This is a genomic window from Plebeiibacterium marinum, from assembly GCF_026013615.1.
GTDB classification, from domain to species: domain Bacteria; phylum Bacteroidota; class Bacteroidia; order Bacteroidales; family Marinilabiliaceae; genus Saccharicrinis; species Saccharicrinis marinus_A.
The window spans coordinates 1-52,906 of record NZ_JAPDPI010000036.1; the positions used below are offsets into that span (position 1 = coordinate 1).

At 33.9% G+C, this 52,906-nt stretch carries 37 protein-coding genes; 15 read left to right on the forward strand and 22 right to left on the reverse strand.

Going from position 1 to position 52,906, the window contains the following annotated elements; all coding sequences use genetic code 11:
• Window positions 1-299: 299 nt before the first annotated feature.
• The 20 genes from OM074_RS15440 to OM074_RS15535 all read right to left on the reverse strand — a co-directional run bounded on the left by OM074_RS15440 (window position 300) and on the right by OM074_RS15535 (window position 33,223).
• Entirely contained in the window at window positions 300-689 is a 390-nt protein-coding gene (locus tag OM074_RS15440) for a hypothetical protein (protein ID WP_301201041.1), read from the reverse strand.
• Window positions 690-886: 197 nt separating this feature from the next.
• Window positions 887-1,351 (reverse strand): methylglyoxal synthase, encoded by a 465-nt coding sequence (locus OM074_RS15445; RefSeq protein WP_301201043.1) that lies wholly within the window; start codon window positions 1,349-1,351, stop codon window positions 887-889.
• Window positions 1,352-1,487: 136 nt separating this feature from the next.
• Entirely contained in the window at window positions 1,488-2,468 is a 981-nt protein-coding gene (gene pfkA, locus OM074_RS15450) for a 6-phosphofructokinase (protein WP_301201045.1), read from the reverse strand.
• A gap of 15 nt (window positions 2,469-2,483) precedes the next feature.
• The gene (locus tag OM074_RS15455) at window positions 2,484-3,467 is read right to left on the reverse strand and encodes a substrate-binding domain-containing protein (protein ID WP_301201047.1); all 984 of its coding nucleotides are present in this window, start codon (window positions 3,465-3,467) and stop codon (window positions 2,484-2,486) included.
• 178 nt (window positions 3,468-3,645) lie between these two features.
• On the reverse strand, window positions 3,646-4,068 hold the full coding sequence (locus OM074_RS15460; protein WP_301201049.1) for a DUF2141 domain-containing protein: 423 nt from the start codon (window positions 4,066-4,068) through the stop codon (window positions 3,646-3,648).
• A 95-nt stretch (window positions 4,069-4,163) separates the two neighbouring features.
• Window positions 4,164-5,054: an alpha/beta hydrolase gene (locus tag OM074_RS15465; RefSeq protein WP_301201051.1), complete on the reverse strand. Its 891-nt coding sequence runs from the start codon at window positions 5,052-5,054 to the stop codon at window positions 4,164-4,166.
• Between the two features lie 73 nt (window positions 5,055-5,127).
• Window positions 5,128-8,916 (reverse strand): beta-galactosidase small subunit-related protein, encoded by a 3,789-nt coding sequence (locus OM074_RS15470; protein ID WP_301201053.1) that lies wholly within the window; start codon window positions 8,914-8,916, stop codon window positions 5,128-5,130.
• Between the two features lie 76 nt (window positions 8,917-8,992).
• Window positions 8,993-10,540, reverse strand: a complete 1,548-nt coding sequence (locus OM074_RS15475; protein WP_301201055.1) for a phosphotriesterase family protein — start codon at window positions 10,538-10,540, stop codon at window positions 8,993-8,995.
• A gap of 22 nt (window positions 10,541-10,562) precedes the next feature.
• Window positions 10,563-11,462, reverse strand: a complete 900-nt coding sequence (locus OM074_RS15480; RefSeq protein WP_301201057.1) for an alpha/beta hydrolase — start codon at window positions 11,460-11,462, stop codon at window positions 10,563-10,565.
• Between the two features lie 60 nt (window positions 11,463-11,522).
• On the reverse strand, window positions 11,523-12,398 hold the full coding sequence (locus OM074_RS15485) for an alpha/beta hydrolase (protein WP_301201059.1): 876 nt from the start codon (window positions 12,396-12,398) through the stop codon (window positions 11,523-11,525).
• 32 nt (window positions 12,399-12,430) lie between these two features.
• On the reverse strand, window positions 12,431-13,999 hold the full coding sequence (locus OM074_RS15490; protein WP_301201060.1) for a glycoside hydrolase family 43 protein: 1,569 nt from the start codon (window positions 13,997-13,999) through the stop codon (window positions 12,431-12,433).
• A gap of 121 nt (window positions 14,000-14,120) precedes the next feature.
• The gene (locus tag OM074_RS15495; protein WP_301201061.1) at window positions 14,121-17,780 is read right to left on the reverse strand and encodes a glycosyl hydrolase; all 3,660 of its coding nucleotides are present in this window, start codon (window positions 17,778-17,780) and stop codon (window positions 14,121-14,123) included.
• Window positions 17,781-17,798: 18 nt separating this feature from the next.
• A complete protein-coding gene (locus OM074_RS15500) occupies window positions 17,799-19,319 on the reverse strand; it encodes an alpha/beta hydrolase domain-containing protein (RefSeq protein ID WP_301201063.1) in 1,521 nt (506 codons plus the stop codon).
• Between the two features lie 55 nt (window positions 19,320-19,374).
• Entirely contained in the window at window positions 19,375-21,093 is a 1,719-nt protein-coding gene (locus tag OM074_RS15505; RefSeq protein WP_301201065.1) for a GH35 family beta-galactosidase, read from the reverse strand.
• Window positions 21,094-21,117: 24 nt separating this feature from the next.
• The gene (lacZ, locus tag OM074_RS15510; protein WP_301201067.1) at window positions 21,118-24,402 is read right to left on the reverse strand and encodes a beta-galactosidase, LacZ type; all 3,285 of its coding nucleotides are present in this window, start codon (window positions 24,400-24,402) and stop codon (window positions 21,118-21,120) included.
• Window positions 24,403-24,481: 79 nt separating this feature from the next.
• Window positions 24,482-26,077 carry a carboxylesterase/lipase family protein gene (locus OM074_RS15515; RefSeq protein ID WP_301201069.1) on the reverse strand — a complete coding sequence of 532 codons (1,596 nt, stop codon included), beginning with the start codon at window positions 26,075-26,077 and terminating at the stop codon, window positions 24,482-24,484.
• Window positions 26,078-26,094: 17 nt separating this feature from the next.
• Window positions 26,095-28,392: a beta-glucosidase BglX gene (gene bglX, locus OM074_RS15520; RefSeq protein WP_301201071.1), complete on the reverse strand. Its 2,298-nt coding sequence runs from the start codon at window positions 28,390-28,392 to the stop codon at window positions 26,095-26,097.
• An 82-nt stretch (window positions 28,393-28,474) separates the two neighbouring features.
• Window positions 28,475-30,331: a beta-glucuronidase gene (gene uidA / locus OM074_RS15525; RefSeq protein WP_301201072.1), complete on the reverse strand. Its 1,857-nt coding sequence runs from the start codon at window positions 30,329-30,331 to the stop codon at window positions 28,475-28,477.
• Between the two features lie 135 nt (window positions 30,332-30,466).
• Window positions 30,467-30,844, reverse strand: coding sequence for a hypothetical protein (locus OM074_RS15530; protein WP_301201074.1), 378 nt, complete (start codon window positions 30,842-30,844; stop codon window positions 30,467-30,469).
• Window positions 30,845-30,874: 30 nt separating this feature from the next.
• Complete coding sequence (locus tag OM074_RS15535) at window positions 30,875-33,223, reverse strand: TonB-dependent receptor (RefSeq protein ID WP_301201076.1); 2,349 nt, start codon at window positions 33,221-33,223, stop codon at window positions 30,875-30,877.
• A gap of 465 nt (window positions 33,224-33,688) precedes the next feature.
• Here OM074_RS15535 and OM074_RS15540 point away from each other — a divergent pair, with 465 nt between their 5' ends.
• The 7 genes from OM074_RS15540 to OM074_RS15570 all read left to right on the forward strand — a co-directional run bounded on the left by OM074_RS15540 (window position 33,689) and on the right by OM074_RS15570 (window position 43,681).
• Window positions 33,689-34,810 carry a helix-turn-helix domain-containing protein gene (locus OM074_RS15540; protein WP_301201078.1) on the forward strand — a complete coding sequence of 374 codons (1,122 nt, stop codon included), beginning with the start codon at window positions 33,689-33,691 and terminating at the stop codon, window positions 34,808-34,810.
• A 304-nt stretch (window positions 34,811-35,114) separates the two neighbouring features.
• Window positions 35,115-36,476 (forward strand): TolC family protein, encoded by a 1,362-nt coding sequence (locus tag OM074_RS15545; RefSeq protein WP_301201079.1) that lies wholly within the window; start codon window positions 35,115-35,117, stop codon window positions 36,474-36,476.
• A 195-nt stretch (window positions 36,477-36,671) separates the two neighbouring features.
• Window positions 36,672-37,742 carry an efflux RND transporter periplasmic adaptor subunit gene (locus OM074_RS15550; protein ID WP_301201080.1) on the forward strand — a complete coding sequence of 357 codons (1,071 nt, stop codon included), beginning with the start codon at window positions 36,672-36,674 and terminating at the stop codon, window positions 37,740-37,742.
• Between the two features lie 289 nt (window positions 37,743-38,031).
• Window positions 38,032-41,142: an efflux RND transporter permease subunit gene (locus tag OM074_RS15555; RefSeq protein ID WP_301201082.1), complete on the forward strand. Its 3,111-nt coding sequence runs from the start codon at window positions 38,032-38,034 to the stop codon at window positions 41,140-41,142.
• A 109-nt stretch (window positions 41,143-41,251) separates the two neighbouring features.
• Window positions 41,252-42,376 carry a helix-turn-helix domain-containing protein gene (locus OM074_RS15560; protein WP_301201084.1) on the forward strand — a complete coding sequence of 375 codons (1,125 nt, stop codon included), beginning with the start codon at window positions 41,252-41,254 and terminating at the stop codon, window positions 42,374-42,376.
• A gap of 19 nt (window positions 42,377-42,395) precedes the next feature.
• Window positions 42,396-43,361, forward strand: a complete 966-nt coding sequence (locus OM074_RS15565) for an endonuclease/exonuclease/phosphatase family protein (RefSeq protein WP_301201086.1) — start codon at window positions 42,396-42,398, stop codon at window positions 43,359-43,361.
• A 113-nt stretch (window positions 43,362-43,474) separates the two neighbouring features.
• Window positions 43,475-43,681 carry a hypothetical protein gene (locus OM074_RS15570; RefSeq protein ID WP_301201088.1) on the forward strand — a complete coding sequence of 69 codons (207 nt, stop codon included), beginning with the start codon at window positions 43,475-43,477 and terminating at the stop codon, window positions 43,679-43,681.
• A 61-nt stretch (window positions 43,682-43,742) separates the two neighbouring features.
• Here the strand turns inward: OM074_RS15570 and OM074_RS15575 are convergent, their stop codons facing one another.
• Entirely contained in the window at window positions 43,743-44,819 is a 1,077-nt protein-coding gene (locus OM074_RS15575) for a PD-(D/E)XK nuclease family protein (protein ID WP_301201090.1), read from the reverse strand.
• Window positions 44,816-45,835 carry a helix-turn-helix transcriptional regulator gene (locus OM074_RS15580; RefSeq protein WP_301201092.1) on the reverse strand — a complete coding sequence of 340 codons (1,020 nt, stop codon included), beginning with the start codon at window positions 45,833-45,835 and terminating at the stop codon, window positions 44,816-44,818. The genes OM074_RS15575 and OM074_RS15580 overlap by 4 nt, the downstream gene beginning before the upstream one ends.
• Before the next feature lie 106 nt (window positions 45,836-45,941).
• On the opposite strand from OM074_RS15580, the gene OM074_RS15585 reads away from it, so the two are divergent.
• The 8 genes from OM074_RS15585 to OM074_RS15620 all read left to right on the forward strand — a co-directional run bounded on the left by OM074_RS15585 (window position 45,942) and on the right by OM074_RS15620 (window position 52,839).
• Entirely contained in the window at window positions 45,942-47,501 is a 1,560-nt protein-coding gene (locus OM074_RS15585) for a type I restriction-modification system subunit M (protein WP_301201094.1), read from the forward strand.
• On the forward strand, window positions 47,498-48,664 hold the full coding sequence (locus OM074_RS15590; protein ID WP_301201096.1) for a restriction endonuclease subunit S: 1,167 nt from the start codon (window positions 47,498-47,500) through the stop codon (window positions 48,662-48,664). Before OM074_RS15585 ends, OM074_RS15590 begins: the two co-directional genes overlap by 4 nt.
• A 28-nt stretch (window positions 48,665-48,692) precedes the next feature.
• Window positions 48,693-49,298, forward strand: coding sequence for a hypothetical protein (locus OM074_RS15595; protein WP_301201098.1), 606 nt, complete (start codon window positions 48,693-48,695; stop codon window positions 49,296-49,298).
• Window positions 49,298-50,140 carry a hypothetical protein gene (locus tag OM074_RS15600; RefSeq protein ID WP_301201100.1) on the forward strand — a complete coding sequence of 281 codons (843 nt, stop codon included), beginning with the start codon at window positions 49,298-49,300 and terminating at the stop codon, window positions 50,138-50,140. The genes OM074_RS15595 and OM074_RS15600 overlap by 1 nt, the downstream gene beginning before the upstream one ends.
• A gap of 115 nt (window positions 50,141-50,255) precedes the next feature.
• Window positions 50,256-51,530, forward strand: coding sequence for an AAA family ATPase (locus OM074_RS15605; protein ID WP_301201103.1), 1,275 nt, complete (start codon window positions 50,256-50,258; stop codon window positions 51,528-51,530).
• Between the two features lie 3 nt (window positions 51,531-51,533).
• A complete protein-coding gene (locus tag OM074_RS15610; protein WP_301201105.1) occupies window positions 51,534-52,148 on the forward strand; it encodes an RloB domain-containing protein in 615 nt (204 codons plus the stop codon).
• Window positions 52,149-52,384: 236 nt separating this feature from the next.
• Window positions 52,385-52,606, forward strand: a complete 222-nt coding sequence (locus OM074_RS15615) for a DUF2188 domain-containing protein (protein WP_301201107.1) — start codon at window positions 52,385-52,387, stop codon at window positions 52,604-52,606.
• 59 nt (window positions 52,607-52,665) lie between these two features.
• Window positions 52,666-52,839: a hypothetical protein gene (locus OM074_RS15620; RefSeq protein WP_301201109.1), complete on the forward strand. Its 174-nt coding sequence runs from the start codon at window positions 52,666-52,668 to the stop codon at window positions 52,837-52,839.
• Window positions 52,840-52,906 lie beyond the last annotated feature (67 nt).

Consider the following 52,906-nt stretch of genomic DNA (forward strand, 5'->3'; position numbering starts at 1 on the left):
GGTTTGTTGAAAATACATAGTCAGTTGTTCACGTAAACTGTTCATAACACATTTACCTGTCATTGAGAAAATACTATAATGCTCAATTCTTTTATGTTTACAAGAAGCGATCATATCCAAACATGAACTAATCGCAATACTATCATCCCTACATTTCATAACCTACATTTTAATTAAACTGCTAAATGATTACCAAAAGCTTAACGCCTTTGGTAATCAAACACAAACTAATACAATCCAGATTTCCAACTATATATGTAAAATATCAAAGATTCATTATGTAATCTAAAACTTTTTGTTTAAGAATTCCTTTTCCCTGTAACATCAAAAAATCTCATAAACGATCCTTCCAGAAGATTCTTATTTTTCTCGGAGATCCTAACTTTAAATCCAACATCATGCCCACTCCAGTTATACCTGGTATTTAAAAATCCATCCTCAATTATTATTTTTGTAATATCTACCGTATCTCCACCCTCTTCAACAATCTCACCTATAATTGATGAATCCTTTTCCGATAGATTCATTGTAAAGCTTAGTCTCTCTATATTTGGTAATTCTTGTATTTCTATTTCCCAGGATCCTATGTATCCACTATAATCAGAATCTCCTTTATACCTATTAGTACAACTAATGAACAAAACAACCCATATTATAATAAGAATTCTACTTTGTATTTTTTGCTCCATATCAATGATTTTTGCGAATAACCTGACTGTATTTACAATGCTACAAAAAGGGCTATAGTTATTTGTTCAGATTATATAGATTTTAAATAAATACGTTCTCTCCATATGAGATGAACGCATTTTTAACGGCAGATGCAGACAACCACTCTGTTGTAATTTATTAAATACCATTGTATTTAAACCATTTTCTTCACATTTCACACCTGCCTATTCACATAACTACTATAATCTTTGATAATAGGTTTATAATCTTGGTGAAATAAAGAACTGGAAACTACAAAATCGGCTGTTGCACGATTGGTTGCGGTTACAACATTATATAAGGCACATATTCGCAACAAAGCTTTTACATCAACATCATGGGGTTGAGGTTGCATTGGATCCCAAAAGAAAATAAGCATACTTACTTTTTCTTCACTGATTAGGGCTCCCAGTTGTTGATCACCACCTAATGGGCCAGATTTTAGACGAGTGATTGATGGGACAACCATATTATTCTCTTCACATTTCTTTTCCAGAGCATTTGCTACTAATGAACCTGTGGTTCCGGTACAGACTAAATCATGCATGATTAGTTCTTTCCAATTATACTCAACCCAATCAATTAAATCCTGCTTCCGGTTATCGTGCGCAACTAATGCTATTAATTTTTTCTTTTTCATAATTATTTATTAAAAATGCAGCAGAAATACAGCACATTTAGATTTAAACCCCGTTATAATTTCCCCACTAAATGAACTATATTTTCTACCGCATAAATCCACACAAAAATTTGTTTATTAATATATATCCAAGCACTTATCCCGACAACACACTAATCAAATTTAAAAGTCGGCTATTAACATTTTTCTTATTCTTTATAGCCTTTATAAAAGGAACATATTCAATTTCATCCTTCACCATACCAACCATTATGCTATTTTGTCCCTCTAATAATGCATCAACGGCTGCCACACCTAACTCACTGGCCAATATCCGATCAACAACTGTTGGAGAACCCCCTCGTTGCAAGTGTCCTAATATAGTTACCCTGGCATCATATTCGGGGTGCTCTTCATTAACTCTATTAGCAATATCAAGGGTGCTTCCCATATTTTCACCTTCTGCTACCAAAACAATGCTACTTTCTTTTTGATAAGAATATTGTTTTTCTAAAAACCCCTTCAATTCATCGTAACTTGTAGGCTTTTCAGGTAAAAGAACTACTTCTGCACCAGAGGCTACACCTGCGCTCAAAGCAATAAAACCAGCATCGCGTCCCATTACTTCTATAAAAAATAACCTACTGTGTGCAGTAGCAGTATCTCTTATTTTGTCTACAGCTTCAACTACTGTATTTAATGCCGTATCATAACCAATGGTTAAATCTGTACCATACAAATCATTATCAATGGTGCCTGGTATTCCAACAACAGGAATATTAAACTCTTCTCCGAAAATATTTGCTCCTGTAAAAGTACCATCTCCACCAATAACAATCAAAGCATCAATACCATGCTTCAGTATATTTATATAAGCTTTTCCCCTTCCTTCTTTTGTTCTAAAATCTTTACTTCTGGCAGACTTTAAGATAGTACCTCCTTCTTTCAGTATACCACTTACTGATGAAGGATCCAATAATCTGATATTATCATCAATCAGTCCCTGATATCCTTTAACAACACCTACAATCTCAATCTTCTCATAAAAACATTTCCGTACAACAGCCCTTATTGCTGCATTCATACCAGGCGCATCTCCACCCGAAGTTAACACACCTATTTTATTTAATTTCTTCATCTGCTTTATCAAAATTTATTTGCTAAGCTGTTCTTCTGTGTATACTCCTCTGGATACTAGTATTTCTTCCAGATTTTCCTTCATTAACAACTCTGGTTCTTCAAAAATAGCCGGGATTTTAAAAAAATGAGTGTTGGCATCTTCATTTAAATCAATATCTTGTTCACGTATAATCTTCACAACAGCATCAGCTGCTGCATTTGCCAAAATCTTATTGGACTTATACACAGACATCAATACATTACCTTTTAAGATATTTCTGCAAATATCCAGGTTGCCATCTTGCCCGGTCAAAAGAATTTTCCCTAAAGCTCCCGCTTCCTCAACTGCCAGTAAAGCACCTTTGGTAAGATCATCTGAAGCACAAATAATAGCATCCGGTACATAGTTATTTTGAGATAGGAAACTTTGTACTTTTATAAAAGCACTTAATTCACTCCAGTCTTCGGTACGTATACTCTTTGTGCTATACTGCTTATTATTTCTCAAAACGGAAAAAACACCTCTTCGCACTAAAGCGCTATTATAATCAGTTGATGGACCACCAAGGTATAGAATCCTACCTCCTTTTAATTTTGACACAACTTGTTCAGCCATCATTTCGCCTACACGTACGCTATTAAAAGAGACGCATAACTTTACATCCGGATCAAACATAAACCGATCATAAGTTACTACAGGAATGCCTGCTACCTTAGACAAGGACACAACAGAAGTGTCATTAACATCAATGGGCACAATAACAATACAATCCACTTGATCCTGAATTAACTTCTTCGCTGCCTCGGTCTGCTTTTCTGCCCTGTCAAAACAATCAATAAACGTTACTTTAGCACCATGCTCTTCCATTCTTGACTCAAAATAATCCATATCATGATGCCACCTTTCACTATAAAGGTCGGCTAATATAAACCCCACATGTACAGAATCTCTTTGAGCAAAACCTGCAATTGGCAATAATGCAAAAAGTAAAAGCAGTATGTTATTAATCTTTTTCATTTAACATTTCATTTAACAATTAACTACTCAATATTTATTCAATAGTTCGTTAGTTTTTTATAAGTGTAAGATTATGAGATATTTAATAAAATCAACTTAAGTTAGGTAAAAGTCTAATTTTAAGCATCTTACAAATAAGCCTCTTATCTCTTATCTAAAATCTAACGATCTGTTATTATTAATACATCAATTTAATCACCAGCTCTTTGTTGGCTTTCAAAGCAAAACTACAATCCTCAAAATCGGGACCTGACAAACTTGGTTTATAATTATTAGAGAATGCATAACCTTCTTTAGGGATTCCCAGAAAGGATCGATCCATTTCTTTGTTGTTATTTTTGTCGTGGTAAATCACCAAGGCATAGATACCCTCTTGTAAATCACTTATTATAAATTTCCCATCCGATTTATCGATTTTAAAACGATAAATTTTATACTCTTCATTTTCTTTTAAAAACGATTCTTCGCTATTAAATACACTGACCTGTAATTCTCCTACCTTAGGATCAATATTCGGCACATTAATAGTTAAACTTGGTGTCTGAGAGAACACATACTGTCCTAAAACCACCATAAAAACTAACAATGATATATTTTTCATAATCCGGATTTTTATTTTTATTTGCAGCTAATACATAATGGTATGCCTGAAACAACTTTAAACTGGACAGGCACACCTTTAGTAAGGTAGTATTTTTAAACAAATGATTCCAGCATAAACCTTGAGGACTCTTTTAATTCCCGTTTACTTTCAGGACTGTCTTTACCCAAAGTAGTAAAAGCATGAAAACAGCCTTTATAAGCTTCAAGCTCTATTTTTACACCAGCTTTTTGAGCTTTTTCGGCTACCTTTTCACTATCTATGGCTAACAATTCACCTTTATCATATACTATTCTAACAGGTGGTAGATTTGTGAAATCTGCATAAATTGGAGAGATATATGGATTCGTTAAATCCATATCAGGAGCATACATTTCTGCCAGTTGTTTCATACCGCCTACAGTAACGGTTGTTTCTGTTTTTACATCACTCCTTTTAATAAAATCTGACATATCTGCAACAATACTATTTATTACAACTGAGGATGGACATTGCACACCTTCATCTCTGGCTCTTAGAGCCAAAACTAATGACAAATAAGCCCCTCCACTTTCTCCAATCAAACTTATCTTACTGTCGGGTTGATTCTCTAACAAATATTTATATACGGCATATGAATCATCAAATCCTGCAGGGAAAGGATCTTCCGGAGCCAAACGATATGAACAAGACACAACCTTACATCCTGTTTCTAATGCCAACTGAGACGAATATGGACCGGCCGTATGTCTGTCTCCTGTAACCAATCCTCCACCATGTACATAGTAAACAATATTATTGCTTTTAGTAACATCTGGAGTAAATACAGCTACTTCCACTCCATTATATGTTTCATACTTTACAGTTACTCCTTTTTCTACCTTATGGTTTGCATATGCCTTTTCAAGTTTTTGGCGTATAAGCTTAACATCCATTTTATCGGCATTAAACATGCCCTTACTCATTTTACGCACGATAAATCGTACTATTTTCATTTTAAATGACATAATACTGTGTTTTTAATTAAGAAATTGTTTTACCAAATTCTTTCTATAATTCATTAAATGATTTACTATAAAATTAAAATATGGGTTTAATAACAACCGTTCTATTAAACAATTGTGGGTAAACTCTATATGCATTAAATATTCCTCTTGCAGTTTCTCCAACACCCGTTGTTTTGTAATCAAGATTTAAAGTAATTCCATTAGACTTCTTTAATTGATATGTATAACGAGCCTTTGTTAAATTCTCGGTTGAATAGTGATAAGTATTAAAATTAAATAACTCATTCATTGATATTTCAACTCCAACACCTTTATTATCAATCATTCTAATCCAACGATTATCAGTTCTTAATCCACAATCCTGAGGAATCAGGTATGGTTCAAACATATCATCCACTTTTGATTGATAAATACCAACAGGAGACCCCGTTTTACGATCCGGATAATTCTCCTCTGGACCTCGACCATACCATTCTACATTTGATAACTCATCATTCAATACTAGTGCTAAACCAATTCGAGGAATAAATTGAGGCATACTGCCCAAAGGTTTAACTGTATTGGTTAAAGAAATTTTTCCTTCTCCATCAACCTTGTATCTATAAATACACTCAAAACCATCAAATTTTTCACCCTTAATATATTTATCTAATTGAGCTTCTTCTGATTTACCTCCATTTAGCAATACCTGTTCACGAACATAAATATTTACTTGCCCATCCCCATCTATTGCCCTTACTTCTACTGGAATAGGTAGTAGATTATCAAGTCCATAAGAATAGTACTCTGTGGCAATCATCCAACCAAACTCCTCTTTCCATTTTTCTGATTTGAAACCACTGGAACTCCAGCTATCAATTTCGGTGGCTATTGGAGCTCGCCATAAGTTTAATTTTAATGGAGACTGAAGAACTTCTTTTCCATTTAGGAGAATCGAGAATAACTCTCCTGTCTTTTTATTGAATCGATATTGGAAATCTTTACCCGAAACCAAATAATCATTTTGATTTTCTGTCAAGTTGGCATCTGTTTTAGATACGACTTTTTTAGGATTAACATACCAATCTGATAACTCAAACTGAGCCCAGGATATTTCAAATCCTTCTTCAGCCCAAATTTCTTTATTTTTTAACTTAGAACTTATGTTAAGACGATACTCTTTACCTGGAATAAGTTTTGGCATTTTAAAAGGAACTTTAATCTTTCCCCTATCCATTGGAGATACATCTATAATTAAATCCCCCGATTGAAGAACCTTATTATCTTCTGTTAATGTCCAGCTGTTATTCCAATGTGAAGCATTAACAAAGCAACTTCGATTCCATACTTCGACTATACCTTTATCTGAATTTAACAAAGTAAAAGCAAGCGGTTCCCCTACTTTTTTTATCTCCTGCATTTCTGGTTGAGGTGTCCTGTCAGGCCATATAGAACCATAAGTACGCGCTCCAATTCCATAGCTATAAAATGTTCCATTATTATCTTCTCTCTCAAAGCTTAACCAAAGCGCTGCATCTTCACTTTTAAGATTCTGTCCGTCTTTATTTATTGAAGTGAAAATGCCTACATTGTCAATTAGGGCATCACAAATATATTCAGATGTTCCATCACCATGCTTTTCAAAATCACGACCTATGTTAACAGGCCAGGGAGTATTAACAATATCTCCAGAAACTTCTTTTAAAGACAATTCTGCCCCATCGATATTTAGCTTCATCACTTTACCATTGTAGGTAGCAATAATATTATGCCAATTACCCTCCCAATTTTCAGGTAGTTCAGCTGATACAACTTGTTTTTTACCATTAAAAATATAAAATTCTAATGTAGAAACACCCTTTTGTATAATACCAAATTGATTACTTCCTTTTGTAATGTAATATCCTCCAAAACGACTCAACTGACGAGGAAATACATCCATTCTTATTATTAACTGATCGCCTGAAATATTCATATTTTCGGCATTATATACTTCTATCCATTGGTCGTGCCCGTTTAAATCAATTGCTTTCCCGGTTTTGCCTTCGACTAATTTAGCACGCCCCATGATGTGAACAGGCGTTTTAAATTTTGAATCATCATCCAGTTTCCTGATTGGTTCTGAAATACCAGGACTAACAAAATCCCAAATTGCGCCACCCATTAGTTTTGAATGACTATATATAACTTTCCAATAATCATTAAGGCCTCCTCCTGCGTTACCCGCTACAGAAAGATATTCATCCATAAAGGAAGGGCGTTTATCTATATTATCCATACCAACTTTAACTTCCTGTTCTAATGGAGTAGGATAACGAGGGCCAATTATATCTTCAGCATCATGTACATAGGAATTTCCACCATACATCCAATATCTTGAAGGGTCTAACTCTTTACCAAGTTTAACAACTTCATTTATATTATTTCCTTCTCCACTTTCATTACCAGCACTCCAAAACAAAACAGAAGCATGATTCCTATCTCTCAAAACTGCCTTTCGAGTTCTATCACGATACATATTTTTATAGTCCTTATTTTTAGACAAATAAGGAGTAGCATGAGATTCAACACTTACCTCATCTACAATATAAATACCATATTCATCTGCCAATTCCACATAACGGTGTGTGGGTGGATAATGAGAAGTACGTACTGAATTAATATTGAATTTCTTCAGAATCTCCATATCTTTTCGTATGGTTTCCTCTGTCATAACCCGTCCTTGTTCAGGATGTTGCATATGCGAATTGATACCATTTATTTTTAATGGTTTACCATTTAGCAAGAAAGTATTTCCAATTATTTCAGTTTCTTTAAATCCAAAACGAGTTTTTATTTCATCAACTAGCTTTTCATTTTTATCCAACAGTTTTATATGTAAATCATACAATTTTGGAGTCTCTGCTGTCCATAACAATGGCTTCTCAATATATTTATCAAAAACAATTGTTTTTCGACTGTTTTTATCCATAAACAGTTCTTGCTTTTCGATTTCTGAAATGATTTTTCCATCTTTTAAGATGGTCACTAATACACTTAAATCACCTCCTGCCTTATCATAACTTTTTAAATCTACATTCAATTTCAGGTTGGCGTTAATATAATTTTCATCTAAATCAGTAATTACTTGCCAATCAAACAAACGTACTTTTGGTGTAGCAAAAATATGCACATTATCCATTATCCCTGCTAATCGCCAGGCATCAACACCTTCTAAATAATAACCTGCGGAGAATTTAGTGATTAAAACAGATAGGTTGTTTTTACCCTTTTTAAGGTATGAGGTGATGTTGTACTCTACTGGTTCATGTGAACCTTCATTAAAGCCTACTTGCTTACCATTAATCCAAACAAAAGAGGCCGACCCTATTTTATCAAATCTCAAAAATACTTCTTTCCCATCCCAATTATCAGGAACCACAAACGATGTTCTATATGCCCCAGTAGGATTATATTCTACTGGAGTTTGAGGAACTGGTGTCGGTTTTAAAGGCTTACGATCTGTCTTTTGTCTCCAACTTTTTGACATTCTTCCTAATTGATAACCTGCACCAACATTACGGAAAAATGGATCTCCATAACCTTGCATTTCCCAATTTGATGGAACAGGGGTTTTATCCCATTCACTATCTATAAAATCATTTTTATAGAAATCAGAAGGAATTTCTTCTGGAGTATTCCCATAATAAAACTTCCAGATTCCATTCAATAACACATTTTCTTCAGGGATAAAATATGCACGTGGTTCTTCCTGCCCATATTCAAAAATGTCAGGATTTTCAATGTAATAATAAATATCTTCTATAAAATTCGTCTCTTGCGCAACTATATTCGTAATTACAAAAGAAAAAAATATGGTAAGGAAAATTGTACTTATTTTCATTATATCATGTTTTTGGATGATAATTTACTTAGAAAACTTAAAACCAATATGTTGTATAGCTTAGAAATAGCGCATTTTAAAACGAGCTAAAATCTTCTTTCGTCAATTTAACAACAGGTTTAATTATATACCTGAATCCAAACGATTTACCGCTTGCATTAATTCGATACTTCTCCAAAGGAACTTTTCCCCAGGAATTAATTCCTCCAACACCTGTTCCTTTATCTACAACTCTCAAATAAATATCTTCACTACGGTTTAATTGGTATGGATGAAAATTAGATACTGATGGATAAAAGGCCGGATCAAACCCTTTCGAAAGCTCTTCTGGAGAATAATGATTTGCGTTAAAATCAAACTGCTCCATTCCTTTAACCAATAATCCAAAACCATCATCATTTGTCAATGTAAGCCATTTAGCATCTACACTATTTCCCATTTCCTGTGGACTTGAATACATAAATGCTCTTCCATCAACCGTATTGTTCCAAATACCTATATCATTTCCATATTTACGATTTACGTATGTGTCTCCGGGGCCACGTCCATACCACAACATGTTGTTATATTCTCCGTCAACCATGATGAAGCTTCCAATTTCGGGAACATATGGAAATGCTTTGTTCTCAAACTTAGGAAAATAGTAATCAAAACTAAGTTCAATCTCTCCATTTGGATAAATCGCATAACTGGTTTGATATGTGAGTGGTTCCTTTTGAATCTTGTTTCGTTTTGGCAAACGAACAGGCATTGTTCCTTTAATGACAACAATAACCTTATTACTTTCTTCTGTTAAGGTTACTGATGAAGTTGACCTCTCCTTTGTGCTTTCTTTCCATAATAGGAAATTTCGAGCCTGAGATTTTCTTTTTGCATTCAACGCTTCGCGTTCTCCATCAACCGGTGCCCTAAATAAATTTGGAACAGGTCCTGAAGCCAACAATTCTTTCATCTCACCTTTATCATTTTTTGCTTTGTATGAAGTAATTAATCCGTTAACCCTATCAATCAAAACAGAGAAAAAATCACCTGTAACCAATATTTCTGATGCTCTATTTCTATCAACATTAATTTTACCATTCCGAACCATAGACACAGCACTTTTAATAACACCGGGCTTAACCCCTGAATGATTAATACCCTCTTCTACATTTTTAGATAAGAAATCAATCATCGCAGACTCACCACCTTTCAACAAATCTTTAGGAATTACGGGTTCAACATAAAAACCTGTTCCACTAATTATGTTGATACCTGATCTTTCAGAAAGTTGCTGAACCTTCCTCATATCAGCATGACCAGGGTTTGGTATTGGATCCACTAATGACTGTCCTCCAATCTTTTTAAATGCAATCAATTCATTTACATAGAAGTCAAGTTTATTTTTGAACATAGCAGGTGAAAACAAAGCCTTCAGTAATACGGATAATGCTCCTTTAGATTCACCTTTTGAGGAATCATCTTTTTTCACATCAATATCTTTAATCATTCCTTGCTTCGCAGTTCCATTTTTTAAAGCTGCCTTCATAACCATTGCAGTTCTAAAAAGGGTATGGTCATGCATACTAGTCATTCCCAGATTAGCAGGATCAATATCACGACATACGGTCGTAATTTTTTCCATAACTTTTTGATATGTCAGACAACTATTGGAATCTTTTTATGAATTCGATTGTTTCTTTTAGAACTTGATAACTCTCTGGAGAGGCCTTTCCAATTATAGGGAAAGCATGAAAAGTACCCTTCCATTCCTGTATTTCAACATCTACACCTGCTTCTTTGGCCTTTTTATAGTAAATTCTCGAATCATCACTCAAAGTTTCTTCAGCATCAATTACAAGTTTTGTTGGCGGCATTCCAGTCAGGTCTCCTTGTGTTGGAGAAATATATGGATTTCTTGGATCAGCACCATTCAAATACATCTTAGCAATTAAAGGTTCAACATCTGGACGCACTGTAAAATCTGTTTTATCGTATTTAGTCCTGTCAATTGTCCCTGTAAATTCAAAAGGTCCGCTATAAGAAATCAATCCTGCAGGTAAACGAAGTCCCTGATCTTTTGCTTTTAATGTCACAGTCATTAAGAGATTTGCACCGGCACTTTCACCCAATAAGAAGATTTTATTATCGGGGTATTTTTCCAGTAATCCTTTATACATGTTGTACCCATCATCAAAACCTGCAGGAAAAGGATGTTCCGGCGCAAGTCTGTATGTCAAGGAATAAACTCGCATTTTTGATTCGGATGCAAGATGAGACGCATAAGCTCTGGAAGTAAAAGCATTACCCACCATAAAGCCTCCACCATGCATATAAACTAAAATATTGTCACTTTCTATAACTTTTGGAGAACACATTTCAACTTCAATATCATTCAATGTATCTTTTTCAAAAGATACACCTTTTACGGGACGCTGCTTTTTTGCCATGCCTTCAATTACCTTTCTTAACTTAAGAGGATCTACATTGCCATCAAAAGTCATTCCTGGCTTTTGCATTTGCCTTTTCATTATCCAACGGATAAATTTCATTTTAAAACTTGCCATATTTTTTTTAAGTTATTTTTTCTATTTGCGCTAACTTTAATTGATTAATAATCAATACCCTTATTGAGTTAACCCTATATTTGCCAACCAGTTCAAAAACAGCTCAGACCATATATCTGAAGCCATACCTCTCTTCCGTAAAGAAAAACCATGGCCTCCCTGGAAAAAGCTATGCATTTCAACAGATTTACCTGCTTTCTTCCAATGTTCGTATAGTATAGTGTTGCCTTCAGCAATAAAATCATCCGTAGCAAAAGCCAGAAACATTGGAGGAGCATCCTTTTTTATTGTATAATCACTAATTGGTGAACAATAAGCATAGATTGGGGCAACAAAATCGGGTCGACTTTTTGAATCATACGACAGAGCAACTATTGCTGAAAGTGTACCTCCCGCAGAAAATCCCATAATCCCAATTTTAGTTGTATCAATATTATATATAGTGGCGTGGTTTCTAACATATCGAATAGCCTCTTTCCCATCAGTAATGGCATATGGAACATATGGTGCATTTACTGAATCTATCTCTGCAAATTTTTTTTTCATCAAACCTAACAGCATATCTTTTTTTGTTCCTGCTGATTCAGGTGTTAGCCGGTATTTTAAAACGAATGCTGTTACACCTTTTGAAGCTAGCCATTGCGCAACTTCTATTCCTTCTCCATCCATTGACAAGGTGCGAAAACCACCACCAGGACACACAATTACAGCCACGCCATTTTGTTTATCTGGTTCAGGTTGAAAAACTGTCAGCGTAGGCATTGACACATTAATGACTCCAATAACATCTCCTGTTCTGTTCGTCAACTCTTTTTCCTGATCTCTAAACAATTCACTACCATCTGGCTTTTCACCACTATAAAGTGGAATTACTTGTTGGCTGAAACTAACTGAAGCAAGAAATACAAGCAATAATAAGAAAGAAATATTTTTCATTTATCAAGTTTTAAGTATATAGTTCTCACCATTTATCTGACTTTAATATATTCAAACCAATCAAAATCAGCATTTGTAACCGATGTTTTACCATTACCCGTGGCATATAATCCAACATAAACCCCTGTATAACGACCAGCAGTTTCTGAACTCAAAAATTTTGAATCCACGGATTCAATATCTGTAAAGTCATCATTATTTTGAGAGTATGAGAATGTAAATTTGGATTTCTGACCTATTATTCTTAAATCAACTGGACCTGGTTTTATTTCTATAACTTCCGTTTTGTAAGTTATAGATCCAAACTGCAACTTAACAACAAGACACTTCTTTCCATCTATATTCATTACCATAATATCAAAGTGAGATCCGTTGTTAAGTAAAATCAGTCCTGCTTCTTCATTTTCACTTTTCGGTTCAAACTCTAACCTAGTTGTTGCTGTAAAAAATAAATCCTGTAGTCTTCTTCCAACGAAAGTTGGAGATTTCCATCTTTTTTCTCCAATATTATAGGCAGACCCTTTTAATCTTAAAAAGCCTTGGCGATCAACTAGTGTATAGTTAGAAAATTCGGGAAGCTGTATGTAATTCCATTCCAACCCAAGGCTTTTATCCGAAAAATCTGTTCTTAATTGTTTAGTTGGGAGTGGTTTTAAAGGAAGTGTTGGGCAAGTCATATTTAAATCAATGGTTCCATTGCCATTTACAACCGGCCAACCATTTTTAGGCCAAATTACCGGAGCCAAGCACGTTTCCCTCCCCAAAATATGGTGTGGTTCTTTAGCTATAGATCTATAGCCATGAAAGACCATCCACCAAGAATCATCATGAGCCTGAACTAAATCGGCATGCCCTACTCCTTGGATGGGCTTACCCTCACCTGCTGCATTTGCATGTGCCAAAATAGGATTGGCAGGATTTTCAATATATGGTCCCCAGATATTATGGCTACGGGCAATTGTTTCGGAATGACACTCCTCTGTACCACCTTCTGAAGCCATCAAATAATAATATCCATCTTTTTTATAAATATGAGGTCCCTCAGCATATCTTCCTCCTGAACCATTCCATATTTTGCGACCTTCTGATAATAATTCACCTGTATTGATGTCAATCTCGTACATATACATTGTTGCATCAACTAAATATACCTTACCATCATCATCAAAAAACAGATCCGGATCAATTCCAATAGTATTTATCCAAATTGGATCAGACCACGGACCTGAAGGATCTTTTGCTGTTACAATAAAATTACCACCACGATATGCATTTGTTGTGATCATATAAAATATTCCTTTATGATATCGAAGCGTAGGAGCATAAATATTCATTCCTTTAGGCAATTGGTCAATTCGATCTATGCAATAACCTATTTGTTCCCAATTTACAAGATCTTTGCTATGAAAGACTGGGACTCCCGGAAAATACTCAAATGTACTTGTAATCAGATAATAGTCTTCTCCTACTCTACATACACTAGGGTCAGAATAAAAACCTGGAATTACTGGGTTATTATAGGTAACTGCTGCATTCTCTTTAGAAATAACTTCAAAAGGATTTCTCAAGTCAACACGTACTTTTTGTCCAAATAATGACATACTAAGCAGAAAAATGCTAAGTAAAACTATACTTTTTATAAAATTTCTATTTATACACATACTATCTAATCTTAAAATTCACACTATTATATCACTAAACTATTAGTCATTGTATTTATCGTTACTTCACCTTAACCCAGGTATTAATACGTACAGGTTCTAATAATCCAGCGGGGATAAGTTCTGATTTCTTTTTCACACCACCGTTTAGTATTCCGGTTCCTAACCATGTTTGTCTTTTACTTTTTGGTAATCCGGCATCGTAAACTAATCGATTATACCAGGTATTAGACACTTCTATTTTTATAGTGTTCTTACCTTGTTTTACAACATTAGTAATTTCGATCTTATAAGGAGGTTTCCAAACTACACCGATATCAGTGCCATTTATTGTTATCTTTGCCAAGTTCGCTACCTTCCCTAAATCCAAAAACAATCTTTTTTTCTTATTGAATTGTTTCTTATCCAATTCAAACTCTTTTGAATAAGTTGCGGTACCAGAAAAATGCTTAATCTCATCATCTTCACTATCAGTCCACGAGCCTGATTTCATTTTAACTTTTCTCACTTCTCCTGTTAATAAAGGGAATGTAACATCCCATTCTCCATCTATATTTTTCGGTTCAGGTACTGCCTTTGATTTTACGGTAACTGACTTTCCTTTATTTGTTTCCATCGACCATACGCCATTTTCAGAGCACCATTTTTCATATCCGGAACCATCTGCATTCATATCTATTTTCAAACCGGAAGTCCCTTTTTGTCCGGAAAAGTTAACCAAATGCTCAACCGACTCCGATGACTTTCGAAACACCAAGAACACAGAACCGGAGGGATCAAAAGTATAAGGAATAATTGTTCTTCCTTTTTCTTCACGCCACACAGCAACATCTTCAATTAATCCACTGTCGGGATGCCACAATTCAGGTATTTTCCCTGTCTGACGAACACTAATCTCTGTAGAAATATTTTTTTGTTCCTGATTTGAAAGAAAATAAAAATCACAATCTTCAGTTGAACGATGATTCCACATTAATCCCCATCCCTTACGGTCAGGACCATAAGACGTAGCATCGACCCCAGCAGGTTGATATGCTGTTGCCTTAAATGGTTGCCCTGTTAATGATTCTTTCTGATTTATATAAATCAAATCAGGCTCAACACCAATGACCGATAACACTTTATCCATTGGCAGTCCCCAAAAAACACGTCCTGCTCCATAGGTTCTTTCTGTGCGATTCACACCATCAAGATCACCCCAAACCTCATCCACAATTTCTTTAATTTCCCTTTGTGCCTCAGTTCCGCTCTCAAGACTAATTGAGCCTAATGGTTTTGCACCTACTACCTGTGCACCGGATGCAATAAGCTCCTTTATTTTTTTTGCAAGCTTTAAAGTAATCTTTCTATCAGGATGTAAAACCAGCACACGGTAACTTACACCACTAGGCAATACAATTCTACCATCCTTTACAGTAGCTAAATTAAGTAGTGCATCCTGATTTACCGAATCATATTTATAACCTTCGGGCAAGGCTGGATTCATAACAAAATAAGACCCATAATTTGAAGGTAGTAAGGCCCTACAAGGAACATCTTCACCTATAAAATACAATGCATCACAATTGGAAATTCCATTCTGTAACATAACCTGGGCTCTTCTTAAATAGTCAATCCATTCTCTGCCAGGCTTAATCCAAGGTGTGTTTTCATTAAAATATAGGCCTGCTGCACCAGTAAAACCAGGTTTCTTATCAAGATATGGTTGTCCTGCCCAAAGATGAATCATCATTCGGTTGATACCATCAACATAATGCATATCCCCCAAGGCTTTTAACCCATAAGGATCTTCCTTCCAATTCCGCCCACCTGTAAAAGCCTCAGCAATAACAATCTTTTTTCCATAAATATGTGCTCCGGAAACAGCATCTCTAATATCACAAGGTTTCCAACAGTTCCATTTATCACACCAAAATTCACTTGATGTTTCATCTACATTTTTATAAACTAATAATCCGTCAGACGTCATTGTTGGATTTGTCACCTCAGTATTGACCACATCTCCCTTTTCATGGGCAAGTCTCTGTAATTCACCAAAAAAATTATCGCTAATTAAATCAGCAATCGTTCTACGAACATCAAAAAGAAAACTTTCTGTTACGTTAGCATCTTCAATTGGAATTCCTGCCATTAAAGGTAAATATTTGGTTAAATCATACCCTCTTCGCTTTTTAAATTCTTCTTTAAAAATGGGAGACCAATTCTGTGAACCACATTCCCAACTATCAATATTTAACATGGTAACGACACTATCAGAAAGGTCTTTGCCCACATAATCAAGTATTCTTTCATAATATCCTTTAAATGCGATTTGAGCTCCTTCTTTTCTAAATTTATCTGGTTCTAAACCCTGTCCTGCACCACTACCATTTGTTCTTGCCATGGTTGTGTAACCAAATCGCATGATTTTCCATTTTCCTTTCGGAGCCTCCCAATAGATATTTCCTTCTGCATCCATTTTATCAGTTAAATCAATGATCCCGTCTAATGGAATACAAGCCTCTCTTGGCAAATCCTCGTTAGTAACCCTACGACTTTTCCCCCAGGTCAGTGCTGTTTTTCCTTGCCAATGATGCACTATTGCTGTACTTGACAGGGTTACAGAAGCTAATGATATAGGGTCTGTCATTTCCTTTAAATTGGCAAAGCCAATGGGGTCTCCTTTTCTTTTCGGCCCAAAACCTCCCGATGTAAAAGATGCACCAACCATATGTTCATCATAATTAACTGGTGGAGCAGGATGATAAACTAACCTAAAATACTTTGCTTTGGATTGTTGTATCGTATGTGTCAATTCAGACATTTGTGTTTGATGGCCACTCAACATTACATCAAGGTTACCTACTTTAGTAAAAACCTTCCCATCGTTACTCTTTTGTACCTCCATTGTATGGGCTGGAATATTCAGTGTTCCTCCTGAGTTTATTCTAATGGATCTCAATAAAAAAGGATTTTCAAATTCAAATTGAATATATCCCTGAGCCTCTGTTTTGAGAACAACATTTGTATTTTCACTATCTAACAATTTTGAAATATCACTTATAGGCAAGTTAGTAGTTACTTTAGCATTTTTACTAATATTTGTTTCTCCCCAATCATCTGGCATTTTGTATGCCAATACATTTAAATCATGATAATATTTATCCCAACTTTCCGGATGCTTTTCAGGAATTCCAATTACTTCATGAGTACCACCTGTTCGTTTGGGTTGTTCCAATTTTCCAGTTAACTGTTTACCGCCTTCAATAACTTTCTCACTCCATACTATTTGCTGTTGTGATAAATCTGGAGTAATCCAGTCTCCTCCTGCTGTAGCCCATCCTGCACTGATTTGAATAGCTAATTTAATACCTAAACGATTAGCTTCTTTTACCGCATAATCAATCAATTCAAACCATTCAGGAGTTAATGGCTCTGCAGGATTGTCTATTTTGGTTCCACCACCAGATCCCATTCCTCCACTTGGAAAACTAAACAAAGTCGCACCTGCAATGCCTGCTTCTGCCATTCCTTCCAAATTGCTGGTTATACCTTCTTTAGTTTGGTTTGCAGAAGTCCAGTGCCATACAACCCATGGTCCGTATGAATAATCCGGGTTGATAAAAGAAGTTTCCAAAGACTTCGCTATCCCGTTGTTCTGACTATACAGAGTTGTTGCTGCACAAACCATGCACAATGCAACAATGAAACCTCTAATTATTTTAAATTTTAATCCTTTCATTTTAGATTTGAATGATTATTAATGCGTTCCTTTATACGACAACCTGGCAACCTCCATAATCTCTTCCTTATCAGCAGCCAGTATATGTCCTTCCATAATGTCCTTATTTAAAGAATTTTCAAATTTTTGTAAATATTCATTTATACCACCGGGGTATAATTCATCTAATTTTTCCGGAGAAAATGGTTCTGTGTGTCCAATTAATAATGCATTAAAACTTTCAGATGAAGGCTGACTTGAAAGTACTGAAACAGGAACATCCATCCATGGAGATCTGATTCCTCCTATTATGTTACCCAATTCATCGGTAACAGCATGTGCAGCCAATTTATTATCCGAATCAACTACAATTTCAAGCTGTTGTGTTTTTTCAGGAATAACACCTTCTCCTATCCATTTTTGTAGCGCACTCATAGCTGCCTCCAGTACATAATGATGCTGAGGTGCATTGTTAAAAGGTTTATCTAATTTCATAAATAACATTTTATTAGTAGGCTCATATGCTTTAGCAATATCAGCATAAGATCCCCCACAAGTATCAACTCTGCTTACTTTATGAAGATATGAATCATGATGCGCTGTACCAGCCACTTCCCATATTCTTAATTTATCATTTTCAGGCTGACGGGCAAGAAAAGCGCCAATCATACCCATCTTCTCATTGATAACACCCAGCACATCCGTTTCTGTTGTGAAAACTAAAGTAGGAACTCTTAGTTTTGTAGTAAGCTTCATTGGCGTAGTGGTATTTACAAAATCGATAATATCAACACCTTCCAATGGAGCTCCCAAACCTAAACGTGAATGGATGAAAAAACCATCATATACCTTTGCGATAGGATCAACTGCGTTGACATAAGTGCACATATAAAATGCAGATTGAGACTCTCCCAATGCAATAACATGTTTTGGCTTAAGTTTACCTAATACAACAGATGAGTTATCTCCCTTCAAAAAGCGTCCGACTTGTGAAAATATATCAAATGAAAAAGCGTCTCCAGGATGTTTCACTTGTGTATATCGTCCTCCTTTTCGTTCCTTTAAAGGCATCGCAAATCCACCAATAGTTTCACCACCCACTAATCCAACCTGCTGCGCAGAAACAGCAACATAAATAGCTCCACTTCTGGTAATTTCTTTCCACATCATATTTCGCGATGGTGTAAAATCAAATCCTCCGGTAACATTAATCCAATCAACAATAACAGTTCCGTTAAATTTCGAATCATCCTTAGGTTTCATTACTACAATTCGACTAACGTAACTAGCTGTATCCTTTTCTTCAACAGTCCAAACACCGTTTCCATCAGGTGCTTTAGTTTGCATATAAGAAGTTGCATTTCCTGATATAATATATTCTTCCACTTTATAATCACTACAAGCCGGAAGTTTAAAATCTTTCATATTGAGTACCGGGATTCCTGGATAGGATATTACATTTGGTTCTGGTAGTTTTATATCGTTATTACTGTTACATGAAACAATTACTATTACCATAATAGTTAATACCCATGATTTTAGTAAATTTTTTTTCATCATTTGGATTTTAAGTTTATTTCTATTTTTTGTGTAAGATTACTTATCTCCCTACCAATTAATAACCATACATCTTTATCTTAAATACTTTTACTTCGCCAGGCTTAATTATAATACCACCGGATGCAGTTTCATCACCATTTAATCTATGATTTATAACCTTGCCATTTTCAGACATAATCTCATCAACCGAAGTAAATGCAATATTTTCCCATTTGTTTTTTTCACTTTTAGAAATGCTAATAGAAACACCCCCAACACCTCCTGCAACAATAAATTCATCATTCTGTAATTTGATAACAATTAACCCAATTTCGCCATTATCTTTGACTACTTCCATCTCAATATCAACTCCAGTTATATCAAACGAATTACGTATTGAATTCCTTTTTACATTAATCACATAATCCCCTATATCTAACTGGGCATCTTCCTTCTTTTTATCCAAATATATTCCTGACATATTATCAGTACCTGCATATTTTGTAATCAAAGGCATTATACTTTGTAAGCAATTATATACTTGGCTCAATGATTCATCATTGACATCTCCAATCGTAAACATTCCACCTCCATCTATGTTAAACGGCGAGTAACCAATTGCATCATACTCCCCAATAGCAAGTAATGCACGAGCTGCACTAGCTGCACCAAGAGATGTTTCCGGGATAAAAAGAGGATTATCAGATCTCTTAAACTCAGAACACACCCAATCAAATATTCTAACAGTATAAATATCAGGCGCTATAAAGTCAATAGATGGGGCAGCTGCTCTCCAAATATCCAACACCTCTGGCAATGGTCCCCCAGAAGGGAATTGTCCAGGTATTGGTCCTTTCTTCTGGCGTAACCATGCATTGGCAAACATAGGTAATGGATATTGCTCCTTACCTTTTTTTGAAATTTCACCAACGTATTTGGCATAATTCCAGGCCATGAATAACTCTTCGGTGTATTTCGAAAAACTGATTTGCCAATCACTTCCCCATTCTTTTTCAACACCTTGCCCAAACACTTCTTCCCAGGTTCCATTGGTTTTATATCCATTTGCTTCCCATACATTTTTCAGTTCAGGATATAAATTATCTTTATGCTTTTGAATATATTTTATCAATTCTGCAGGAACTTCTTCATTAAAAGCTTTATTACCGACATCACTATAATCTCTATCGGACCCCAGAATACCAATTTCATTCTGAACCTGCACCATAATTACCGTTTGCTCTTTTTCATCAATCTTTCTAATATGCTTCATTAACTTAGCAAAGGCATGTGCATCTGCATTAAGACTATTTTGACTTAATGTAGATAGTATTGGAAGTTTCTTTCCTGTTTTATCCTGCACCAATGGAAAACGTTTGGTATCTGTTTTTACCCACTCAGGCACATAACTTGACTTGCCGTTTTTCCAGCTACCAAACCAAATAACTACCAATTTTAAGTTCTCTTTTCTGGCTCCGTAAATCATGCTGTCAACCAGTGAATAATCAAACACACCCTCCTGAGGTTCAATCAATTCCCACGAAACAGGAGCAATTACTGTATTTAGATTTTTCTTTGCCATAACTGACCACATATCACGCATTGAGTAAGCACTCCCACAACTGGAATTATGCAATTCTCCGGACAACATTATAAAAGGTTTGTTATCTACATAAAACTGAACAACACCACTCTTATTCTTCGCTAAATATGGTAACGGTTTATTTTGAGCATAACTACTTGCTAAACCTACAAATAGTGTTAGAAATAAACTGATTATATTTTTAGTTTTCATAATTTATTAATTAAATGGTTTTTATTACTGAATTTTTAACCTACCGAGATTCTCTTTTTCTCCCATACGGACATCAAAGGGTCTTAATTCATATGATATTTCGACAGGTTTTGTTTCTAAATAGTAAGGGCGCAAAGCACCTGGCCCGCATGAAGCACTCCCTAATCCATGATGGGCTGCATCTATCGTAATGATAGTTTCATTCCTTTGACTTAACTCATACGCATAATTTGCTCTGTGTAAATCTACAGGGGTATAATGTAAAGCACTGAAATTTATATAAGTGCTATCTGCCACAAACTGCAAACCAACACCATCTCTATTGGTAACGGTAAACCATCTGACTTCGCTACGGTTACCCATTTCCTGAGGCCTTGCATAATGTTCCACCATATCAGTTACAGTGCTCTTATAATGACCAATAAAGGCTCCTTCAATACGGTCGCTATAGCTTTCAAAAGGGCCTGCTCCAAAGTACTCAACCATTTCAAAGTCTTTTGGCATTTGAAGTATATGGCCAATACGGGGCAATATTTGCAAACCGTTTTCAGCATCAGGAGTAACTACAGCTTTCACCTTTATTACTCCATTTGCAAACACAGAATAAATAGTTTCTGTTTTTGTGGAATAGCCTGCCGGTGTTATATAATTCACAGATGTTTTTACTTCAACATTCTGTTTACTTATCTGTTCAACATTAAAAGAGTGAACATATGGCAACTGTCTGTCCAATTGTAACTTTAACCACGATACACCAAGCCCCCTGCCATTTGAAAGGTCGTTGTCGGTTGGGGCACGGTAAAGGTTCAACTGTGGGCCTGCTACCTCTTCTTGGGTAATTGTGTCAGTATAAACCACCGGTGACTCCTGTTTTACACCATAAATAGCTTCAGGTTTTGTTTTTATCAGTTCTGTTGCGCCATAAGTATAATCAGTAATTACACCAACGCTTTTATTAAATGTAACCGAAAACAGTTTTCCATTTATAGTTACAACATCATCTTTATCATTGAATGAAATTGCACCAACGCCCTCTAGACTCATCTCTTCTGCTGGTACTTTTTCATAAGCGACAGAAAACTGTTCATCAGCCATTTCATAACCTTTATGAGCCCACTTTTCATCATTTGCTAATGTAAATGAGATATTCAGAAAATATTCTGCTCCGGCGCTTAATTCAGGCTTAGTAAAAGGTATTGCCACCTCTGCCTTATCTCCGGCTTTGATATCTAACTGCCCGATACTACCTGACTGAATAGCTCTTCCATCGCAAGTCAATTCCCATGATAAATTAAACTTATTCAGATTAATAAACTGATATGTATTCTCAACTTCAATTTTCCCTTGTAATATATCGATAGGTTTTATTTTAATGTATTGATACACATGCTTTACATGTAGCATCTTGGAAGTTACCTGCCTGTCTGACGTAGTTAAACCATTCATTAAGAAGTTCCAACGTGTTGGGCGATCGCCATAATCTCCACCATAAGCAAAATATGTTTCTGATGGATTACCCGGTACAGACCTGACAATACCCTGATCAACCCAATCCCATATACAACCTCCAATTAACCTGGGGTATTTTTCGAACATCTTACAATACTCTCTAACTGATCCGGGTCCATTTCCCATAGCATGAGCATACTCACAAAGGAAAAATGGCTTTGGATCTTTGGATTTTCCTAATCGCTTCAAAGAGCCCATTGTTTTGTACATTCCCGACTCAACATCAGCATTCTCGCTATCTCCTTCATAATGCACAGGCCTTTCCTGGTCGATTTCTTTGATAGCTTTATATGCGGCTGCAAAATTCTGGCCACTACCGGCTTCATTTCCCATTGACCACATTATAATTGATGGATGGTTTTTATCTCTTTCTACTGAGCGAACGTTTCTATCCACGTGTGCTTTTTGCCAGCTGATTGTATTTCCTAATCTATCCTCTGGATTACGAGCCATTCCGTGAGACTCAACATTAGCCTCGGCAACTACATACAACCCATATTCATCGCATAACTCATACCATATGGGATGATTAGGATAATGGGATGTACGCACGGTATTCATATTCATCTGTTTCATCAGTTGAATATCCTTTAACATAAGCTCCTTGTTCATAACCCGGCCCCCATATGGATTGGTTTCACAACGGTTGGCTCCTTTAAAGTAAATGCTCTTGCCATTTACGAACAGTTGCTGGTCTTTAATTTCAATATCCCTGAACCCAAAATTGGTGCGGATTACTTCAGCAATATTCCCACTAGGAGCCTTTAGTACAAATAGCACGTCATAAAGGTTTGGTTCTTCTGCCGACCACAATTTAATGCCGTCAACATTAGTTTTCATGTCAACAGACAAGCCTTTTTTTGAAACCTTATTTACAGGCAGGTTATATAATTTTTTTGCTTTATCAATAGAAGCACCTTTTTCAACTAAAAGCGCTTCGAGCTGGTAAGTTCCTTTGCTGCCAAAATTACGAAACTCTAATTTTGAATGAAGCGTTGCCTGCTTGTAATCATCAGACAAGTCAGCCTGCAAGAAATAATCCCACAGATGGGTTTTGGGCACTGAAAACAAAAATACATCCCTGTATATACCGGATAATAACCAATAGTCCTGCCCTTCGAGATAGCTACCATCGCTCCATCGAAATACTTTAACAGCCAAAGTATTTTTTCCCGGTTTTAAATACTTGGTAACATTAAATTCTGCAGGTGTCATACTACCTTCGCTATAACCAACCTTTTGTCCGTTTACCCAAACATACATAGCACTTTGAACGCCTCCAAAGTGAATAAACACTTCTCTGCCATCCCAATTTTCAGGTACATCAAATTCTCGTCTATAAGAACCAACTGGGTTAGGCAAGTCGTTTTTTGTATATTCTTTAGGATAATGATCTTCCATTACCAAAGGAGGATGAACATCAAATCCATTGGTAAAAGCATAAGTACTATTGGTATAATTGGGTATGCCATAGCCTTCTACTTCCCAATTCGACGGCACTTTAATATTATCCCAATAACTAACATCTACATCGGGATTATAAAAATTTGATGGTGCTAAATCCGGATGTTTTACCCAATTAAACTTCCAGGTTCCATTTAATGAAACATAATAAGGAGATGCTTCAGGATAATTAGTTAATGCTTGCTCTGCATTTCCATATGGAATATAAAAAGCATGCCCCTCCTCTTTATTTATGCCAATTACCTGTTCATTTTCCCAATCGTGTTGTTGGGCAATTGACACCTTGCACAACAACATACATGATATGATTCCAATGAAATATTTTAACTGATTCATATTCCTGTTTTTAAATCTCCTTATTAAATTCAATTAATTACTTTTAACTTTTATATATCTTCTATAATTTGACTTCCTTTTATTTTCTGGATTTGTTTTGTTCTCTTCTCCAACTAAAATACTCATCATATGCTTTCATCTTTTCGATATGTGGAAAAGTGATTTCTTTAGAATTTTCATGAATGAGTAGTACTTTTTGGTTATCACTATCATATGTTGGCCAATTCTGTAAACCTTCACCATTTGGATTACCATTTTTTGCAAAATTAATCCAATAGGTACTAATTTGATCCATCATTAACTTATCTGTATCAGTTAGTTTACCCATATTTATTCCCATAGGAAACTGTAATACAAATGGGACTTCAGCACCATGATCACATCCATCTGGATATAGTTCAGGATTATTATTATAATCAAAATAATATACATATGTTCCATACTTGCTTTTTTGCGAATGCAAATTAGCACTTGCCCAGGTTGGCCACCCGAAATAAGCATCCCTCAATAGATCCTTTTGAGATTTAAAAGTTTCATCCTCTGTTGAATGTGGATAAGCCTCCAAAATCTTTTCCGATGCAATCTCGTATCTATTATTAACAAAGTCATTAAAATCTTCAGCTGAAACTCTTTCATGAGGTCTTAAAAAGAAATTTCCTTCATCAGAATTAAATCCAATCATCATGGGTACATCATTGAACTTTCCTTGTTTATAAAGCTCATATGAATCACCTCTAATTGTTCCCCCATCTGCAGTAGGCCAGGTAGAAAAAGAATAAAAGTCAGGCATTGAATCTTGTATGGACTCTGCACTTATTGAACGAATATCATCTAATTTATATGCATCAAATTTGGCCATTAATTCTTCTCCAAATTTTTCTGCTTTTTCCAAAGATATATTTAAAAGTCCAGCCTCGTTATCATACATAAGAGGAGACATATAGGCACCACTTTGGCATATCATACGATGAAAAAGTCCTTTTGCTTCAGGTATAGCAGATAACATGCTAACGGAAAAACCGCCGGCTGATTCACCAAAAATCGTTACATTATTTGGATCTCCCCCAAATTTTGAGATATTTTCCTTTACCCACTCCAGTCCTGCTATTTGATCCTGAATTCCATAACATCCAGATCCTTTTCCACTCTCTTTACTCAATTCAGGATGAGCCAAAAAGCCCATTGCTCCAACCCTGTAGCCAAAGCTTACGTACACTATACCTCTTTTGGCAAATGGAGTTCCAAAATAGGCTGGAATACTCGTTGCTCCCCCTACAAAACCTCCTCCATGAATCCAAACCATAACCGGCAACTTTTCTTGTGGCTCCTTAGCCCCAGACCAAACATTTAAATAAAGGCAATCCTCACTCATTGTTGCATTCTGGAAATATTTGGTTGCAATAGTTTTTTCCTGTACGGGGGCAGGACCAAATTTTTCAGCCACTAAGGTATCTTGCCATGGAATAACTGGCTGTGGAGCTTTCCAACGTAAATCTCCAACCGGAGGAGCTGCATAAGGTATACCTTTAAACACTGTAACTCCCCTTCGTGTTTTACCCTTTACAATACCTCCGGTAACCTTTGCAGTTTGAATATCGTGAGCAAAAGGATCCTCTTCTTGTTTACAGCTAACTAAACTTGCTATGAGCAATAATGCTAATACAGTGTATTTCATAATTATAGTGTTATAAATTAGTTTCTTTTATTCCATGTGAAACTTGCAGCTTTCACTTCCTCTGAATTAGTACCAACATAAACATTAAAATCTCCTGACTCCCAATCCCACTTTAGCTCAGAGTTATAAAACTTTAAATCCTCAGTACTTATATTAAAAGTAAGTTCCTTTGATTCTTCCGGTTGTAAAAAAACTTTTTGAAATTGTTTCAATTCTTTAACCGGTCGGGTAACTTCGGCTACCGGATCATTTATATATAATTGTACGGTTTCTTCTCCGGCATATTTACCTGTATTTGTAATGGTAATTTTTGCCAGCAATGTTTGCTTTTTACCAACAAGCAAAGTATCACTTAATTTGATTTCACCATATTCAAAACTGGTATAACTTAAACCATATCCAAATGGAAATAATGGAGTATTCACTTGGTCTAAATAATAAGATTGGAATTTCAACCCACCTCTTCGTTTTTTCTTATCGTTCTGATCAGGTTCTGTAAAAGGACGTCCTGTATTTTTGTGATTGTAATAGATTGGAATCTGTCCTACATTACGTGGGAAAGTCATTGTCAATTTACCTGAAGGATTATAGTTTCCAAACAAGATATCAGCAATAGCATTCCCGGCTTCTGTTCCCAGCCTCCAGCTTGCAAAAATAGCATCTGCATATGGGAGGTCTTCCTGAATGGTTAAAGGGCGACCATGCGTCAATAATAAAACAACTGGTTTTCCTGTAGCCTTCAACTTTCTAAGCAACTTGCGTTGGCAATCTGGTAGTGAAATGTTTGTCATACTCTTAGCTTCGCCTGACATATTTCGCGATTCCCCAAGCACTGCAACAATTACATCTGCTTTATTAGCTTTTTCAATCGCTTCTTTTTCTAACTCTTCTTGTTTTTCTATATCAAAAAATCCATTTTGTCGATTAAGTATCATCTTATCATCAGTCACTTGTGTCCCTTTGGCTACTTCAATATTCGGATTCTGCTTTTTAATTCCTTCATAAATGCTGGTTACACTACTTCCATCTCCCATAAAAGACCACATACTAAACATTTCAAATTGATCAGTTACATGAGGTCCTATAAGTGCAATCTTACAATCCTTTTTTAATGGTAAAATATCATTCTCATTTTTTAAAAGAACCATTGATTTCAAAGCAGCTTCTTTAGCTATTGCTTTATTCTCATCAGATAATATATCTATTTTTGGTCTTTCCGGATCATACCCCCTATAAGGATCATCAAAAAGACCCAGTTTATATTTTGCATCTAAAACTCTTCTACAAGCTATATCAATATCTCGTTCAGAAATTTTACCTTCTTCCAATGATTTTGTTAAAGTCGCAGCCATGGATTCACTTGCCATATCCATATCAACACCAGCCTTTAGTGACTTGATTGCAGCCTCCTGAATATCTGCTGCAACACCATGAGGAAGTAATTCTTGAATACAATTATAATCAGTAACTACAAAACCATCAAACCCCCATTCTTTTCGTAATAGATCAGTTAACAACCATTTATTTACTGTAGCCGGTACTCCATCAATATCATTAAAAGAAGTCATTATACTTCCTGCTCCGGCTTCAATAGCAGCTTTGTATGGTGGTAAGTAATTTTGATACATATTTAACCTGCTCATGTCAGTAGTGTTATAATCCCTACCGGCTTCTGAGGCACCGTACATTCCAAAGTGCTTAACACAGGCCATTAACGAGGTTGGCGAGGTTAAATCATCACCCTGATACCCCTTTACCATAGCAGCGGCTATTAAACTACCTAAATAGGGATCTTCACCTGAACCTTCCATCACCCTGCCCCAACGCGGATCTCTGGTTAAATCAACCATCGGTGAAAAAGTCCAGTTATATCCATACGAAGTGGCTTCAACAGCAGCTACCCTGGCCGTTTTTCGTATTAAAGAAGTATCCCATGAACAGGACAATGCTAAAGGAATTGGGAAAACAGTTTTATACCCATGAATAATATCCAGGCCAAACATAAAAGGGATTTTATGTGATGTACTATCTACATAAGTATACTTTCTATGTACTGACTTAGGAGATCCCATTACTGAATAGATATTACCGGCTGAGCCATCCTTTAATTTTTCATAAACATTTTTTGTAGCAAATGGCCCTGTTTTAGAGGTTGGAGTAACCAAATTTAATTGTGCTATTTTATCTTCAATGGACATTTTTTCCATTAACAAGGTAATAATCTGATCTTTTTTTATTTCTTCTTTCTCCTTACATGAAGATGTTAGCACAGATACACTAAAAAGAATTAATACTATTCGCTCTATATTTTTCATAACGTACTCATTTGATTATCCTAATATAAACGCAACAAACAAGGCTATATATTTAAATTCATTAAATCTTAAATTAAGCTTATTATTGCCCTTTCCAAACAGACCTTAAATAATGGGCAGCCATTTTAGGTCTTCTATCACGTGTAAAAACACCTTTTAAGTTATATCCCCCAAATCGAATCATAGACTGACTTGTTTTAAAATCAGCAAAATTCCACACATGCATACCTGTTACAAAATCTTTTGAGTCGGCAACATCCAGATATGCTTTAATAAATTCTTTTTGATACTCTTCTGTAAACATTTCAGGGGTAACGGCATTGAATCCGGCATAAGTATCTGCCCCAAACTCAGTAACCATACACGGCTTTTTAAACTTGCGATATAATCTATCCAACTCTTTGCTTAATGTATTTGCTCCTTGTTCGATACTACCTGGTGAAGTATACCATCCCCAATACCGGTTAATAGCTATAACATCAGTTAGCTTAAACCAATTTATTGGCCCCATCATCACTCCTACGTACATAATTAACCTGGTGTCATCTAAACTTCTGATTTGAGTAAATAATTTTTCAAACTCTGCTTCAGCCTTGGCCTTATCCTCTTTACTACTTGCACTCATTTGACCCAATGCCACTTTATCATTTGGTTCATTAGCTACACACCACATTATAACTGAAGGATGATTTTTATCCCTTAGATACATCTCTTCAATATATTGCTTCATAATTGTTTGTCTGGCCTTTAATTCCGCAGAATCTCCACTAAAATACAATCCTACTCCTGGAGTTTCTCCAATAATCATAAATCCTTCTCTATCTGCCAAATTATAATTTTCTTCATCATACGGATAATGGGCAGTCCTAAATGAATTAGCACCAGTCCATTTCATCAATTCAAAATCCTTAACTATTAAAGAATTTGAACTTGAACGACCTAACACCGGAAAATCTTCGTGTCGACCAAAACCTTTTAAATAAACAGGTTTACCATTTAATAAAATTTGTTTTGCATTGGTACTTACAGTCCTAACGCCTGTTTTCAATGAATATATATCTTTTGGATTACTTTTTTCACCCAAACTAACGGACAGCATGTATAAGTAAGGATCTTCAGGACACCACAAACGAACATTGGGTATTTTTACCTTGGCAATGCCTTTGTTATTTTGTATTTTAACTGGTACTGTAATTTCTTTTCCCTGACCAGATATAGTCACGGTTGCTTTTGTTGCTTTTCCTTTGGTTTCTACTATAACATCTAGTAAACCGGTAGTTCCTTCATAATTGGGTTTAACAGTAATATCCTGAATATATGTTTTGGGTAAGGAATAAAGAACAACAGATCTGTTTAAGCCTGAATAAGGAAAGAAATCGTAATTGGCAGCAGGGTTACTTGCAAGTGAACCACCTTTAACATTACCTGTTGGAACTCTTGAGGGTGATAGTTGATTTTCAACTTTAATAACAATTTTATTTGATTGATCCCACTTTATTACATTAGCAATATCGAATGCAAATGGAACATGACATCCTTCATGATAACCAACAGGTTTTCCATTTATCCATATCTTAGCTGAATATGTGGCATCATTTACTCTTATAAATATATTTTGATCCTTCCAACTTGAAGGAATATAAGTATCTGTTTCATACCATACCCAATCGAGGTAGTCTCGCATATCATCAAATTGTGCATTCCAACTACCAGGTACTGATATTGTACGACAATTTGTTAAGCCATTATAATAGGCTTGTTGTTCACCAATATTAGCCGAATCTTTTTTAAACTTCCACATTCCAGATAAATCCAATACGTTTCGTACATTATTTTGGATAGGAGCAAGAGCAATATCTTTCGGTTTGGAAGTTTTAAAGTCGGTTGCATAAATATTAATTCCAAATAATAAGAATACAAATAAAAATGTAAATTTCATTTTGAATGAGAATTAAAGAAAATTATAATGTTAAGATTAGCACGTAACGATTTGGTTTATAAGATGTATCTATTAAATAAACTTTATAATGAGAAGGAATTTATAACAATTCCTTCTCATACATTGTGAATAGTATTATTCTTCAACAACTCTTTCTCCAGTTGCATCAAACATATCCATCAAAGAGCCTTCTACTTTATTATCTTCTACTTTTTCAAGAAATAAATAAACGTTATACCCACCTGCAGTCCAATAAGCAGTCAGTTCAGTATCTGTAATCTCAAGTCGCTCAACTGGTTTAAATTCACCGCCTGCATCCGATTGCATTAAGCAAACTATTTTCCCATCTTGTTTCTCAACACGAACTTCCATATTTGAATCTCCTTGTGGTGTACCTTCAACGATAACATTCCACTTTCCAACAAAGAATTCTCCTTCAGCTGCCTGTGCGTTAACAGAAATCGCAACAAGCATCAATACTAAACCCAATAATACTTTACTTACCTTTTTCATCACTTTTTCATTTAAATGTTTGATATTCTACTAAAACTTGTAATTGACTTTTAATTCTATTGTTCTTGGTCTAATAGCACTAGCCACAATTGGCTTTCCTATATAATCGCCAATATCTTCTTTCTGTATTTGAGCAGCACCTTCTATTTTTCCCTTTACACCTGCCTGATCTAAGAAATTAACAACCTGCAATTTAAAGGTTAAGTTCCTACTTACGTAATAATCGAATCCACCAAAATTCTCCCACCATGGATTATATGTAAATGCATTTGTTTCATTAGCATACTGTTTACCAAAGTAGCGTAAACTTACCCATGCCTTGTATTTGCCTTTTCCAAATGTATAACTTGGGTCTATTTCCATTAATACCTGTGACAAGCTTGGTATAATATTATCGCTATAATCATAAGTTTGTCCAAATCCGCTTACTGAATAATCTTTATACTCTGGTTTTTGCAATGTCAACAAGTAATGAATACTAAAATTTTTGAATGGTTCTGACATAATATCTGTTGACCACCCCATAGTTTGTATATTGTAAAACTCAGGTCCAAAATCAGCACGCACCCCCATCATTGAAGTAGGATCATCCAATGTAGCAGAACCAAGAATATTATTTTTTTCGATATAAGTTAGTTTAGAAACCAAGTTCAATTTTTTACCAATGTTCAAGTATACACCTCCACTTGATTTCAATACAGAGATTTCATAATCCTTAGGCTTTGTTGCCCTTGGGTGACCAACAACCAATCCTGTTGACGTAATATGAAAACCGGCTGTATATCCATTTTCATCTATTGAAGCTCCGTTTTCATCCCGGTAAGGATAATCCCAGGTAGTTTTGTTATCTACGTTATAGCATACATCTCCTAATAATCCAAAATGATTAGTTAATTTATAAACAAATTTCCCATAAGCTACTTTGTTCCATTTATTTTTAGCCTTGTATTTCAGTAGTTCTTTATCTTCTAATCCTTCAAAATTCTTATATGGATCGCTATACGTAGTAAAATCTTGATGTTCTAAACGAGCTCCAATACTTAGATCTAACCTTGAACCTACTTTAAAATCATCCGATGCATAAAGAGCCTGTTTTTCCCACTTATCATCAGCATAAGAGCCATATGCATAAGGATTATACATTGGATCATCACTTCCTGCTGTTGTCGTTACAATAGTAGGATTTGCCTCTACTGTCATTCTCCAGCTACCTGTAAGCACATCATATGCACGGTGGAACATTTGAACTGTTGTTCCAAAGCGTAAATCATGATTTTTTATTTTTTTTGTCATTTCAGCTCTTACTGTATACATTTCACAGTCAGATTGAGGAGACATTTGACTATACATTGACTGTACATACTTACCTGTATATTCATTAGTAGTTCCTAACTTATAGAAGTGTCTCCCGTTCGCATTTTGTTCAGCGACATTTAGAATACTTAAACTTAATGGGAAAACAATAGATAATGGAGAATTCATTTTTTGATATATTCCGGAATAATTTAATTTCCATCCATTATCAAACTCATGATCTCCAACAAGATATATATTATGAGACTCAGTTCTTGAAAATTCATCAGAATTCAAATCGGCCATTACAGTATTTTGATAACGATCAACTGTCGGGATTATACCACTACCGGGCAAATACGAATCCTTACCTAAACTAAAATTATCCAATGCTTTGGTCTCTCCATCACCCATATATAATAATGGGTTATATGAAGATACTGCAGGCTTATTATCATCAACATATTTATAAAGTAATTTAACACTACCTTTTTTATACTTTTTTTGTATAGATAACTTAGCCATAGAGGTTCTTGATGACCATGATGAATATTGATAATTAGCGCCATTAGCTCTATCATTAAACTGATAGAAACTTGCCATATATCCCCAACCATTTTTCAAAGGCCCCGTAAGAGTCACATCAAAACTAGAACTTCCCATGCTATTAATTGATGAAGAAGCAAAGCCTTTAAACTTTCTGGAAAAATCACGATCATAGCTAGATACTGCAAATCCTACTTTTCCGTACAATAACGCTCCCTCTTCAAAGGAAAGTAATCCAATTCGAGATAAACTATTATCTACTCTCCATGCAGATGTTGGGAAAGTAGGATAAAAATAATAAACCACAGGTACATCATTTTCAAGAATTACGATATCACCTTGAAATGGCAAACCTATATTTACATCTCTTGGAGAATTAGCACTTTCAGCGTTTAGCATTACATTTCTGTTCTTTTCTTCTTTAGAACTTGCGCTAACACTTGAGACTTTAGTTGAGTCGTTTTGTTCCTGCGCATTTACTCCACTTAAAAGAAAAATGGATAACACAAAAAGAAAACAACCAATTGACATTTTTTTCATAACGTGAAATTTAATTAACAATTAAGGGTTCTACACTAAAATTTGTATTCATTCTTTTAAAATTTTTAACAGCTTTAACTGTTATTATCTAAATCAACATTACAAACTTAAAAATGAAAGCAGTGAATTGTATTCTGATAATATTTCCCACAGGAAATGCACGTTCACCTAGTACAAATATCCATGTTCGCATCATGTAGGCAATTGTATCTCTGCACTATACAAGCATTAACATTTATTAATATTAAAATACTAAAAGTGATGTTTTTTTGCCATTTAATGTAAGTTATTAACATTTATTTGTAAACAAATCACCTTTACCCAATAAATAATTAAGATATTTAGTATGATAAAAGTTGCTATATGTCAATAATAAAAAAGGTAATTTACATATAGAAAATAACATTGTGCTAAACCATTCAGTGAAAAATGTTACTTTGCAACTTAAAAACACATTAAATACAAATGTCAATTTTTCTACCCATACTATTTATAGGATCTGTTCAGGCTTTCTTTTCTGCCTTAATGATTGCATCAAAAAAAACTTCTGGCCCGGAGAAAATCTATTTGTCTTTACTGTTATTGATTATATCATTAGAGTTTATTTTTTATATCCTTGATATTTATAATATCATTCAATATCAATTCCCAGTCTTTCAATTTACCATTGGTCCGCTTATATATCTGTTTATAAAAGCAATCAAATCAAAAAACTACACTCTAAACATTGCGGATCTATTACACTTTATACCATTTACTGTATTCTTGTTTGTTTGGATCTTCTTTGTATACAACCTGGCTTCAATAAAATATAGTGATAAAATAAATTCTTATAGCAATTCCACCATCACATTTCTTATGGGTATTGCTTTATTTATAACACTTTTAACATACCTAATCTTAAGCTTAAAAGAAATTTATTCATACCAAAAGAACCTCAAATCTGTATTTTCCTATCACTCATTTAAGAATTCTCTAAATTGGATTAAGGTCATCGTTGTACTAATGGTAATTGGGTACACCTTAATGTTTACTTATTCATCATTGCTTTTATTTAAAATAATAAATATAGCTTTTAACCCTTTAGGAATCATTACTATTTCATTCACAATACTATCTTACCTGATTGGCTTTTACGGTTATAATCAACCAGCCTTATTTAATCAGAAATTTAACCACACAAATACGCAACACCAACCTACTGAAGAAAAAAACACACATAAATTAAACAAGAAAGAAACCGATCAGATAACAAAAAAGATAGAAGAAATAATGATGGAACAAAAACCTTATACTAAAGGCGATTTAACAATTGACGAATTAGCTTCCATATTAAACATATCTCGCTCTGGCTTAACACAACTATTAAACCAAAACATGGGCAAGAATTTTTACAAATTCATTAATGAATACAGAGTAAATGAAGCAAAAAATCTACTTGTAGATCCTGAATTTAAGAACTTCTCTCTTGTTGCTATTGGATATGAAGCCGGGTTTAATTCAAAGAGTACATTTAATTCATTTTTTAAGTCTCAAACCGGCATGACCCCAAGTGAATTTAAAAAAAGATACTCCCAAAAGAAATAAAGTTCGGAAAACAACTGTCCGTTAAAACAAAATTCCTTCTGCCAGTTCTTGTATATCTGAACCAAAACAAGAGAGCATTTTAGAGTTCATATAAAATCACTCTGCTAATACACAACAACCTTTATTTAGCCTAACATCCCATCACTACCAGTCTCTACCTCCCTGTTTTTCTGCCTCCTACACCAAACGAACACCTCAATCGCTTTGATTAAGACGTTATTTTAATGTGGGAGATTCTATTCAAACAATTCACCCAAAGCCAATTCATACATTTGATCATTCAGATAATTAAAAATAAATCGAAATGATAAAAAAGATCTTCTTTTTTCAATTACTACTTTCTTTTCTTTTGTTGAATACCTCAGCACAAGAAAAGTATGTAATGAATTTAAAGCAAATGCTGGAATTTGCGAAACAGAACAATTATGAAATCAAAAAGGCTAATCTGGAAAAGCTTAAAAGTGATCAGAAAATCAAAGAAGTCCGTGGTAATGGTTTACCACAGATAGAATCAACGGTAGAGTACAAAGATTACTTAAAGCTACCAACCATGATATTACCTGGTGAGCTGGCCGGAACCCCAGGGTCTGATTTACAGCTTTCGTTTGGTACTAAATACAATTTAGATGCAGGAGCCTCACTATCTCAATTACTATTTTCATTAAACTATTTAAGAGGTCTTCAAGTTGTAAAAAAAGCTTCCGAAATTAGATCATTGCAACAAGAGAAAGCTAAAATTGAAATGATTCAATTGCTGGTAAATGAATATTACAGTTTAATGGCCATTTATAAAAATCTTGAGATTATTGAAAGCAACCTTGAATCATTAGGTCAAACAAGAACAAAAACAAGACATCTGGTTGAAGGTGGTTTAGCGCTTAAAACTAACTTAACCAGGATAGACCTAAACCTTGCCAACCTGCAAACGCAAAAAGATCAGGTTTTAGCAGGAATTGAACTTCAGGAAAATAATTTAAAATACATTATCGGATTAGACGTTAATTCTGAATTAGTAGTCGATACAACAAACATATCACAATTATTCAGCAACAATGAATTAACAATATCTAAAAAAACAAACAATGATGTTCAATTGGAAAATTTAACTGAGATAAAACTTTTAAATGAGAATATTGAACTTAATAAATTGCAGATAAAGCAAACCAGGGCTGAGGCACTTCCATACATCGCAGCCTTTGCCAGTCATACATATCAGGCACAACGAAAAGAGTTTAATTTCACTGATAGCAGCAAAGATTGGTTTGGCGTTAGTGTTGTGGGTTTTACGGCTACAATTCCAATTTTCTCTGGGTTATCTAACAAGGCTAAAGTAAAAACAGAAAAGCTGAAACTTCTAAATACCCAGGATCAAAAAGAACATGCGCTAAGTGGATTAAAAATGCAATTTATGAATGCACTTATGCAATATAATACCAGTGTTAAAAACTGTATTGTACAACAACAAAACATTGACTTGGCTAAAGAAATAAAAGATCAGGAAGAATTGAAATACAATGAAGGTCAATCTACTTTAACCGATCTGTTAATTGCTGAGCAGGATTTAAGAAGTGCAGAAATCAATTATGTACAAAACTTTATTTCCATGAAGCAGGCTGAAGTAGACCTGCTAAAATCAGAAGGAATTTTAGAGTTTCATGAATTCTAAAATTAGGGTTCGCTAAAAAATATTTGCAAAGTCGAGAAAGACTTCATTTAACTATATAATAAAATCACTTAAAAATATCTGAGATGAAACGACCTATAAAAGTCCAAAGATCAAAAAAGTCAAATATTTCTCAAACAGAAGAGGCATAGTAAGGAAGTTCCATCGAATACAATAAAAATTTTAAATTATAATGAGATGAAAAAGATGATAAGAGTATCTGTTTATATTGCATCAATTGGAATATTATGCTTCCTGGTGTATTTTCAACTAAAGGGAAATAAGGAAGCAAACAAAGAAATTGCTGAGCTGGCCAACATTACAGGAAAATACTATCCGGTTAAAGCACTTGTCATTAAACCGGAACAGTATAAAACCTCATTTGAAACTACGGGTTTTTTAAAATCTCTTACTGATTTAAATTTAGTAGCAGAAACAAATGGTCGTATTACAAACATTTACAAACGAAAAGGAGATAATGTTACGGCCGGGGATGTTATTGCAAAAGTTGATGACCAATTACTACAAGCGCAACTGAATGCCACAAAAGCAAGCTATGATCAACTGGAAAAAGAAGTTAAAAGATTTACCAAACTGGCTAACGAAAATGCAGTTACCAGTCAGCAGCTTGAAGAAATAAAACTAAACTTTGAGACTGTTAAAGCTCAATATATTGCTGCTAAAAAGCAATTAGATGATACGAATATAAAGTCTCCTGTAAGTGGCTATATTGAAAATGATTTCATTGAAATTGGACAGTTCATCGGGAACGGAACGGTAGTATGTAACATTATAGATTCTAAAAACTTAAAATTAAACATCGAGATACCTGAAAGTGATTACAAAAAAGTAGAATTAGGAAAAACCGTAGACATCATTTCATCAACATACCCAGATCAAAATTTTACCGGAAAAATCATTTACATCGGAAAAAAAGCTGGCTATGGCAATAGTTTTAGTACTGAAATTCAAATTAGTAATAATACACATGGCTTATTAAAAGCAGGAATGTTTGTTACAACAAAAATTGATTTATTAGGTGATGCATCTGATTATTTCATTCCAAGAAAAGCAATTGCCGGATCTTTAAAAGATGCTAATATCTTCATTGTAAAAGATAACAAAGCCATTTTAACTAAAGTTATCACAGGAAATGTTATTGATGACCAGGTTCAAATAGTAAATGGGCTGAAAGAAGGAGATACAATTGTCATCGAAGGTAATTACAATATCTATGATAAGGCTAATGTCAAAGTAATGAATCTATAATATAGATTTTACACACTAAATTTAAAACGAATGAAACGAGCCATGAGAATCGTTAGATCGACGAAGTCAAAATTTTCTCTTACAGAGAAGACATTATAGGCGAGTTCCATCGAATACCTATGGAAATAAAAATTATAATGAGATGAAACGAGCATGTAAAATTTAATTATTTAATTTTTCACACAAGCGAATGAAATATAACGTATTCATGAACACCGCTGAAAAATGAAATTTAGTGAATAATAAATTTTCTTGAGAGTTCCATGCAACAAACGAATAATATAAACGCATGAAAATAGTAAGTACATCTATAAAAAGAGGTACAGTACCTATTGTACTGTTTACCATTTTAATTCTGCTGGGATTATTTTCTGCAGCAAAAATAAAATACGCACTTATTCCTGAAATTACCTCTCCTACTGTTATGATTAGCACCATATATCCTGGAGCCAGTCCTAAAGATGTAGAACAATCAGTCACAGTACCTATTGAAGATGCAGTGGCCTCAATGGAAGGTATTGAGGAAATGACTTCTTCTTCAATTGAAAATTTATCTTTAATTACGCTTTCTTTAGCTTTTGATGCTGATGTAAACATTGCAGTGCAGGAAGTAACTCAAAAAGTAAATAGTATTGTAAATACACTACCTAATGAAGTAAAAGCTCCTTCTGTTGAGAAATTTGATATTAGTGCATTACCTATATTTATTGCCGGAGTAAATTCAAAACTTTCCGATAAAGATTTCTTTCAATTTGTCGAAGATCGAATCAAACCGGAATTAGCAAGTATACAAGGGGTTGCCAACGTTGGTCTTGTTGGTGGGGTTGAAAGAGAAATCAAAATTATGATTGATCCTTTAAAACTTAAAGCCAATAAGCTGAATTTGCTAAACGTCACCCAAATGATTCAGTATGCAAATATGGAATTGCCTACCGGAAAATTGCGTACGCCTACAAATGAAATGACAATTCGTCTATCTGGAAAAATCAGAACCATCGATCAGTTAAAAAATATTATTGTCGGAGTTGACAAATCAGGATCCATTCTTAAACTGGGCAATATTGCTGATGTTTATGATGGTATTGCTGATAAAGAAAAAATTACACGTATTAATGGCCTGGAAACAATAGGAATTGAAATCAGCAAGCAAAAAGATGCGAATTCAGTTGATGTTATTCGTTTAGTAAAAACTAAGTTTGCTGAACTTGAAAATCAATTTTCAACTGAAGGCATTAAATTTCAAATTGCAGAGGATCAATCAAAATTTACATTACAAGCTGCTACTGCCGTAGAACATGACCTAATGATTGCCATTATTTTAGTTTCGGTAATTATGGTTCTTTTCTTACATAGCATACGAAACTCTATTTTTGTGTTAGTGGCTATTCCCACATCTTTAATTTCAACTTTTACAGCAATGTACTTGTTAGACTTCTCTTTTGATTTGATTAGTTTAACGTCCCTTTCATTGGTTGTTGGTTCATTAGTTGATGATGCCATTGTGGTTATAGAAAACATATATAGGCATATGGAGATGGGCAAAAATAAAGTCCAGGCTTCATTTGATGCTCTTAAAGAATTAGGTATGACAGTAACTGCTATTACATTAGTACTTGTTGCTGTATTCCTTCCTATTGCTTTTGTAACCGGTATTGTAGGAGATATACTTAGGGAGTATGCCGTTACAATCGTTATATCAATGTTGTTCAGCCTTTTAGTTTCGTTCACACTAGTTCCCTGGATGACTTCAAAATGGGCAAAGTTGTCAACTCCAAAAAATAACATTTTCGGAAAGTTCTTAAACGGATTTGAAAATGCCATTGAAAGCATTAATAAAAGAGTCGTTATAGCCATGCACTGGTCTTTAAAACACAAAACCATTACGCTTATAGCCACGTTACTTGCTTTTTTCGGAACTTTTTTACTATTTCCTGCTGGTTATATTGGTGGTGAATTTGCATCTTCCGGAGACAGGGGAGTGTTTATGTTACGTATGGAATACTCTCACGATATTAGCCTTGATGAAAATAACACTGTGACTCGCAATATCGAAAAGTACTTATTGGATCAGAAAGACGTAAAAATGGTTTATGCTACTATAGGTAAAAAATCAGGTACAATAAGCACGACTTCTACTCCATATTTCAGTGAAATAACAGTTTATATGACGGATAAAAATGAAAGAAATGTTTCAACCAGTGTCTTTGCCCGTCAAACAAAAGCTACGTTGGAAGAAACCATTATGGGTGCGAAAATTAAAGCAGTTTCAGTTAACATTATGGGTAGCGAAGATGTTCCATTAAGTTATTTTGTAGTGGGATATGATGTAGATAGTGTTATGCAATATGCAGAACAAGTTAAAGAATGCATGGCCTCTATTGATGGTACTATTGAAACAGAATTGAGTGTTGATAAAAATAATCCTGAGTATGTGATCAATGTTGATAGAGACAAAATGTCAAAATTAGGCTTAGATCTGGCTTCTGTAGCAGGTATATTAAGAACATCATTTGCAGGTAATACCGATAATAAATTCCGTGATGACACAAAAGAATATGACATTAATATTCAATTGAATGCAGCTGATCGAAGAAACAAAAGCGATCTCGAGAATATTGTTTTCCCTTCAATAGCTACTAACGAATTAATTAAACTATCTCAATTTGCTGAGATAAATGAAGGTGTCGGTCCGTCAAGATTAGAAAGATATAACAGAGTTCCATCAACACAATTAACAAGCCAGATAATTGGTGTTTCTCAAGCTTCTGTACAAACAGCCTTTGAAACTAAATTAAAAGAAATTAAAGCTCCTGAAGGTACAAAAGTAACCACATCAAAACAAACCAGAATGATGGCAGAATCGTTCATATCCCTAGGCTTGGCTTTTTTAGCTGCTATTATTTCTGTTTACTTGATTATGGTGGTACTTTATGATAGTTGGGCCGATCCTTTTGTTGTGATGTTTTCTATTCCATTATCAATAATCGGTGCAATTTGGGCTTTAGCATTAGCAAATCAAACGTTAAACATTTTTTCTATTTTAGGTATTGTAATGCTGGTTGGTTTGGTTGCTAAAAATGCCATTTTGATTGTTGATTTTGCCAACGAATTACTAAATGAAGGTAAGAATCTGGTTGATGCTATTGAAACTGCAGTTAAACTGCGATTCCGTCCTATTTTAATGACTAATATTTCTATGATCATCGGACTATTACCTCTTGCATTTTCTCAAAGTGAAGGTGCAGAATGGAAAAATGGTATTGGTTGGACTCTTATTGGAGGATTAACAGTATCGATGTTTCTATCGATGATTATTGTCCCTATTGTATTTTATATTGTAAAAAGAATGCAACAAAAATGGGGAATTACCTCTCATTCAAAAATCCAGGTTGAAGAATAATTTTCAATAACATTCGATAGCAAATAGAAAGGTCTCTCAAAATACTGAGTGACCTTTTTTATTAATCAATAAGTTAAAATTTCTTAACTAGAAATAATATATTTGTAAAATGGATGATGCAATTATATACATCGGCTTAGCGCAGTCTGTTTTTTCAGCTTTTCTTATTTATTTCAAAAAGCCTTCTCTATTAGCTAATAAAATACTTGGCCTTTGGCTTTTTATGATAGCCTTATTATTTTCATTAAATGTTTATAAAATAAGTAATGAGATAACTATTGATTTATGGCCTATCTCAGCAAATATTATCATTACATTTCCTGTATTTTTATTTCTATATACAAAATATATAGTTACTGAATATAAGAAGTTTATTCTCTCGGATTTAATTCACTTTACACCTCTTATCATTGGGGTCGGAATTGCCATATTATATATCCCTAAAGATATTGACTTATACACTCCACTCATTGAGTCATTTGATGATAAACTTAAAGCATTAAGCTGGATTGGATATGTTTTTAAGTTCTCAATTTGGTTTTACAGCCTGTATGCACTTATCATTATTTATATCTATCGAACAAAAACAACAAGCTACTACTCTTTCTACTCAAACAAAATTAATTTAAGATGGTTGGTTGTATTAATAGTTTCTTTCTTTATTATATATAATTTAATCATTTATATAAGTTCAACTTATCACTTAAGTAGATTAATTACACATATAGAAAGATTCAGAAGTGGTTCCCTACTTATTTTTGTTTATATCGTAAGTATATGGGGATTTAGACAACATCAGTTATCTTCAAACGTAGCTCCCCCCGACCTCAACTTAAATAAAAAACCTTCAGAACTAGACTCAGAAAGATATACTAAATCAGGACTTAAAGATGAGCAAGCTGAGAAGTATATGCAAAAGTTAATTGACTATATGAACAATTCTCTAATCTGGCAAGAAAATGAATTATCCCTTGCCAAACTTGCTGATGAAACGCAAATTCCTAAACATTATATAACCCAGGTTCTAAATGAGCATATTAAAAAGAACTTTTACACTTTTGTCAATGAGTATCGTACTGAATATGCCATGAAACTGATTAAATCACCTAAATACAAAGATTATTCATTCGTTGCTATTGCCTTTGAAAGTGGCTTTAATTCTAAAACCGCATTTAATATCTTCTTCAAAAAATATACAGGTATGACTCCAAGTGAATTTAAGAAGAAAGAATAATAATTTAGGGATTATAAAAATGAAATCACTATTAACAATCCTACTCCTAATAACTTTCACCACAATCTGGTCTCAAAAACAAACATTACGTATTGCAACCTGGAATATAGAACACCTTGGATCTGCTGGTAGAGGTTTTCCTGAAATCAAAAAACAACTACCTGCACGGACCTCATCCGATTTTCAAATGATAGCAGCTCTTATAAAAGACACGTTAACATTAGATATTGTTGCAGTTCAGGAAATAAGTATAACAGGATTTAAAAGCGAAACAGCCTATTCTAAAGAACTATATCAAATCATTAGTTATTTAGGATCTGATTGGAAATACTATCTGGCAAAAATAGATACAACAGAAAGAGAAACTGAAATGCAAAATGCATTTATCTACAACACGAATAGTGCTCATCTTTCAAAAGTCTTTGAAATGAATATAAATGATTTCAAAGTTGGAGCAAAATCAATATTTGATAGAGTACCTTTAGTTGGCTATTTCAAAGCAACCAATCCCAAAGTAAAAAACGAAGACTTCCTCATCGTCAATCTCCATCTGGCTTCCGGACAAGATAATGACGAAAACCATATTGTTGCCATGATCATGGTAGAACAAAACCTAAATGAAGAACTAAAAGCACATGGAATAAGCACTCGCGAATACGATCGCATAATCCTGGGTGACTTCAACGATAACCCTTACTTAAAAGACGAAACAGGCAATAATGTCTACCTCCCAACACTATACAATTATATGAAATTAAAAGGCTACAAAGATTATGTCGATGAAACATTTCAAACAACAAGGATGAGCAAAAACATGAACAGTATTATCGATCATATATTAGTAAAAGAAAACTTACAAGAAAATATCCCAAGTTCAAAGGCAACCATATACAAACCAGATGTTAAAAACAAAAGTACTTTAAATAACTGGCGCTCTAACTATAGCGACCACTTTCCGATATCTATAGAAATCGATTTTAATTAATGAATCTTTCTTTGCAAAACAAAAATATTTTTCCAAGTGCAAATACATTGCACTCTACCTCGTTAATCTTGTACTGACAAAATAATTAATTAATCTTTTAAAATTTAAATGTTATGTACAAGTATTACGTAAACAAAAACCAACAATCAAATGGTGATCATGAAGTGCACAAAGAAGGTTGTCGTTACATGCCTGCTGCAGAAAACAGAATTTACTTAGGGGAGTTCTATTCGTGCCAGGGTGCTGTTAGCGCAGCCAAACAATACTACCCACGTGCAAATGGTTGCTATTATTGTAGTACTTCTTGCCACACAAGCTAAATGTTTATGGGGGATTTAGATATACAATTCTGATCCCCCATAAAAATATTATCACAAATAGCTATAATGTCGATTGTAAACGGATTAACCTTTTTACATCTTTATAAATAATCTCAATTAATCTATTCAATGTCATATCGATAGGAATCTTTACGGCCTGATAACGCATCTTCCCAAATTTATTAAACCCTCCTTTTTGTGGATAAATTTCCTTTGCTTCTTCCCAATTAAATTGAAACCATTCTTTTTGCTTTAAAAGTTGATGTGATATATTCTCGGTATTGTTATCACCCCAGGCAAATACATAATTCAGATAACGTTGACCATCCAGCATAATCCCATAGATAATGTTATCCTCATCAGAATAATCAATATTCATTACACCTTTTCCTCTTACCATATTAATAGAGATTACGATTTTACCTCGGTCTTCTTCGTGAATATACCTTTTCCTTTTAATCACTTCTTTACTAAAAGTATTATTTTCAAAAAGGTAAGCATGTAATTTATTTTGCAGATAAGAAAATTTTATTTTAATATAAAAATCATGCATTCTTATATCCTGAAAATATCGATATTGAGTTCCATGATAATCATACATCTCTTTTTCTGTATTTTCAGTAAGACCTTTTCCAACAATAGAAAGTCGTTCAATAAATAAGCAATAATCTTTAATTAAATTCTTGTGATACTTATTATCTACATCAATTATATCATAAAGCTCCTCAAGCATCTCCAATAGATCTAAGTATGATATTACATCCCATTTTTCAACCCTATCAAATGGAGGTTCAATAAGTGTCAATAAAATATATTTAGATGCAATATTACTGTTACTATAATTTATAAGCTGTTCCTCATCCGGAATACTTTTGACTTTATTTTCGATGACAATTTTTTCATTTGTTTCAAATATTATCGTTAAGTCAAGATTTTTGTTTTCTCTTAAAACTTTATGAATCACAAGTTCTTTTTCCAGAAACCTGGATGAAATAATCTTACCAAATTCAACTTTGTATTCATCACATAACCACGCAATAAAGTTACTATGAAATAACTCTTTTGAACTTAACGAAAGATTAAATAGTGGTGATCTTTTTAGAGCTTCAATAGTATTACTAATATGTGCTGTCATCATTTTTGTTTTTGTTCAGAATAATAAGAATGATACATTACTTTTATTTTCTTTGCTATGTCATCTCTAATATTCTCTGGTAATAATATTTCAACAGAATTCCCATAACTCAATATTAATGAGTAAAACTCATAATTAGGTATAAGTTGTAAACTAATCTCTACGTTTTCATCTGTCTCTTTAATAACCTTTTGACTATTATGAATAGGTTTGGTAATAATATATTGAGCCTGTTTAATATCTATTCTTAAAACAATATCCTTAATATTTTCATCTTTAGGCAAAGTAATCCCTACTATATCTTTAAAATACTTTTCTACTTCAACAAAAGTGTTTCTAATATATTTCTCCTCTGATAAACTTACTGCTTCAATCCTATCCAAAGCATAAATACCTACACTTTTATAAGTTGAACTATAACCTATCAAATACCAACGATGATTATATTGTTTTAGTAAATAAGGATGAACAATGAATGTATTTGCATTAGGCGATTGAAAAGGTTTATATGTCAACTTTATTGGTACATGATCATTAATATATTTCATTAGTGAAGAAATATATTCTACTCCCTTTACCTCTTTTTGTTCAAATGCAATAACTCCGTTCCTGCTATCATTTTTCAATAAATCACCTTGAAACTTAGCCTGAACCAAAGCCAACTCTTCATTGATTGAAAGTCTCGGAAAGTTTTTTAATAATCTTAACGCATCATTAATAGCTTCAATATCCGTCTCTGATAATTCCGAATGATCTATGGAATAGTTTGGGTCTTCATATCTAACCTCATTATTTTCAATTTTAATAGGAGCATCAAAACCTCTTGGAGGTAAACTTCGCATCAATTCAATATCATACCTGAAGGTGCGTAAACTTATTCCTTTATCAATCCCAAAATGTTCATATAGCTGATCTCCAATCTCATCTATTAATTCCTGTACTGTCCAGATACGACTTGTATTTCTCAAACAATTGTTAATAACTCGGTAACGGAAGCTGGCCTGTTTATTCCTCGGCATGTGTATTTTTTAGTTAGTTTTGTGCCAATAAAATTAATTTAATTTCACCAGTGCAAAAAGATTGCACTCGCATCTTTTTACTTTGCATTAAAATAAATCAAATAATATGCTCACAGGACAACAACGTAATGACATAGATAAAATATGGAAGGAATTCTGGCAAAACGGAATGACTGACCCTCTTAGTATCATTAAACAAATTACTTACCTTCTGTTTATTCGAAGTATAGATAAACAACAGGAAGCAAAAGAAAAGCAAGCCAACAAACTTCGTATGGAAGTGCAAGATCCTATATATACCGAAGATCAACGTGAATTACGATGGAATGTATTCAAGGATAAGGATCCGGAACAAATGTTTAGTCTTTTTCGAAAAGAAGGTGGAGTCTTTGATTTCATTAAAAATCTGGGAGCCAAAGGAGGTTTATTTGCCGAAACCATGCGCTATGCAAATTTTGACATCAACTCGCCAAAGCTTTTGGACAGAGTGGTTCAAATGCTGGATCAAATCAAATTAGAAGATCGTGATACCAAAGGAGACGTTTATGAATACTTACTTTCTAAACTATCCTCAGCAGGTATTAACGGACAATTCCGAACACCAAAGCATATTATCCGCATGATGGTAGATTTATTGCAGCCACAAACTGATGAATTGGTCTGTGATCCCGCTGCAGGTTCTGCAGGTTTTTTGGTTAGTGTGGTTGAATATTTAAGAGAAAACTATCCCGACGAATTTTACAAAAAGGAATTCCGTGAACATTTTAACAATGGAATGTTTAACGGTTTTGAAAGTGACAATACCATGGTAGGTATCAGTGCCATGAACCTGCAAATGCATGGTATCGACAATCCTAAACTAAAATACATGGATGCCCTTTCTGGTGATAACGCTATTAAAGACAAATACTCTTTAATATTAGCGAATCCACCTTTTACGGGTTCTGTAGATTACGATGGCATAGAATTAAGTTTGAAAAAAGCGCTTAATCTGGGTAAAACAGCCAAAAGTGCTAAAACAGAATTGCTATTCCTGGCCCTTATGCTACGCATGTTACGCCCGGGAGGACGATGTGCAGTTATTGTTCCTGCTGGTGTGTTATTTGGAAGTACAAAAAGTCACTTAGCTGTTCGTAAGAAACTTATTGACGAAAACCAACTGCAAGCTGTTATTTCCATGCCTTCCGGAGTGTTTAAACCATACACAGGTGTAGCTACTGCAATTTTAGTATTTACAAAAACCGGAACTGGTGGTACCGACAAAGTTTGGTTCTACGATATGAAAGCCGATGGCTACACCTTAGATGACAAAAGAGAAATATTGGGTAAACCGGATGAAAAAGAACCCGAAATACCCACTTTAAGAACTTACAAACACGAAGAAAACAATATTCCGGACATCATAGAAAAGTTTCATCATATAACCCAAAACCTGTCAGCGTCTAAAGACCTGACAGCGTTTGCACAAGATCGCTCCTCCCAACACTTCTTCGTATCCGTAGATGAAATCAGAGAAGAAAACTACAACCTATCATTTAACCTTTACCAGGAAATTGTTTACGAAGAAATTAAATATGATTCGCCCAAAGTAATAATCGATAGAATTAGCCAATTGGATATGGAACGTAAGGATTTAATGAAAGAGTTGGGAGGATTGTTGGGATGAGTTGGAAAAAAGTTAAACTTGGCAACACTGCAACTTTTACTAATGGATATGCATTTAAACCCCAAGATTGGGATTCAGAAGGGAAAGAAATAATTCGTATACAAAATTTGACCGGCAAAGGAAAAGATATTAATTATTTCAACGGTGATATTGATGAAAAATATAAAGTTACTAAAGGTGACTTATTGATTTCATGGTCAGCTACATTAGGTATTTTTGAATGGCAAAAAGAAGACGCTTGGTTAAACCAACATATTTTCAAAGTAGTGTTTAATAAAATGGCTATTGACAAAGCATTCTTCAAACATTTAATTTCATCAATATTAATGTCGTTTTCCCAAAGAGTACACGGTTCAACAATGAAGCATATAACTAAGGGAAATTTTGACAACACCGATGTATCTATACCTTCTCTTCCCGAGCAAAAAAGAATAGCAACTATATTAGACAAAGCCGAGGCCTTATGCCAAAAAAACAAAGAACAACTGGCCGTATACGATGAGCTTTTGCAATCTGTATTTTTAGATATTTTTGGTGATCCGGTGAGTAATCCTATGGGGTGGGAGAAGAAAGTATTGATTAATCTTATTTCAAATATTGATGGAGGATGGAGTCCAAAATGTGATGGTTTTTCTAGAAAAAGTAAAGAAAATTGGGCTATATTAACTTTATCATCCATATCAGAAAGAACATATAAAGAGACTTTTAATAAAAACCTACCTGAGTCTTTGTCTCCCAAAACAAACTTAGAAGTTAAATCAAACGATTTACTTTTTTCACGTAAAAACACAAAAGAATTAGTTGGGGCGTGCGCATATGTTTTTAATACTCAGCCTAAACTAATGATTCCTGATACGATCTTTAGAATCAATTATATTCCACTGAAAATTAACGGGGTTTATACATATTTTTTATTGAACCATATTAATTTCAGGAAAAGTATACAAAAACTTGCTACAGGCAGTGCCGGATCAATGCCAAATATTTCAAAAGAAAAACTTAAAAAATTATATATTCCACTTCCTCCAATAACTCTTCAAAACAAATTTGCTCAAATAGTTGAAAATATTGAAGCTCAAAAGGAATTATTAAAAAAGAGTATAAACGAGAGTGATGATCTATTTAATGGATTAGTACAAAAAGCTTTTAAAGGAGAATTATAGACAAAACCAATCACTTAAAACCTAAACTATGGGAAATGATACTATAAAAATGATACTAAGCATTATAATTCCAATATTTACTGCTTTTGTATCTGCTGTAACAACTCATTATTTTAACAATAAATCATTTCGTTCACCATTTAAAAGAACAAAAAAATTAGATGAGTTAAAAAGTCAAATGAACTTTTACGAAGAAATAGATACTGAATATTATAAGTTTATTAAAAAGAAATTTATTGAAGATGACTTTTATCTACAAACAGGTATTCATACCGATTATGATACTATTCCGAAATATATTGAATTCAGAAATCAAATAGGAGATAAATATAATTGGAAGCAAATCAAAAGAGCTCGTTCATACTTTTCAACTATATCTGAGCAGATTGAAGTAAGTATAACCAAAATCGAGAATATTATTATGTGGATTTTTTCAGTTATAGGTTTTCTTTTAATATTTGCTGCAGTTGTTTTTATCAATATTCAAAAAGATGGAACCTTAACAGAAAAACTTGCCCTTTTATCATTAGTTTTTGTATCCGTATTTTTTGGCTTTGCATTTATAAAAGCTGTAGATCCTATTTATATAGCAAATCAAATGAAAAAGAGTTTAATCAAATCTCAACAAGTATAATGATTAGAATAGATATTCAAAAAAAGATTGATTATAAGGTTACTCTCGCAATTGAAGAGTTATTACAAACAGCTAGAACCCAGCAATTACATCCATGTGAACTATTATTGGTTCAACAACATGGACATTTTTGGAATATCAATGGTAAAAAAGAATACATGATTGGTCCTGGTGAAGTAGGATTAAGTGCCTTTTCCCATATAAATTATATTTATCGTCAAGCCAGAACTTTTCACTGGCAAGAAAATCTGGATTACAAAACCATCAATAAAAACCAACTTACAGCAATAGAAGATACTATTCACTCAGAAAAATTATTATACCTAAAAATCTGGGAAAACAATTACCTATTAGAACTATTTACTCAACTTTCAATTTTAGCTCAAGGTAAACATTACGATTGGGATCTTGAAATACCGACAACTCAAAAAAGCAATACAAAAGCAGACCATATACGAAATAATATAAAAAATCCATTACAAAATTTATGTCCCAAATTTTATGAAATTTTAAATAAATCCTATTCTCAACAATTACGGAATGCAATAGCACATTCTCAATATGAATTCATTCAAGGTGGCATTAAATACTTGAATTATAATCCTAGTAAGTTTTGCACTATTGAAGCAATGGGTTATACAGATTGGGAAGAAAGAATTGCATATACATTTGCAATATTCTTTGGTTTACATCGTCTCATGGATATTATTCAAGAAGCTTATGCTAAAAAAACATTAGCCCAAGGAAATTCAATTGAAGTGAAAATTCCATACAAAGATGGATATGCTTACCAATTCTTAACATATATAGAGAATCAAAAAAGATGGGTTTTTAAACATTAAAAATTATGTTCTTTTTTAAAATATTGCAATTAAATTGCAATATCACAGAATACAATTGCAAACAATACTTCTTTTTGCTATATTTGTAAATAAATTACAATAAATATAAATAGAGATGATACAAGAGCTAAAAATAAAGAATTTCCTGTCATTTAAAGATGAGGTTGTATTCAGTTTTGAGGCTACATCTGATAAAACATTAGAAAATTACTATGTAGCCGAACAACCTGATGGTACACGACTTTTAAAGTTGGCTATGGTATATGGGGCAAATGCCTCAGGTAAAAGTAACTTAATAGCTGCTTTTCAGTTTTTGAACGATTTCACTTCCAATATACCGGAGGAAAAGGGAATGGATACACAGTTTGTTCCATTTATGTTTGACAAAACAATTTTAAAACCTGGAGTATTAGAACTGATATTTTATCCTAACGGGAAAAAGTATAAATATCAATTAATTATTAATCCATCCGAAGTTTTAGAAGAAAAACTTTTTTTCTATCCGGGAACGCAACCTGCCGTTGTATTCGAAAGAACCTTTAACGAAAAAAGCAAAACATCGATAATTGAATTTGGTGCAAAAATTAATATTTCAAATCAGGCGAAAGAAGCTATACAATTAAAGACATTAAAAAACACTTCTGTTTTAGCAGCATACAATCAGGTAAACCTTTCAATAGCCGAAATAGATACGGTTAATGAATGGTTTGAAGATCAATATTTAAATTCAATCGATCCATACATGGATCTTACCGGATATTCTGATGATGCGATTCAAAAAAGTAATGACGTAAAAGAACACGTTTTAGAATTTCTTAAAGAAGCAGATTTTAATATTACGGATGTCAAGTTCGAAGATAAGATAAGAAAGTTACCCGATTTCTTATTAAAAAATATTGATTCATCCCCTTTTTCTGACGAACAAAAGGAACAAATTAAAAAAGAAAAGGCAATTCATATTGAAGAGACAGTTTTTACACATAAAGTTTTGATGGATGGAGAAGAAAAATATTTTTCTCTACCGGAAAGAAGGCAATCAAAAGGAACCTTAAGATATTATGGTCTTTCTGCTCCTTTTTATCACACTATACAACGTAATGCTTTTCTTCCAATTGATGAAATCGGTTCGGCTCTGCATCCACTATTAGTCATTCATTTTATTTCAGAATTTCTTAAAAAATCAGAAAGAGCCCAATTGTTATTCACAACACATAACATGTCTCTTTTAAATGAAAAAGATATTCTAAGAAAAGATGCTATATGGTTTACAGAGAAAAAAGAAGATGGAGCTACTGATTTATTTTCGATGTCAGACTTCAACTTCCGTAAAGAGTTGTCTTTTTTCAATGCATATAAAATTGGAAAATTTGGTGCAATACCTGAACTGTAATCTATGAGAAGAGCAAGAAAAGAACGTCGATTCAAATTAAAATATGCTGTCCTAGGTGAAGGCATTACTGAACAGTGGTATTTAAGTCATCTCAAGAAATATAAAGGCTATATATATAATATTAGACCTTCATTATTTGCAGATGTTAGCATTGAAAAAGCAGAAGGTATTATTGACGAACTGCTTTCAGGAGGATGTGACCAGATTACTTTTTTAACAGATTACGATTCCATTGTGAATCAAGGAAAGAAAGATGTATTCGATAAAATTGTAGATAAATATAAAGATATTGAGGAGGTCTTAATTTGTGATTCCATGCCTAGTATTGAATATTGGTTTTTATTGCATTTCAAATACACAACAAAAGAGTATCTTAATTGTGAGCAGGTTATCAAAGATCTTAAAACTCATATTTCTGACTACTCTAAAAAAGAGGTGTATTTAAAACAAGATAAATGGTTTAAAAGATTAATAGCAAACGATGGTTTAAACAAGGCCATTAGAAATGCCAATAACGGATTAAAACAATACGAAAAGGGGAATGTTGGAGATCATTTTCCATTTTCAAAAATACATGAAGCTTTAAATGCTTTTGAAAATCATATAAAGAAAAAATAGATACCAGATAAATTAATTACAAACTAAATGGAGAAATAAATAGGACAAGAATAAATAAAACATAAGAGCTTAAAACTCAAAAAGCGAATATCTATCGTTCCGCCAAGACACCAGGATATTCACTTTTTGCTACGCAGATTTTGATTTCCAGGAAATCCACAAACCTTGCTCGGGCTTGTTGTATCCGCACATTTCGTTTGCGAAAATAGAATTAATAATTTAAAAATAAAGAAAACATGGGCAAAAATCAACATGTTGTTCCTCATAATAACAAATGGGCAGTAAAAGGTGCCGGTAATAATAAAGCTACGAGAATCACTAATACTCAAAAAGAAGCTATTGATATAGCTAAAAGTATTTCTAAAAATCAACATTCAGAGCTTATTATTCATCGTCCCAATGGACAAATCCGTGATAAAAACAGTTACGGTAACGATCCGTTCCCTCCACGAGGATAGATAACTAAATGTTTAACAGAAGGAGAGTTTCCCTCTCCTTCTAATCAAATTTAATAATAATGGTAAAAAACTATAAATCACTTTTAGAAAATCAGGCAAAAAGAATGAATCCTGATAAAATTGAGATACAAAGATCCCTTTTCGAAGAACTACAAAGAACTCCACATGATGACTTAGTTCAATATATCAAAAAAGCCATGTTTGGTGGTAAGCATCCGGTAAACCACGCATAGGAAGCATTCATGCCAATATCTAAGTTTGGGCAAACTAAAAAATATTGGTATGTTGAATGAGAGAAAG

Bases quoted from the DNA above. Each gene is read 5' to 3' on its own strand.
- OM074_RS15440 (WP_301201041.1), bottom strand. From the start codon at position 689: ATGGAGCAAAAAATACAAAGTAGAATTCTTATTATAATATGGGTTGTT.
- OM074_RS15445 (WP_301201043.1), bottom strand. From the start codon at position 1,351: ATGAAAAAGAAAAAATTAATAGCATTAGTTGCGCACGATAACCGGAAG.
- pfkA (WP_301201045.1), bottom strand. From the start codon at position 2,468: ATGAAGAAATTAAATAAAATAGGTGTGTTAACTTCGGGTGGAGATGCG.
- OM074_RS15455 (WP_301201047.1), bottom strand. From the start codon at position 3,467: ATGAAAAAGATTAATAACATACTGCTTTTACTTTTTGCATTATTGCCA.
- OM074_RS15460 (WP_301201049.1), bottom strand. From the start codon at position 4,068: ATGAAAAATATATCATTGTTAGTTTTTATGGTGGTTTTAGGACAGTAT.
- OM074_RS15465 (WP_301201051.1), bottom strand. From the start codon at position 5,054: ATGTCATTTAAAATGAAAATAGTACGATTTATCGTGCGTAAAATGAGT.
- OM074_RS15470 (WP_301201053.1), bottom strand. From the start codon at position 8,916: ATGAAAATAAGTACAATTTTCCTTACCATATTTTTTTCTTTTGTAATT.
- OM074_RS15475 (WP_301201055.1), bottom strand. From the start codon at position 10,540: ATGGAAAAAATTACGACCGTATGTCGTGATATTGATCCTGCTAATCTG.
- OM074_RS15480 (WP_301201057.1), bottom strand. From the start codon at position 11,462: ATGGCAAGTTTTAAAATGAAATTTATCCGTTGGATAATGAAAAGGCAA.
- OM074_RS15485 (WP_301201059.1), bottom strand. From the start codon at position 12,398: ATGAAAAATATTTCTTTCTTATTATTGCTTGTATTTCTTGCTTCAGTT.
- OM074_RS15490 (WP_301201060.1), bottom strand. From the start codon at position 13,999: ATGTCATTATTTGGACAAAAAGTACGTGTTGACTTGAGAAATCCTTTT.
- OM074_RS15495 (WP_301201061.1), bottom strand. From the start codon at position 17,780: ATGAAAGGATTAAAATTTAAAATAATTAGAGGTTTCATTGTTGCATTG.
- OM074_RS15500 (WP_301201063.1), bottom strand. From the start codon at position 19,319: ATGATGAAAAAAAATTTACTAAAATCATGGGTATTAACTATTATGGTA.
- OM074_RS15505 (WP_301201065.1), bottom strand. From the start codon at position 21,093: ATGAAAACTAAAAATATAATCAGTTTATTTCTAACACTATTTGTAGGT.
- lacZ (WP_301201067.1), bottom strand. From the start codon at position 24,402: ATGAATCAGTTAAAATATTTCATTGGAATCATATCATGTATGTTGTTG.
- OM074_RS15515 (WP_301201069.1), bottom strand. From the start codon at position 26,077: ATGAAATACACTGTATTAGCATTATTGCTCATAGCAAGTTTAGTTAGC.
- bglX (WP_301201071.1), bottom strand. From the start codon at position 28,392: ATGAAAAATATAGAGCGAATAGTATTAATTCTTTTTAGTGTATCTGTG.
- uidA (WP_301201072.1), bottom strand. From the start codon at position 30,331: ATGAAATTTACATTTTTATTTGTATTCTTATTATTTGGAATTAATATT.
- OM074_RS15530 (WP_301201074.1), bottom strand. From the start codon at position 30,844: ATGAAAAAGGTAAGTAAAGTATTATTGGGTTTAGTATTGATGCTTGTT.
- OM074_RS15535 (WP_301201076.1), bottom strand. From the start codon at position 33,223: ATGAAAAAAATGTCAATTGGTTGTTTTCTTTTTGTGTTATCCATTTTT.
- OM074_RS15540 (WP_301201078.1), top strand. From the start codon at position 33,689: ATGTCAATTTTTCTACCCATACTATTTATAGGATCTGTTCAGGCTTTC.
- OM074_RS15545 (WP_301201079.1), top strand. From the start codon at position 35,115: ATGATAAAAAAGATCTTCTTTTTTCAATTACTACTTTCTTTTCTTTTG.
- OM074_RS15550 (WP_301201080.1), top strand. From the start codon at position 36,672: ATGAAAAAGATGATAAGAGTATCTGTTTATATTGCATCAATTGGAATA.
- OM074_RS15555 (WP_301201082.1), top strand. From the start codon at position 38,032: ATGAAAATAGTAAGTACATCTATAAAAAGAGGTACAGTACCTATTGTA.
- OM074_RS15560 (WP_301201084.1), top strand. From the start codon at position 41,252: ATGGATGATGCAATTATATACATCGGCTTAGCGCAGTCTGTTTTTTCA.
- OM074_RS15565 (WP_301201086.1), top strand. From the start codon at position 42,396: ATGAAATCACTATTAACAATCCTACTCCTAATAACTTTCACCACAATC.
- OM074_RS15570 (WP_301201088.1), top strand. From the start codon at position 43,475: ATGTACAAGTATTACGTAAACAAAAACCAACAATCAAATGGTGATCAT.
- OM074_RS15575 (WP_301201090.1), bottom strand. From the start codon at position 44,819: ATGATGACAGCACATATTAGTAATACTATTGAAGCTCTAAAAAGATCA.
- OM074_RS15580 (WP_301201092.1), bottom strand. From the start codon at position 45,835: ATGCCGAGGAATAAACAGGCCAGCTTCCGTTACCGAGTTATTAACAAT.
- OM074_RS15585 (WP_301201094.1), top strand. From the start codon at position 45,942: ATGCTCACAGGACAACAACGTAATGACATAGATAAAATATGGAAGGAA.
- OM074_RS15590 (WP_301201096.1), top strand. From the start codon at position 47,498: ATGAGTTGGAAAAAAGTTAAACTTGGCAACACTGCAACTTTTACTAAT.
- OM074_RS15595 (WP_301201098.1), top strand. From the start codon at position 48,693: ATGGGAAATGATACTATAAAAATGATACTAAGCATTATAATTCCAATA.
- OM074_RS15600 (WP_301201100.1), top strand. From the start codon at position 49,298: ATGATTAGAATAGATATTCAAAAAAAGATTGATTATAAGGTTACTCTC.
- OM074_RS15605 (WP_301201103.1), top strand. From the start codon at position 50,256: ATGATACAAGAGCTAAAAATAAAGAATTTCCTGTCATTTAAAGATGAG.
- OM074_RS15610 (WP_301201105.1), top strand. From the start codon at position 51,534: ATGAGAAGAGCAAGAAAAGAACGTCGATTCAAATTAAAATATGCTGTC.
- OM074_RS15615 (WP_301201107.1), top strand. From the start codon at position 52,385: ATGGGCAAAAATCAACATGTTGTTCCTCATAATAACAAATGGGCAGTA.
- OM074_RS15620 (WP_301201109.1), top strand. From the start codon at position 52,666: ATGGTAAAAAACTATAAATCACTTTTAGAAAATCAGGCAAAAAGAATG.